Annotated in this window: 49 protein-coding genes and 1 tRNA gene (2 of these 50 cut by a window edge); 32 read left to right on the forward strand and 18 right to left on the reverse strand. The window is 44.2% G+C overall.

Features of this window, described 5'->3' with window-relative positions; translation table 11 throughout:
* The 7 genes in view from F8C76_RS12020 to F8C76_RS12050 are tightly spaced (at most 26 nt apart) and all read left to right on the forward strand, a layout consistent with a single transcriptional unit that may run on beyond the window.
* Window positions 1-135, forward strand: partial view of an ABC transporter permease gene (locus tag F8C76_RS12020; RefSeq protein ID WP_152131925.1) — the 3' portion only. Its footprint begins 2,301 nt before the window's first position; 135 of the gene's 2,436 nt are visible here — the last part of the coding sequence; its start codon lies beyond the left edge, outside the window; its stop codon occupies window positions 133-135.
* Between the two features lie 23 nt (window positions 136-158).
* Window positions 159-2,573: an ABC transporter permease gene (locus F8C76_RS12025; protein ID WP_152131926.1), complete on the forward strand. Its 2,415-nt coding sequence runs from the start codon at window positions 159-161 to the stop codon at window positions 2,571-2,573.
* Window positions 2,574-2,597: 24 nt separating this feature from the next.
* Window positions 2,598-4,997, forward strand: a complete 2,400-nt coding sequence (locus F8C76_RS12030) for an ABC transporter permease (RefSeq protein WP_152131927.1) — start codon at window positions 2,598-2,600, stop codon at window positions 4,995-4,997.
* A 23-nt stretch (window positions 4,998-5,020) separates the two neighbouring features.
* Window positions 5,021-7,429: an ABC transporter permease gene (locus tag F8C76_RS12035; protein WP_152131928.1), complete on the forward strand. Its 2,409-nt coding sequence runs from the start codon at window positions 5,021-5,023 to the stop codon at window positions 7,427-7,429.
* A 26-nt stretch (window positions 7,430-7,455) separates the two neighbouring features.
* Window positions 7,456-9,816 (forward strand): ABC transporter permease, encoded by a 2,361-nt coding sequence (locus tag F8C76_RS12040; protein WP_152131929.1) that lies wholly within the window; start codon window positions 7,456-7,458, stop codon window positions 9,814-9,816.
* 20 nt (window positions 9,817-9,836) lie between these two features.
* Window positions 9,837-12,254 carry an ABC transporter permease gene (locus F8C76_RS12045; RefSeq protein WP_152131930.1) on the forward strand — a complete coding sequence of 806 codons (2,418 nt, stop codon included), beginning with the start codon at window positions 9,837-9,839 and terminating at the stop codon, window positions 12,252-12,254.
* Between the two features lie 11 nt (window positions 12,255-12,265).
* On the forward strand, window positions 12,266-12,928 hold the full coding sequence (locus F8C76_RS12050; protein WP_129653821.1) for an ABC transporter ATP-binding protein: 663 nt from the start codon (window positions 12,266-12,268) through the stop codon (window positions 12,926-12,928).
* A gap of 84 nt (window positions 12,929-13,012) precedes the next feature.
* Here F8C76_RS12050 and F8C76_RS12055 read toward each other — a convergent pair whose 3' ends face one another.
* From F8C76_RS12055 to pdxA, 7 genes are all read right to left on the reverse strand, one after another.
* Window positions 13,013-14,128 (reverse strand): NAD(P)/FAD-dependent oxidoreductase, encoded by a 1,116-nt coding sequence (locus F8C76_RS12055; RefSeq protein WP_152131931.1) that lies wholly within the window; start codon window positions 14,126-14,128, stop codon window positions 13,013-13,015.
* Window positions 14,129-14,162: 34 nt separating this feature from the next.
* A complete protein-coding gene (accC, locus tag F8C76_RS12060) occupies window positions 14,163-15,515 on the reverse strand; it encodes an acetyl-CoA carboxylase biotin carboxylase subunit (protein ID WP_129653823.1) in 1,353 nt (450 codons plus the stop codon).
* A gap of 87 nt (window positions 15,516-15,602) precedes the next feature.
* Complete coding sequence (gene accB, locus F8C76_RS12065; protein WP_152131932.1) at window positions 15,603-16,094, reverse strand: acetyl-CoA carboxylase biotin carboxyl carrier protein; 492 nt, start codon at window positions 16,092-16,094, stop codon at window positions 15,603-15,605.
* Between the two features lie 29 nt (window positions 16,095-16,123).
* Window positions 16,124-17,119 (reverse strand): beta-ketoacyl-ACP synthase III, encoded by a 996-nt coding sequence (locus F8C76_RS12070; protein WP_152131933.1) that lies wholly within the window; start codon window positions 17,117-17,119, stop codon window positions 16,124-16,126.
* Between the two features lie 172 nt (window positions 17,120-17,291).
* Window positions 17,292-17,492, reverse strand: coding sequence for a 50S ribosomal protein L32 (gene rpmF, locus F8C76_RS12075; RefSeq protein ID WP_072876398.1), 201 nt, complete (start codon window positions 17,490-17,492; stop codon window positions 17,292-17,294).
* 7 nt (window positions 17,493-17,499) lie between these two features.
* Complete coding sequence (locus F8C76_RS12080) at window positions 17,500-18,030, reverse strand: YceD family protein (protein ID WP_152131934.1); 531 nt, start codon at window positions 18,028-18,030, stop codon at window positions 17,500-17,502.
* A 113-nt stretch (window positions 18,031-18,143) separates the two neighbouring features.
* On the reverse strand, window positions 18,144-19,196 hold the full coding sequence (gene pdxA / locus F8C76_RS12085) for a 4-hydroxythreonine-4-phosphate dehydrogenase PdxA (RefSeq protein WP_152131935.1): 1,053 nt from the start codon (window positions 19,194-19,196) through the stop codon (window positions 18,144-18,146).
* 58 nt (window positions 19,197-19,254) lie between these two features.
* Between pdxA and F8C76_RS12090 the strand changes: the two genes are divergently transcribed.
* The gene (locus F8C76_RS12090; protein WP_152131936.1) at window positions 19,255-19,845 is read left to right on the forward strand and encodes a riboflavin synthase; all 591 of its coding nucleotides are present in this window, start codon (window positions 19,255-19,257) and stop codon (window positions 19,843-19,845) included.
* An 18-nt stretch (window positions 19,846-19,863) separates the two neighbouring features.
* On the opposite strand, the gene F8C76_RS12095 is transcribed toward F8C76_RS12090, so the two are convergent.
* Together F8C76_RS12095 and F8C76_RS12100 are read right to left on the reverse strand one after the other, a co-directional pair.
* A complete protein-coding gene (locus F8C76_RS12095; protein ID WP_152131937.1) occupies window positions 19,864-20,952 on the reverse strand; it encodes an acyltransferase family protein in 1,089 nt (362 codons plus the stop codon).
* 10 nt (window positions 20,953-20,962) lie between these two features.
* The gene (locus F8C76_RS12100) at window positions 20,963-22,774 is read right to left on the reverse strand and encodes a sodium:solute symporter family protein (RefSeq protein ID WP_152131938.1); all 1,812 of its coding nucleotides are present in this window, start codon (window positions 22,772-22,774) and stop codon (window positions 20,963-20,965) included.
* A gap of 69 nt (window positions 22,775-22,843) precedes the next feature.
* Between F8C76_RS12100 and F8C76_RS12105 the strand changes: the two genes are divergently transcribed.
* A complete protein-coding gene (locus F8C76_RS12105; protein WP_152131939.1) occupies window positions 22,844-23,599 on the forward strand; it encodes a sulfite exporter TauE/SafE family protein in 756 nt (251 codons plus the stop codon).
* 65 nt (window positions 23,600-23,664) lie between these two features.
* On the opposite strand, the gene F8C76_RS12110 is transcribed toward F8C76_RS12105, so the two are convergent.
* Window positions 23,665-24,204, reverse strand: a complete 540-nt coding sequence (locus F8C76_RS12110) for a DUF2911 domain-containing protein (RefSeq protein WP_152131940.1) — start codon at window positions 24,202-24,204, stop codon at window positions 23,665-23,667.
* Between the two features lie 176 nt (window positions 24,205-24,380).
* Entirely contained in the window at window positions 24,381-25,076 is a 696-nt protein-coding gene (locus F8C76_RS12115) for an NUDIX hydrolase (protein ID WP_152131941.1), read from the reverse strand.
* A gap of 98 nt (window positions 25,077-25,174) precedes the next feature.
* Between F8C76_RS12115 and F8C76_RS12120 the strand changes: the two genes are divergently transcribed.
* From F8C76_RS12120 to F8C76_RS12165, 10 genes are all read left to right on the forward strand, one after another.
* Entirely contained in the window at window positions 25,175-26,026 is an 852-nt protein-coding gene (locus F8C76_RS12120) for an SDR family oxidoreductase (RefSeq protein WP_152131942.1), read from the forward strand.
* Between the two features lie 3 nt (window positions 26,027-26,029).
* Complete coding sequence (gene uxuA / locus F8C76_RS12125; protein ID WP_152131943.1) at window positions 26,030-27,214, forward strand: mannonate dehydratase; 1,185 nt, start codon at window positions 26,030-26,032, stop codon at window positions 27,212-27,214.
* The gene (uxaC, locus tag F8C76_RS12130) at window positions 27,211-28,617 is read left to right on the forward strand and encodes a glucuronate isomerase (RefSeq protein ID WP_152131944.1); all 1,407 of its coding nucleotides are present in this window, start codon (window positions 27,211-27,213) and stop codon (window positions 28,615-28,617) included. Before uxuA ends, uxaC begins: the two co-directional genes overlap by 4 nt.
* A gap of 16 nt (window positions 28,618-28,633) precedes the next feature.
* Window positions 28,634-29,614, forward strand: coding sequence for a TRAP transporter substrate-binding protein (locus tag F8C76_RS12135; RefSeq protein ID WP_152131945.1), 981 nt, complete (start codon window positions 28,634-28,636; stop codon window positions 29,612-29,614).
* Window position 29,615: 1 nt separating this feature from the next.
* Window positions 29,616-30,080: a TRAP transporter small permease gene (locus F8C76_RS12140; RefSeq protein ID WP_152131946.1), complete on the forward strand. Its 465-nt coding sequence runs from the start codon at window positions 29,616-29,618 to the stop codon at window positions 30,078-30,080.
* Window positions 30,080-31,384: a TRAP transporter large permease gene (locus F8C76_RS12145; protein WP_152131947.1), complete on the forward strand. Its 1,305-nt coding sequence runs from the start codon at window positions 30,080-30,082 to the stop codon at window positions 31,382-31,384. The genes F8C76_RS12140 and F8C76_RS12145 overlap by 1 nt, the downstream gene beginning before the upstream one ends.
* A 90-nt stretch (window positions 31,385-31,474) precedes the next feature.
* Window positions 31,475-32,794 (forward strand): 3-keto-disaccharide hydrolase, encoded by a 1,320-nt coding sequence (locus F8C76_RS12150; RefSeq protein WP_249042454.1) that lies wholly within the window; start codon window positions 31,475-31,477, stop codon window positions 32,792-32,794.
* A 10-nt stretch (window positions 32,795-32,804) separates the two neighbouring features.
* On the forward strand, window positions 32,805-34,136 hold the full coding sequence (locus F8C76_RS12155) for a Gfo/Idh/MocA family protein (RefSeq protein ID WP_152131949.1): 1,332 nt from the start codon (window positions 32,805-32,807) through the stop codon (window positions 34,134-34,136).
* Between the two features lie 3 nt (window positions 34,137-34,139).
* Entirely contained in the window at window positions 34,140-35,321 is a 1,182-nt protein-coding gene (locus tag F8C76_RS12160) for a Gfo/Idh/MocA family protein (RefSeq protein ID WP_152131950.1), read from the forward strand.
* Between the two features lie 153 nt (window positions 35,322-35,474).
* Window positions 35,475-36,440 carry a PIG-L deacetylase family protein gene (locus tag F8C76_RS12165; protein ID WP_152131951.1) on the forward strand — a complete coding sequence of 322 codons (966 nt, stop codon included), beginning with the start codon at window positions 35,475-35,477 and terminating at the stop codon, window positions 36,438-36,440.
* 53 nt (window positions 36,441-36,493) lie between these two features.
* Here the strand turns inward: F8C76_RS12165 and F8C76_RS12170 are convergent, their stop codons facing one another.
* From F8C76_RS12170 to mce, 3 genes are all read right to left on the reverse strand, one after another.
* The gene (locus F8C76_RS12170; protein ID WP_152131952.1) at window positions 36,494-37,150 is read right to left on the reverse strand and encodes a hypothetical protein; all 657 of its coding nucleotides are present in this window, start codon (window positions 37,148-37,150) and stop codon (window positions 36,494-36,496) included.
* 132 nt (window positions 37,151-37,282) lie between these two features.
* A tRNA-Ile gene (locus F8C76_RS12175) sits at window positions 37,283-37,356 on the reverse strand.
* Between the two features lie 60 nt (window positions 37,357-37,416).
* Window positions 37,417-37,824: a methylmalonyl-CoA epimerase gene (gene mce, locus F8C76_RS12180; protein WP_152131953.1), complete on the reverse strand. Its 408-nt coding sequence runs from the start codon at window positions 37,822-37,824 to the stop codon at window positions 37,417-37,419.
* Window positions 37,825-37,927: 103 nt separating this feature from the next.
* On the opposite strand from mce, the gene rbfA reads away from it, so the two are divergent.
* Both rbfA and F8C76_RS12190 read left to right on the forward strand, forming a co-directional pair.
* The gene (rbfA, locus tag F8C76_RS12185; protein ID WP_129653852.1) at window positions 37,928-38,323 is read left to right on the forward strand and encodes a 30S ribosome-binding factor RbfA; all 396 of its coding nucleotides are present in this window, start codon (window positions 37,928-37,930) and stop codon (window positions 38,321-38,323) included.
* Window positions 38,324-38,325: 2 nt separating this feature from the next.
* Window positions 38,326-39,534 (forward strand): ABC transporter permease, encoded by a 1,209-nt coding sequence (locus F8C76_RS12190; protein ID WP_152131954.1) that lies wholly within the window; start codon window positions 38,326-38,328, stop codon window positions 39,532-39,534.
* On the opposite strand, the gene dusB is transcribed toward F8C76_RS12190, so the two are convergent.
* Window positions 39,531-40,523 carry a tRNA dihydrouridine synthase DusB gene (gene dusB, locus F8C76_RS12195; protein WP_152131955.1) on the reverse strand — a complete coding sequence of 331 codons (993 nt, stop codon included), beginning with the start codon at window positions 40,521-40,523 and terminating at the stop codon, window positions 39,531-39,533. The genes F8C76_RS12190 and dusB overlap by 4 nt on opposite strands.
* Window positions 40,524-40,574: 51 nt before the next feature.
* Window positions 40,575-42,995 carry an outer membrane beta-barrel family protein gene (locus F8C76_RS12200; protein ID WP_152131956.1) on the reverse strand — a complete coding sequence of 807 codons (2,421 nt, stop codon included), beginning with the start codon at window positions 42,993-42,995 and terminating at the stop codon, window positions 40,575-40,577.
* Window positions 42,996-43,147: 152 nt separating this feature from the next.
* Between F8C76_RS12200 and lepA the strand changes: the two genes are divergently transcribed.
* Window positions 43,148-44,944, forward strand: a complete 1,797-nt coding sequence (gene lepA / locus F8C76_RS12205; RefSeq protein ID WP_129653856.1) for a translation elongation factor 4 — start codon at window positions 43,148-43,150, stop codon at window positions 44,942-44,944.
* A 29-nt stretch (window positions 44,945-44,973) separates the two neighbouring features.
* Here the strand turns inward: lepA and F8C76_RS12210 are convergent, their stop codons facing one another.
* Both F8C76_RS12210 and F8C76_RS12215 read right to left on the reverse strand, forming a co-directional pair.
* Window positions 44,974-45,276, reverse strand: a complete 303-nt coding sequence (locus F8C76_RS12210) for a hypothetical protein (RefSeq protein WP_129653858.1) — start codon at window positions 45,274-45,276, stop codon at window positions 44,974-44,976.
* Between the two features lie 149 nt (window positions 45,277-45,425).
* Entirely contained in the window at window positions 45,426-47,264 is a 1,839-nt protein-coding gene (locus tag F8C76_RS12215) for a cation:proton antiporter (protein ID WP_152131957.1), read from the reverse strand.
* A 200-nt stretch (window positions 47,265-47,464) separates the two neighbouring features.
* On the opposite strand from F8C76_RS12215, the gene F8C76_RS12220 reads away from it, so the two are divergent.
* The 10 genes from F8C76_RS12220 to dcm form a co-directional block, all read left to right on the forward strand.
* Entirely contained in the window at window positions 47,465-48,331 is an 867-nt protein-coding gene (locus F8C76_RS12220) for an MBL fold metallo-hydrolase (protein WP_152131958.1), read from the forward strand.
* Between the two features lie 16 nt (window positions 48,332-48,347).
* Complete coding sequence (locus tag F8C76_RS12225) at window positions 48,348-50,000, forward strand: S8 family peptidase (protein ID WP_152131959.1); 1,653 nt, start codon at window positions 48,348-48,350, stop codon at window positions 49,998-50,000.
* A gap of 1 nt (window position 50,001) precedes the next feature.
* On the forward strand, window positions 50,002-51,852 hold the full coding sequence (locus F8C76_RS12230; RefSeq protein ID WP_152131960.1) for a M1 family metallopeptidase: 1,851 nt from the start codon (window positions 50,002-50,004) through the stop codon (window positions 51,850-51,852).
* A gap of 73 nt (window positions 51,853-51,925) precedes the next feature.
* Window positions 51,926-52,309 (forward strand): ribonuclease P protein component, encoded by a 384-nt coding sequence (rnpA, locus tag F8C76_RS12235; RefSeq protein WP_152131961.1) that lies wholly within the window; start codon window positions 51,926-51,928, stop codon window positions 52,307-52,309.
* Window positions 52,293-53,924, forward strand: a complete 1,632-nt coding sequence (locus F8C76_RS12240; protein ID WP_152131962.1) for a S41 family peptidase — start codon at window positions 52,293-52,295, stop codon at window positions 53,922-53,924. Before rnpA ends, F8C76_RS12240 begins: the two co-directional genes overlap by 17 nt.
* A gap of 133 nt (window positions 53,925-54,057) precedes the next feature.
* Window positions 54,058-55,068, forward strand: coding sequence for a hypothetical protein (locus F8C76_RS12245; protein ID WP_152131963.1), 1,011 nt, complete (start codon window positions 54,058-54,060; stop codon window positions 55,066-55,068).
* 5 nt (window positions 55,069-55,073) lie between these two features.
* Window positions 55,074-56,024 carry a DUF2157 domain-containing protein gene (locus F8C76_RS12250; protein WP_152131964.1) on the forward strand — a complete coding sequence of 317 codons (951 nt, stop codon included), beginning with the start codon at window positions 55,074-55,076 and terminating at the stop codon, window positions 56,022-56,024.
* Window positions 56,012-57,088 carry a DUF4401 domain-containing protein gene (locus tag F8C76_RS12255; protein WP_152131965.1) on the forward strand — a complete coding sequence of 359 codons (1,077 nt, stop codon included), beginning with the start codon at window positions 56,012-56,014 and terminating at the stop codon, window positions 57,086-57,088. The genes F8C76_RS12250 and F8C76_RS12255 overlap by 13 nt, the downstream gene beginning before the upstream one ends.
* Window positions 57,075-57,563, forward strand: coding sequence for a GDYXXLXY domain-containing protein (locus F8C76_RS12260; RefSeq protein ID WP_152131966.1), 489 nt, complete (start codon window positions 57,075-57,077; stop codon window positions 57,561-57,563). The genes F8C76_RS12255 and F8C76_RS12260 overlap by 14 nt, the downstream gene beginning before the upstream one ends.
* 15 nt (window positions 57,564-57,578) lie before the next feature.
* On the forward strand, window positions 57,579-57,671 hold the 5' end (the start) of the coding sequence (gene dcm / locus F8C76_RS12265; RefSeq protein ID WP_152131967.1) for a DNA (cytosine-5-)-methyltransferase. Its footprint extends 1,143 nt past the window's final position; 93 of the gene's 1,236 nt are visible here — the first part of the coding sequence; the start codon lies at window positions 57,579-57,581; the stop codon falls past the right edge of the window.

Here is a 57,671-nt window from a genome sequence, read left to right on the forward strand (position 1 = left end):
TATCGGATAGAGATAGGATGGTGGGTGTTTGCCTTGGCGGCCCTTTTGGCCATTGGCGTGGCGGTGCTTACAGTGGGCTATCAGAGCATAAAAGCGGCCATTGTGAATCCCATAAAAAGCCTAAGAACAGAATAATCATCATCAAAAAACGAAAAGCCATGTTCAAAAACTATATAAAGATTGCCTGGCGCAACATCAAAAAGGACAAACTGTTTACAGCCATTAAAATCGGTGGTTTTGCCGTAGGCATTGCCGCTTGTCTTTTGATAGCCCTTTTTATAAAAAATGAACTGGGCTACGATACCCATTACAAGAACAAAGATCGCCTCTACCGCGTGGTCATGCAAGGTATGATGAATGGCGAACAGCTTAAAAGCGTTCATTTTCAACTTCCTTTTGCCGAAACATTGGCATCTACTTTTCCGGAAATCCAAAAAGCGGGAAAGATAAACACCAGTGAACTTTTTGGTGCGGGAAGAAGGGCGTTGCGAGCGGAAGGAACCACCCAAAACAACTTTGAAGAAGGGTTTATATATGCGGACCAGCCCGTTTTTGACCTATTGGAATTGGAACTGGAACAGGGCAATCCTCAAAATCTATTGGTTAATCCCGGTAGCATTGTATTGACGGCCTCCAAGGCGGCCAAATATTTCCCTGATGGCAATGCCGTGGGCAAAACGGTTTTTCTTGACGACAATTCCAGTAGACCCTACACGGTGACAGGAATCATCAAGGAAGATCTTTCGAAAAAATCGCATATGGACTTTGATTTCCTCTTGGCGATTGAGGACACCAATATGAGTTGGTCCAACAACAATTACTTTACCTATGTGTTGCTGGATGACAATGTTGATGTTTCCTCTTTGGAAAAGAAAATGCACTCCATTCTAGATAATTTTGTCATTCCCGCCTATCGCGAAAGAATGCGGGGAGAGAACTTCATGGAAGTCTTACAAACCCTGGAGTACAAACTACAACCCATTGGGGACATTCACCTAAAATCGGATTTAAAGATGGGTGATGGGCTAAAACATGGCGACATTCGCTTTGTTTGGTTGTTTGCTGCCATTGCGGGGTTTGTTTTATTGCTGGCAGTAATAAATTTCATCAATTTGTCTACCGCCAAGTCTGCCAATAGGGCCAAAGAGGTGGGGTTGAAAAAGACGGTAGGAGCCTTTCGGAGCGATTTAGTGAGCCAGTTTTTAACCGAGTCCATCATCTTTAGCATCATCTCCTTTGTTATTGGGGTCTTATTGGCTTGGGGGCTGCTCCCTACCTTTAACTCCATTGCCGCCAAAAACATTGGAATGCCATGGGGAACATGGTGGTTCCTACCCATAATAGGGGTGGCCGCCTTGATCATAGGGATCATTGCTGGGCTATATCCTGCCTTTTACCTATCCGCCTTTAAACCGGTGAACGTGCTAAAGGGTTCCCTGAGTACGGGAAGCAAAAGCGGAAAACTCCGCAGTGGATTGGTTGTTTTTCAGTTTACCACTTCGGTAGTCTTGATTATTGGCACCTTGATCATTTATAAGCAAATGAACTTCATTTTGGACAAGAAACTGGGGTTCAACAAGGAACAGGTTTTGGTCATCAAGGGAACCAACTTATTAAAAAACAATACTGAGTCCTTTAAGGAAAGGCTTCTTGAATCATCCAATGTAAAATCGGTGACCATAAGTGATTACCTTCCCATAGAGGGCACAAAACGAAATGGGAACACTTTTGGTTTGATTGGTAATGAAGGGCAGGAAATTTCCGTTCCCGCACAAGTATGGCGGGTAGACCATGATTATATACAAACCCTGGGGCTACAGGTTAAAAATGGAAGGGGATTTTCCGAGGAATTTGCCAGCGATTCGTCTGCCATAGTCATTAACTCATCCATGGCGAAGGAATTGGGCTTTGATAATCCCATAGGCAAACGGATCAATAATGGTGAAGATTGGACCATAATCGGTGTCCTTGAGGATTTCCATTATAAAAATCTCAAAGAAGAAATTGCCCCAGTCTCATTGGTCATTGGCAATAGTCCAAGTATGGTCGCGGTAAAATTGAACAAGGGGGAAACCACTAGGGCAATCCATGCCATTGAAGCCATATGGCAGGACTATGTACCCCAACAAGCATTTGAGTATACCTTTTTAGATCAGGAGTTTGCGCAAATGCATGACGATGTCCAGCGCATGGGAAAAATATTCAACAGCTTTGCCCTATTTGCCATTCTTGTGGCCTGTTTGGGCCTCTTTGCCCTTTCCGCATTTTTGGTGGAACAACGTAAAAAGGAAATCAGCATCCGCATGGTTCTTGGAGCCCCTTTCAAAAGTATATATCAATTGCTCACTTTTGATTTTGTAAAGTTGATTTTGATATCGATACTCATTGCAACCCCTATTGGCTGGTATTTGATGAGCCGTTGGCTGGAAGATTTTGCGTATAGGATCAATATTTCTTGGTGGGTCTTTTTACTGTCCGGTCTTTTGGCCTTGGCGGTTGCATTTTTAACGGTCAGCTACCAAGCCATAAAAGCAGGTTTGGTCAACCCGGCAAAAAGTTTGAGGGCCGAATAAATCACATCAAAAAACAAAACCATCATGTTAAAGAACTATTTAAAAATTGCCTGGAGAAACCTGACCAAGCACAAAGCGTACACCATCATAAACGTGGGCGGATTGGCCTTGGGCATGGCGGTTGCCCTAATTATTGGCTTGTGGATGCAGGATGAGCTCACCCACAACGATTATTTCACCAATAAAGATACTATCGCCCAGATATTCCAATCGCAAACCTTTAATGGTGAAACCGGTACAGGTCCTGCCATTCCCCGTCCTTTGGAAAAAGCGTTCCGCGATGGATATATGGACAATTTCAAGCGCTTGGTAATGGCCTCGTGGAACAATTCCCAATATTTAAAATATAAGGAAACCAGTATTTCAAGAACCGGAAACTTTATGCAACAGGAGGCTCCTGAAATGCTTGACCTAAATATTATAAAGGGAGAAAAGGACGGCTTAAGGGAAATCAATTCCATTATGATTTCCGTTTCTACGGCCAATGCCCTTTTTGGCAATGAGGAACCCATTGGGAAGGTCATCAAGGTCAACAGTCAGTATGATATGATGGTCACCGCAGTCTATGAGGACATTCCTTTTAATGCCTCCTTTAATGATATGCATTATCTCATGCCCTGGGACAAATATATCACCACAGCGGAATGGCTTCAGAAATCCGAGGACCAATGGGGGAACAATTCTTTCCAAATGTTTGTTCAAATTGCAGACAACACCACCATGGAAGGGGTTACATCGGCCATAAAGGATGTAAAAAAAGATTTGAACGAAGATACCGTTGAATTTAATCCCCAGCTTATGTTGCTGCCCATGAAGGATTGGCACCTTCGCAATTTTTTTGAAAATGGAAAGCAGGTGGGTGGCCGCATAAAATACGTTTGGTTGTTTGGCATCATTGGGGTCTTTGTACTGCTTTTGGCCTGTATCAACTTTATGAACCTCAGCACGGCCCGTTCCGAAAAAAGGGCCAAGGAAGTAGGGATACGAAAGTCCATTGGCTCTCAGCGTGGGCAATTGATCAACCAATTTTTGGGAGAATCCTTTTTGGTGGTCCTATTGGCCTTTATCATTGCTGTTCTTATTGTGGCCATATCCTTAAATGGATTCAATGAGTTGGCCAGAAAGGAAATGGATTTTCCGTGGACACTTCCCGGTTTTTGGGCGGCCTCCCTTCTATTTATTCTGGCTACAGCCCTATTGGCCGGCAGTTATCCTGCTCTATACCTTTCCTCCTTCAGGCCCATTGATGTACTAAAGGGCACCTTCAAGGCAGGGAAGCATTCCGGATTGCCCAGAAAAATCCTGGTCGTACTACAGTTTACCGTTTCGGTGGCATTTATCATCGGAACTGTCATCGTAATGCAACAAATTAACCACGCTAAAAACCGACCTATTGGGTACGATCGTGAAGGTTTGGTGCAGGTTCCGGTCATGAGTCAGGATTTTGCCGGAAAATACGAGTTGATGCGAGATGAGTTCATCGGCTCCGGGGCGGTTGTGGAAATGTCATCCTCCAGTAGCCCAACCACCAACATTTGGTCCAATCGAAGTGGGTGGACCTGGGAAGGCAAACCTGAAGGGTTCCAAGAAGATTTGGCCTATACCGAGGTTTCCCCCGAGTACGCCAAATCGCTCAATTTAAAAATTGTGGAGGGCAGGGATTTTTCAAGGGAGTTTCCTTCGGATTCCAATGCTGTTCTGCTCAACGAAACTGCCGTAAAATATATGGGGCTTAAAGACCCTGTTGGCAAACTTTTAAAGGATAAGGACACTGAAAATCCGAGTGAGTCTTTGAAGGTTATTGGCGTGGTTCAGGATATGATCGCACAATCCCCATATGAGCCTGTAAAACAAGGGATGTACACCTTTGATAAATACGGCAATGCTTCCTTTTACAACCTACGGTTGAATCCCAAACAAAGTGCCGGACAAAATTTGGCCATAATTGAACGGGTCTTCAAGGAGCACTTTCCCAATATCCCGTTCCAGTACGACTTTGTGGATGAGGAATACGGTGAGAAATTTGCCGCTGAGGAGCGTATTGGTCGTCTTTCGGGAATCTTTACTGCCTTGGCCATTCTGATCAGTTGTTTGGGCCTTTTTGGGTTGACCTCCTTTGTAGCGGAACAGCGCACCAAGGAAATTGGAGTGCGCAAGGTGTTGGGGGCTACCGTCTTCAACGTGTGGAACATGTTGTCCAAAGATTTTTTAAAGCTGGTCATCATTTCCTGTTTTATAGCTGTGCCCATCGCTTATTACGTTATGAATGGATGGTTACAGGAATATCCGTATCGCGTGATTTTGAAATGGTGGATTTTTGCACTGGCCATGCTCGGGGCCCTATTCGTGACCGTGGTCACCGTAAGCTTCCAGGCCATTAGGGCTGCAAAGGCCAATCCCGTGAAAAGTTTACGGACGGAGTAATTCATCATTAATAGAGGAAAGCCATGTTCAAAAACTATATTAAAATAGCCTGGAGAAATCTTCTCAAAAACAAAGTCTTCACAACAGCCAATTTGATTGGATTGTCCACTGCTTTTGCAATAGCAATTCTTTTGGGCATGACAGCCATGTTTGAGTTATCCTTTGACCAATTCCACAAAAAAAAGGACTCGGTCTATCAACTATATCTGTCCAATCAAACCCCAAAAGGAACAACCATAAGTGTGGTAAATCCTATTCCTTTGGCCCCGGCATTAAAGGAGGAAGTGCCCGGAATAAAGCATATTTCCCGCTCCCTTAGCCAAGATGCTTTGGCCACGTACCAAAACAAAGACTTTGATTTGGATGCCGAATATGTGGACAATGATTTTTTTGCTCTTTTCAGTTACCCTGTGGTCACGGGCAATACCCAAGAACCTATTCCTAACAAAAATTCCATCGCACTGACTGAAAGTGCTGCCAAAAGGATATTTGGAGATGCGAATGCCGTTGGAGAAACTATCCTGTTACAACAAGGCAGGGAGCAACTTCCTTACACGGTTGCCTCAATACTGAAGGACACTCCCGTGAACAGTAGTGTGGACTTTGATATTGTAATTCCATTTGAAAACCACACGGAGTATCTTCCAAACCTCGACACATGGGACTCTTACAACCATTTGGTTTACTTAGAGTTGGAAGAAGGTGTTTCCCTATCCAGGTTTGAAGAAAATACCCGCTCCTTCGCCAACCTACACTATGAAAATCAGATACAAAATATGATTCGCGATGGAGCATTGCCCGATACCAACGGACAATACAAACAATTTAATCTCCTTCCCTATTCCGACATTGCCTTTGTCTCCTATGCAACCGGTATTGCCATAGTCAACCGTACCTTCCCCTATTTAATTATGGGGATTGCCTTGCTCATCATTTTCATCGCCTGTGCCAATTTTATCAACATGAACATTGCTTTGGGAGAAAAACGGCTCAAGGAAATAGGCATGCGAAAAACCCTTGGAGCAGTTAAGCGCCAACTTTTTGGACAATTTTGGTTGGAGAGTATCTTGATTTTTGTGGTCTCCATTGTATTGGGACTAGTAGTCGCTCATTTGCTGTTGGATCCTTTCAAGTCTCTTTTTAACACACAGGCAACCCTTTCCAATCTATCCAAGCCGGCTATATTGGTAGGTCTTTTTCTTTCTCTATTGTTCATTACACTCATTGCCGGCGGATATCCGGCTCTTATATTGAGCAAGCTCAACGCCATTAGGGCCCTTAAAGGGAAATGGGAAATGGGCAAGAACCGATTGCGTAACGGTCTAATAGTGCTTCAATTTGTCATTGCCATTGTTCTCATAAGCGGCACCATAGTTCTTCATGGACAAATCCAGTATATGAGAAACAAGGACTTGGGCTATAACAAGGAGCAGGTGATTTCCATTCCACTTAATGGCAAAACGGATAGCTATCGAGTGTTAAAACTCCTACGGGAAGAACTTAAAAACAACCCAAACATCCTTAGTGTAACCGGTGCCGATAATAATTTGGGGCGGGGAAGGGACGGTAGTTCGTCCACCAGTAAATGGCGATTTGATTATAAAGAACGTAGTATAGGTACCAATGTGCTCACTGTTGACCACGATTATTTAAAAACCTTGGATATTCCCTTGGTTTCGGGTAGGTCTTTTAGCAAAGAATACGGCGCAGACAGTCTCAGTATAGTGATCAATGAGGCCATGGCAAAGGAATTGAACGAGAAAGACCCCCTATCGGTCAAAATCCAGGAAGACGAAGGCCCTTATACCGTCATTGGAGTATTGAAAGATTATCATTTTCAGAACATAAATAGGGAAATTGAACCCTTGACCCTTTTCATGAACCAAGAATCGGAGCTCTACTATGCCTACGTAAAAGTGAGTCCGACCGCGATCGCCGGATCTTATGATGCCATAAAGGCCGCTTGGGAGAAAGTAGAGCCCCAAGCCGAGTTTTTGGGGTCTTTTTTAGATGAAAATGTTGACCGTACATTTCGGAGGGAAAAGACCATGGCCACCATTATCACAAGCGGTAGCGTCCTAGGAATTCTCTTGAGCTGTATTGGGCTTTTTGCCATGTCCATGTTAGTAGTAACCCAGCGTACCAAGGAAATTGGTGTTAGGAAAGTAATCGGGGCAAGCGTGTCGTCCATTACCTTATTATTGACCAAAGATTTCCTGAAATTGGTTGGCTTTGCCTTTATCATAGCCGTACCCTTGGCTTGGTACTTTTTGAACAATTGGTTGGAGTCTTATCCCTTTCGTATCACCTTGAATCCTCTGTATTTCGTAATGGCCGGTTTTTTGGCAATGCTGATTGCTTTCTTGACCGTGGGGGCAAGAACCGTAAGGGCAGCATCGGCCAACCCAGTAAAAAGTTTACGGACAGAATAATGCTTTTAAATTGGAAATAATGTCTCATGTTTAAGCATCATCTAAAAATATCGTTTCGCAACCTTTTAAAGAATAAGGGATATACCGCAATCAATAGCATTGGATTGACCTTGGGTATTTGGTGCTGCCTCATGATTTCTCTTTTTATAAAAGATGAAATTGGGTGGGACAATTTCCATGAAGGTAGCGGTCAGCTTTCCCAAGTAATGGCCAATGTAGCAGCACAAAATGGTGATATTGATACATGGGATGGTATTGGGTATCCTGTTGGAGAAGCATTATTGGAAAACATTCCTGAAATTAAGGCCCTGACCCGCACGGCCGGACCAAGATCTTCCGCTTTTGGAACTACCGAAAACCTCATGGACGTTAAAGTCATGGGAGCGGATCCTAACTTTTTCACCCTGCTTTCCTTTCCGCTTGACAATGGCGCCACCCTAAGTTGTTTGGAAAACCCAAAAAGTGTGGTGATTTCACAAGATTTGGCCTCATCCTACTTTGGCAAAGCAAATCCCGTGGGAAAATCCATTTCCATTACGTTGGATGAAAATGCGCAGGAATATTTAGTAACAGGTGTGTTCCAAAAGATTCCACGAAAATCCACCTTACAGTTTGATGCCGTGGTGCCCTTGGACAATTTCTTGCCCATGAACAACACCAGTTGGGGTAATGGATGGACAAAGACCTATGCCTTATATGATGACAGCCTTACCTTGGGCCAAATCAATGATAAAATCAAGGAAACCCCAAAAAATTGGGGTAACTCCGATTGGTTCACACTTTTTCTCCAACCCATACAAGACCGCTATCTATACGGAAAATTTGAAAATGGAAAAGTAGCGGGAGGACGCATAGACAACATATACTTGTTTCTGATTATAGCCATTGTCACCTTGGTCATTGCCTGTTTTAATTTCATTAATCTAGCCACTGCCCGCGCAGTACGGCGTACTAAAGAGGTGGGGATAAAAAAAGTCATCGGCGCGGGAAAAACTTCTTTGATGTTCCAATTTTTCATGGAATCATGGATACTTGTAACTATTTCCTCTCTATTGGCATTGGTCCTCGCCCAATTGTCAATTCCTGTATTTAATTCCATTACATCCAAAGCGCTTTCCCATATCCTCAATGAACCTTTTGTATACATAGCACTCCTATGTATCATTTTCATCACCGTTCTTTTATCTGGCATATATCCCGCATACTTTTTATCCCATTTTAAAGCGGTAACGGCGCTCAAAGGCGTTTTGAAAGAAGACCTGGGTCAGAAAAAAATAAGGGCCGGACTAGTGGCTTTTCAGTTTTGTCTCTCCATTGTCATGGTTGCCGGGACTATGATTGTCTACTTCCAAATGCAATACATCCACAACAAAAATCTAGGGTTAAATCGTGAAAACATTATCTATACTCCAATGGATATGGGGACCTACAAACATGCAGAATCCATAATGGACGAGCTAGAGCAGTTTTCCGACCTTAAAGCCATAAGCAGGGCCAGCGGAGATTTTGTCCATATGGAAGGAGGCTCATCCGATCCTATTTGGGAAGGACAAAACCACGAGGATGAAAAATTGTGGTTTACCATTCTCAATGTGGATTTTGGCCTGTTGGAAATGCTCGATGTTCAACTCAATCAAGGACGGTTCTTTTCCCCGGAAATGGCCACTGACACCCTTAACTATATTGTGAATGAAGAAGCCGTCAAGGCCATGGGAATGGAAAATCCCATTGGCAAAAAAATCAGTTTTTGGGGAGATGAGGGTGGACAAATTGTGGGGGTGGTCAAAGACTTTCACTTCACCTCCCTGCATACTGCCATTAAGCCTTTGATCATTCGCTGCAGACCAAAGGAGTCTTATCTGTTCTATGCCAAAACCAATGTTGGAAAAACCAGTCAAGCCATTGCCCACTTAGAAACTGTCCATAAAAAATTCAGTGATTTACCTTTTTCCTATCATTTCTTGGATAACACTTTGGAGGAACGATATCAAAATGAGATGAAAATCCAAAATCTAAGCAGCATTTTTGCCCTTATTGCCATAGTTATCTCTTGTTTGGGGTTGTTTGGACTGGTAGTATTTACTATAAATCAGCATACCAAGGAAATCGCAATTCGAAAAGTTTTGGGAGCAAACATATCTACCTTACTGGGTTTTCTGTCCATGGATTTTTTAAAAATTGTTTTACTTTCTTTTTTGATTGCAGCTCCCATTTCGTGGTATTTTGCCCATAAATGGCTACAGGGTTTTGCCTTCCATATCACTACTGGTTGGTGGATATTTGCCTTTGCAGGATTGATAGTTCTATGCATAGCCATGACTACAGTTTGCTTATTGACCTTACGAGCCGCCGTGGCCAATCCAGTAAAAAGTTTACGAACAGAATAAACCCCATTAAAGATGTCAAGATGAATCCTATATTCCTAAAAATAGCCCTACGATACCTCCTAAAAAACAGGCTCTATTCCTTTATCAACATCCTAGGGTTAACGGTAGGCATTGCTTCCTTTGTTCTGATCATGCTGTACGTAAACTATGAACGCAGCTATGACACATTTAGCGGTTCGGAGCATGTGTATCGTGTGTATATGGATTATAAGACGGGAGATGTTTTTGCCCCAGGAGATGCCCAAGTCTATAATTTATCCGGCCCCACCATTAAGCAAGAATTTCCCGAAGTGCTTGAGCAGGTTCGCCTGTTTCATATGGGTGGCGTTACCTTGGTAAACAAAGAGACCGTATTGGGAGAAAATGTAGGTTCTTTGGCAGACCCATCCTATTTTGACATTTTTCCCTATCCCTTGATCAAGGGGGACAAAAACACCGCTTTGGTGGAGCCCTATTCCATTATATTGACAGAATCTCTTGCGCATAAACTGTTCGGGGATGAAAACCCTTTGGGAAAAACAGTGTCCACCTTTTGGGGAAACGACGTTCCAATGACCGTTACTGGGGTCATGAAAGACATCTCCCAGAACACTCATATGAAAAACAGTTTTCTGATTTCATTTGATACCCTTTGGACGTGGGAGATGTTCGAGGGACAACAAGAATTGAACTGGGCCAACAACAACTTTTTCACCTATTTGAAAGTTGCTGAAAATTCCAACATTGCTGCGCTCAGAAAAAAAATCCAAGAAAACGATGCCGATGGAAAAGTGGATGAAAGGCATGACATTGAAGCTTTGGAACGTATTCATTTACACTCCAACAAACCGTATGAGGCCGAAGCCAACGGGAGTGCAAACCGAGTCAACTTTTTATCTGCCATAGCCTTGATCGTATTGTTGCTCTCATGGCTCAACTATGTAAATCTCGCCACGGCAAAATCTTTGGAAAGAGCCAAGGAAATTGGAATCCGTAAGGTGGCTGGTGCACAAAGGCTCCATTTGGTTTGGCAAATCTTTTCAGAATCAATCTTAATCAATGGCTTGGCCTTGATCATAGCCCTGACCCTCGTAGCCTTAACATTGCCTTGGTTCAATGGCTATATGGGACAAGAATTGATGGTTGCCCTACCCAACCTATATTCCCTTTGGCCGTTTTTTGCTTTCATCCTATTGGGAACTTTCATCTCAAACCTATATCCTGCATTTATCTTGAGCGGTTACCGTCCTGCAAAAACATTGAAAGGAAAAATTCAAGGATCCTCCCAAGGCTTACTGCTTCGGAAAGGATTGATAACCCTTCAGTTTTTGGCCACGATTGTACTTTTGATAGGGACCTTGGTCGTGGGCAAGCAGATTCGATTCCTAAAAAATCAACCCATAGGGGCACAGCTCAATGGTGTGGTCGCCCTAAGGGGCCAAATATTGGACCAACCCTCGGACTCTATAAAGAACAAGGATTTTCAGGTGCTGAAGAAGGAATTGGGCAACCTAAGTTTTGTGGATGCCGTTTCAACTGCACAAACCTATCCCGGGGGCGGCTATAACAACCTTCCTTCTTTTATGGGAATAACCAAACCGGATGGTTCTTTTGAGGAACAGACTGTGTATTATCAGTATCAAGTACAACCCGACTTTTTCAAAGTAATGGGCATATCATTTTTGGCCGGTGATGTGTTCCATGCCAATGCCTATGGTGGTGGGAACGACATTGTTGTCAATGAACAATTTGCAAGAAAGATGGGGTTCTCCAATGCTTCAGAAGCCTTGGAAAAAGAGGTGAAGTATTGGGGGCAGACCTGGAAGATCGTCGGGGTAATGGAAAACTATCACCACTTTGGGCTAAAAACCGTTATTCAACCAATGCTTATTCGGCCAGGCACTGCAACCAGTTCCCTTTTGGTAAAATTAGATGATTCGGCCTTAAACCCAACCCAATTGGAGTCGGCCATGGCATCTTTGCAAAGCAAATGGAAGTCTGTCTTCCCCGAGAGTACATTTGGCTATACTTTTTTGGACAAGAATTTTGAGGCCCAATACAACGATGATAAAAAATTTGGTGAGGCATTCGGCTTCTTTACCTTTCTTGCCATACTGATTGCCTTGATGGGATTGTTTGGGCTTACTTCCTATACCATTCTACAACGCAGAAAAGAAATTGGAATACGAAAGGTAAACGGCGCCACCGTGGGACAAATTCTTTCCTTGCTGAACCAAGATTTTATAAAGTGGATCGGACTTGCCTTCATCTTTGCCATTCCCATTTCCTGGTTCGCCATGAACAGATGGCTTGAAGGCTTTGCCTATAAGACCACCATAAGTTGGTGGATTTTTGCACTGACCGGATTTTTAACCCTTTTCCTTACATTGCTTACCGTGAGTTTTCAAAGTGTACGGGCGGCTTCGGCCAATCCTGTTGAAACCTTGCGGGAAGAATAAAAATATCAATCATGCTACTACAACTCAACAACATTTTTAAATGGGTCAACTCTGGAGGCCAGCGTATTTTTTTATTAAAGGACATCAATTTTGAAGTAAAGGAAGGTGAATTTATCTCCATTATGGGGCCTTCGGGTTCCGGAAAATCTACCTTGTTGAATGTCATCGGGATGTTGGACGGGTTTGACGAAGGGGAATATCAATTTTTGGATGAGCCAGTACACTCCATCAAAGAAAAACACCGGTCCAATCTGTACAAAGAGTACATTGGTTTTGTATTCCAATCTTACCACTTGTTGGATGAGCTTACGGTAAAGGAAAACCTGGAAATGCCCCTGCTCTACAAAAAATATAAAGGTGCAGAACGCAAGGCCATGGTAGCCGATATGTTGGATCGATTCAATATTGTGGGAAAAAAAGACCTTTTCCCTGCTCAACTCAGTGGTGGGCAACAGCAATTGGTGGGCATAGCGCGGGCCCTGATCTCCAATCCAAAACTGATTTTGGCCGATGAGCCCACAGGAAATCTCAACTCTAAACAAGGGGAGGAAATCATGGAACTTTTTAAACAATTGAATGACGAAGGCGTCACTATTATCCAAGTGACACACTCGGAGAAAAATGCGGCCTATGGTTCCCGAATCATCAATCTTTTGGATGGGCGGATGATTTGATTAAACCAACCATCCAGTTCAAAAAAGTATTCAAGAAACCAATATGATAGTGGTCATTGGTATTTGAGCCAGTACTTAAACTTTCTAAATCAAATCAGCCAGTTCCCGTCCCACCAAACTGCCTAAGGCAACACCCATTCCCCCAAGTCGCACTCCACAGTAAACAGAATTGGAAATTTGTTTTACAATGGGGGTTTTTTGGGTACCCACACCCATAATCCCGCTCCATCTTTGGTCAATTTCAAAGTCTTGATTGGGAAGGATTATCTCCTTGAGCAATTTTTCCAAGGCATTCTGAATGGTATGGGTTTCCCCAAATTCCATGGTCTCTTCGGTTTGAAAATCGAGGTTACGGCCACCCCCAAACAAAATCCGGTCGTCTATATTCCTAAAATAGTAATAACCTTCGTCCAAATGGAACGTTCCCTTTATTTTTAGGTTTTTGATGGGCTTTGTGATCAACACCTGTGCCCTTGCTGGCTTTACCGTTTCAGATTGTAACAGTTTAGAGGCAAAACCGTTCGTTGCCACAAACACCTTTTTGGAATCAAATCCAAAGCCTTCCGCATGGATGGTCACTTTACTTCCTGAATCTTCAATATCCTTGACTTCAACCCCATTTAAAATGGGAATCTGGTTCTCATGGCATTTTTGGAGCAGGGCATGCATCATTTTTCCGGTATCCAATTGCCCTTCAAATTGATGGGTAATATAGGTGTCACGAATCCCGGAAAACCCGAATTCATTCTTGGTTTTCACAAAAGGTGGGGCTCCAAAAACAGGAAGTAACAACAGATTTAAGTGCTCCATACTGTCCGAACAAGACGCAAACAATTCGGAATCATCCTTCAAAAAAAGTTCATGGCCTCCATGCTGTTCAAACCCGATGGCCTTGTCCCCCAAAAGCGTGCGCAGTACCTGAATACCGTTATATCGCTTTTGGACCAGCTGCACCACTTCTTCCTCGGTATGCGCCTTTACATCAGCCAAAATTTCAGAAACGCTCCCAAAACAGGCAAAACCAGCATTCTTGGTGCTGGCCCCTTGAGGGAGACTCCCCCTTTCCAAAACCAAAATCCTGCTGCTAGGATATTTTTCCCTTAATTGTAGTGCGCAGTTAAGCCCTACGATGCCACTACCAATTACGGTGAAATCCACATGGGACAACCAAGTCTTATATTCCCAATAGCTTAGCTCCATAAAACAAAAACCCCGATAAAAATCGGGGCTATATTTAGTCTTGATATTTGGAATCCATCTTGAAACCTTCCATGAATTTGGTGGTATAATTCCCTGCCAAATAATCTGGGTGATCCATCAACTGTCTGTGAAACGGAATTGTGGTTTTTACACCTTCGATCACAAATTCATCCAACGCCCTGCGCATTTTGTTGATAGCCTCTTCCCGAGTCTGGGCGGTAGTAATCAACTTGGCAATCATGGAATCATAGTTGGGTGGAATCATGTAACCACTGTACACATGGGTATCTAATCGGACCCCATGCCCGCCGGGCGTATGAAGGGTCGTGATTTTTCCTGGGGAAGGCCTAAAATCATTGTACGGATCTTCCGCATTGATCCGGCATTCAATGGAATGCAATTTTGGATAATAGTTCTTCCCTGAGATGGGTACACCTCCGGCAACCAAAATCTGCTCCCGGATCAAATCATAATCCACCACCTGTTCTGTGATGGGGTGCTCCACTTGGATACGGGTGTTCATCTCCATGAAGTAGAAGTTGCGGTGCTTGTCCACCAAAAACTCTACAGTTCCCGCTCCTTCATATTTAATATATTCAGCAGCTTTTACAGCGGCTTTACCCATATCTTCCCTGAGGGAGTCCGTCATAAAGGGTGATGGGGTCTCCTCGGTCAATTTTTGGTGTCTGCGTTGTACGGAGCAATCCCTTTCTGAAAGGTGACATGCCTTTCCATATTGATCCCCCACAACTTGAATCTCAATATGTCGTGGCTCCTCGATGAGCTTTTCCATGTACATTCCGCCATTGCCAAAAGCAGCTGTGGCTTCTTTCACGGCACTTTCGAAATTCTTTTCCATTTCGTCCTCGGACCAAATGGCGCGCATTCCCTTTCCACCACCACCGGCAGTGGCCTTGATCATAACGGGATAGCCCATTTTTTTGGCTTCCTTTCTGGCGTGGTCCACATCCTTGAGTAGTCCATCCGATCCCGGAACGGTGGGAACTCCTGCTTTTTTCATGGTTTCCTTGGCCGTAGCCTTGTCACCCATTTTTTCAATCTGTTCCCCGGAAGCACCAATAAACTTAATATCGTGCTCCGCACAGATCTTCGAGAACTTGGCATTTTCGGAAAGAAACCCATATCCTGGGTGAATGGCATCGGCATTGGTGATTTCCGCCGCAGCAATGATGTTCGGAATCTTTAAATAGGATTCGTGGCTGGGGGCCGGACCAATACAAACGGCTTCATCTGCAAAACGCACATGGAGACTTTCCTCGTCAGCCTTGGAGTATACAGCAACGGTCTTTATCCCCATTTCCTTGCAGGTACGAATAATTCGCAGTGCGATTTCGCCCCTATTTGCAATCAATATTTTTTTAAACATAGAACACAATCTTAAATTCTGAATTCTAAATCTTAAATGGTTTTAAACAACAGGAATCGCTGCTTAAAATTTATCATTTAAAATTCACTACGATGGGTCTACCAAGAACAATGGCTGATCAAATTCCACTGGAGAAGAGTCATCAACCAATACCTTGACGATTTTTCCGGAAACTTCGGATTCGATATCGTTGAACAATTTCATGGCTTCGATCACACAAAGCACATCTCCTTGGTTAATGGTACTACCCACCTCAACAAAAGCAGGTTTATCTGGAGAAGGCTTTCTGTAGAAAGTTCCTATAATGGGTGATTTAATGGTGATGTATTTGGAGTCATCGGATTTTGAAGCAGATTCCGCTGCAGGTGCCGCGGTTTCTTGAGCAGCTGGAGCCGCAGCCACAGGAGCGGCAGGTGCTTGGGCCATGGGAATTTGCTGTACAATGGTTGTCTCCGGGGTACTTGAGCTTGTGCTACCGGTTCGGATGGTGATCTTAATGTCTTCCATCTCCAACTTCACCTCGCTGGCACCCGATTTGGCCACAAACTTGATTAAACTTTGAATTTCCTTAATGTCCATGGAATATGATTTTGTTAGTTGTGTGCTGTTTAAGAATTATAGGCCCATTTTAAATAAATGGAGCCCCATGTAAAGCCTCCTCCAAAGGCGGCAAAAATTAAGTTGTCTCCTTTTTTCAGTTGTTTTTCATAATCGAACAACAACAAGGGCAAGGTGGCGGATGTTGTGTTTCCGTAACGGTCAATATTGATCATCACTTTTTCCGAATCCACTCCCATCCTGTTGGCCGTGGCGTCAATGATACGTTTATTGGCCTGATGGGGTACCAACCACTGTACATCCTCATGGGAAAGATTGTTCCGCTCCATGATCAGTGCGGACACCTCAGCCATGTTGGAAACCGCAAATTTAAAAACGGATTTCCCATCTTGGTATACATAATGTTGTTTGTTCTTCACCGTTTCTTCGGATGCTGGCAAGATAGAGCCTCCTGCATCAATTTTCAAGAACTGGCGTCCAACTCCATCCGATCGTAAATACTCGTCCTGTACCCCAAGTCCTTCCTCATTGGGTTCAAAGAGCACGGCTCCGGCACCATCACCAAAGATAATGCAGGTGGTACGATCGGTATAATCTAAGATCGAGGACATCTTATCGGCCCCGATCACCAAAACTTTCTTGTACTTTCCTGATTCAATATAACTGGCCGCAGTTGACATTCCATACAGAAAACTGGAGCATGCAGCCTGTAGGTCATAGGCAAAGGCATTGACCGCCCCAATTTCCGAAGCCACATATGCCGCGGTCGACGCAACGGGAAGATCGGGAGTGGCCGTGGCCACCAACACAAAATCTATCTCCGAAGGGTCTACATTCCCTTTTTTAATAAGGTCTTGGGCCGCCCTTATGGCCATGTACGAAGTTCCGGCATTCTCTTCCTTCAATATTCTCCGCTCTTTGATTCCGGTCCTTGAGGTTATCCATTCATCATTGGTATCTACCATGGTTTCCAACACTTTGTTGGATAGTACGAAATCGGGAACATATCCTCCCACAGCTGTGATGGCTGCTGTTGTTTTATTCATTTTAGCGTCTCTTTTTGTCAAAAACATTGAAATTTGACCCAGAAGAGGTGAAAATTAGTCATTTTATATGACTTTTTTATCAAAACGGGGCCGTTTTTGAAATTAACTTCAGTCCATAAAAAAACTCCCGCTAGTTTGGAACGGGAGTTGGTTTATTTTGAGGGATTTGCCATTAGGCAGCAGTTTCTTCCTCTGTTTTGTCGATCAATACTTGACCTCTGTAGTACAGTTTGCCTTCATGCCAGTGTGCTCTGTGGTACAAGTGCATTTCTCCTGTTACGGAATCCTTGGCAATTGTTGGGGCTACTGCTTTGTAATGGGTTCTTCTTTTGTCCCTTCTGGTCTTTGATGTCTTTCTTTTAGGATGTGCCATTATAAACCTATTTGTCCGTTAGTAACTTTTTTAAATCATCCCATCTGGGATCTGTTTTTTCTGATGGTTTCTTTTCTTCTTTTGGCTGCAATTCTTCCAGCTTGTCCAAGATTTCCGATTTCAACGTTCCGTCCAATACACCGGGGTGTACTCTTTTTTGAGGGACGGCCAACACCAACATCTCATAGATGTACTGTGCAATGTTGATTTGGTACTCACCATGGGGAATGATCAAAATTTCATCATCTTCATCATTGTACTCTTCCCCAAACTTGATGACCAAGTGCAAATCTGAATGGATGGGTTGGTCAAAAGGTTCTCCGGTCATGTCGCAATCCACATTCACCGTTCCCTTGGCCTCGATTTCCAATTCCATCATATTGCTCATTTTTTCCAATATGGCGGTCACCTTTACGGAAGCCCCGTTAAATTCTTGGTATTCAAAAGATTCAAAGAACGCATTGTCAATCTCGTACACAAATTCGTGTTTTCCCAACTTCAAGCCTGAAAATGGGATAAAAAACTCCTTCAGCTTCATTGTTTCTACACTTAAGGTTTGTGTACCAGCCTCTAAAGGCGGGTGCAAAGATACTACTTATTTACAAAACTGCAATTCCATCACCAACAAATATCCATCTTTGTGGAACTTTTTTAGCTCGCACGCTTGGTCTTTTGTTTTTTCAGTGGGTTTTTGCTCAATTCCATATACTCCGTACGGTTCTTAAACACCTCAATGGCCATAAAAACCGCTTCTTTAAAGGAGCTGTTGTCCGCTTGCCCTTTTCCGGCAATTTCATAGGCCGTACCATGGTCCGGCGATGTCCTAACCTTATCAAGTCCAGCGGTGTAGTTCACCCCTTTTCCAAAGGAAAGGGTTTTAAAGGGAATAAGCCCCTGATCGTGATAGGCCGCTAAAATGGCATCAAAATTCTTATGGTTGTCCGAACCAAAAAAGCTGTCTGCGGAATACGGTCCATATACCAACGTTCCCTTATTGAACAGCTCTTTGATCACCGGCTTCAAAATTTTGTCGTCCTCCTCCCCAATGGTACCGTTGTCCCCACTATGCGGGTTTATGCCCAACAAAGCAATCTTTGGTTTACGGATTCCAAAATCCATTTTTAAAGATTTTTCCATGGTGGCTATCTTGTGCCTCACCAAACTTGGGGTTATGGCCTGAGCCACATCCTTAACGGCAATATGGTCCGTGAGCAACCCTACGCGAAGGGTGTCTGCCACCATGAACATAAGGCTTTCCCCGTTCAATTCTTGGGCTAGATAATCGGTATGGCCGGGAAATTTAAAATCGTCGGACTGTATATTGTTTTTGTTGATGGGCGCCGTTACCAGAACGTCAATACTACCATCCTTCAAAGCGGAAACCGCCGCCCGAAGTGATTTAATGGCATAGGTGCCTCCTTCCTGTGTGGCCTGTCCGAATTCAATTTTCGGTACTTCTTTCCAAACATTCACAATGTTGATCTTTCCTTCCACGGCTTGGGATGCATCCCTAACCCCGTTGAATGTCATCTCGATTCCCAAATCCGATTTCTGCTGGGAAACGGTTTTGTTCGATGCAAAAATAATTGGGGTACAGAAGTCCAACATCCGTGGGTCTTCAAATGTTTTTAGGGCAACTTCACACCCAATTCCATTTATGTCCCCAATGGAAATCCCCAGTTTTATTTTTTGATTTTCCTTCATATAATCACTGCCGTTATGGCTACTTTTGCATTACAAAACTAGTCAATTAATAAGACACATGTTCACAGGTATCATAGAGACTTTGGGGAAAGTTGAAAAGCTTGAAAAAGAAGGGGGCAATTTGCATATTACCCTGTCCTCCAATATTACATCGGAACTGAAGATAGACCAGAGCGTTTCACACAATGGGGTATGCCTTACCGTTGTGGCCATAAAAGATGATTTATACACCGTGACCGCCATTGAAGAGACCTTGATCAAGAGCAATATAGGGGACTTAAAGACTGGTGATGTGGTAAATTTGGAACGTGCCATGGTCTTAGGGGCTAGATTGGACGGCCATATAGTGCAGGGACATGTGGACCAAACTGCCCAATGCACTTCCATGGAACAAAAAGATGGTAGCTGGGTCTTTGGGTTTCAGTACGATTCCAGTTTGAACAATGTAACCATTGAAAAAGGTTCCATAACCGTGGACGGTGTAAGTTTGACCGTGGTTGATTCCAAAAAAGACAGTTTTAGCGTGGCCATCATCCCTTATACTTTTGAACATACTCGTTTCAATACCTATATAATAGGTACATCGGTCAACCTAGAGTTCGATGTGGTTGGGAAATATGTGGCCCGTTTAATGGACCTTCGACAATAATGTCGAAAAATCCTCGCCTTATACTTTTATAAAAATCTTCCGCTTGTATAATACGTAGGCCAAAAGGCAGTAAAATGAAACCACCGTTAAACCATATAGCAGGGATGAGAGTTTCATGGGCATAAAATCGTGCACATAAATGGTCTGGAACAGCCATCCGTGCAAAGAGTTTTCACCATCCACCTTAATCAACCCGAACAGTTTACTGATGAAACTGGACAAGAAATACACTACAATGGCATTGGCCCCAGCATACTTAAAGATACTTCCGAATTTTATTCCCTTGACATCGGTGAGGTGATAAATAATCGCCAATACGATATTGGCCCATCCTGCCGTTACCAACACAAAGCTACTGGTCCATAATGCCTTGTTGATGGGGAATACCAAATCCCAAACGTGGCCCAGAACCAAAAATGCGCCTCCCAAACCGAATAAAATGGTGGTCTTCTTCTCTTGTTTTGACGTCAATATCAATCCTGTGAAAATCCCCAACAATGAACTCACTATGGCCGGAAGGGTGCTTAAAAGTCCTTCGGGGTCGTAATCTGTTTTCCACATATGTGAGCCAAACACGTTTAAATCCACATAGTTGGCCAAGTTGTTCGGTGCCCTTTCCAAAGTGGATGCCACCCCCTGAACCGGGACAAAAACCATGAGCAACCAATACCCGATCAATAAAATCCCTGAAACAGCAATAAGCTTTTTCCAGTCCAAATTGATAAATAGGATGGAGGCAAAGAAAAACACTACCCCAATCCGTTGCAAAACCCCGGGGAACCTTATGTTTTCAAAATCCTTGAAGAAAGGGAAGCTCAAAGTAAAGGCCCCCAAGAATATACCCAGCCCGATTAATTTTAAGCTTCGAATCGTGATTTTCTTGTAGGTGCTGGAATCTGTCTTTTTATTTTGATAGGCCAACGCAATGGAGGTTCCCACAATAAAAAGGAAAAAAGGGAACACCAAATCTGTGGGGGTGTACCCATGCCATTGCGCATGCAATAATGGGGCATACACATGCCCCCAAGTACCCGGGGTATTCACCAGTATCATCAATACGATGGTCATTCCCCTAAAAATATCTACGGATAAAACCCTGTTTTTCATAGTGCTGTTGTTATAAGATGTTATCCTTGATCCTGCCCCAAGCCTTGATCAGGAAAAATCCTGAAACAAGGGCAACACCGGTCAAAATGAGAGCCAATTGGGTTTCTTGATAAATCCAATATCCCGTTGCAAACATAATGGAGTAGATTAAAACCACACCCAACAGCATGGCCGTGATTCCCGCAGGAACACTCCATTTTTCATTGCTCTTGACGATTTTTACATTCTCTGCGTCTGCTTCATCCACAATCTTTTTCCAACCCGGTCCTCCAGGCTGGATCTTGAGGTAAAAACTACGCAAAACTTCTTTGCTTTCCGGTTGTGTCACAAACGTGGCCGTTAACCAAATGATTGATGTGACCACCATGATAAATGGTAGATCTGCCCATTCCGGGAATACCCCGGTTTCTGGAGCAAAAAGGATTTCTCGCAACGATGTGGTCTCCAAAAGAACAGCTAAAATCCCTGAGGAAAACATCGCCGTGATTTCACTCCAAGCATTGATACGCCACCAAAACCAGCGTAGGATAAAAATAAGCCCCGTTCCCGCTCCAAAAGACAGCAATAGGTTGAACACGCCCATGGCATCTTGTAGTGCCAAAGCCAAAAATGCACTTAAGACCATCAATACTACAGTGGACAGTCTTCCCACATTCACCATCTGTTTCTCCGTAGCGTTCGGGTTTATCTGCTGTTTGTAAAAATCATACACAATATAGGAGGAGCCCCAGTTCAACTGTGTGGAGATGGTACTCATATAAGCCGCCACCAAAGAAGCCAAAACAATTCCCAAAAGACCCGTGGGCAATTTGGTCATCATGGCTGAATAGGCCAAATCGTGTCCCAATTTATCTTCTGTTACATTTGGAAAAGCTTCATGGATACTGGCAATATCCGGATATACCACCAACGAGGCCAGTGCCACCAAAATCCATGGCCAAGGACGCAAGGCATAGTGCATAATATTGAAGAAGAACGTAGCTCCAATGGCATGGTTCTCATCTTTTGCTGCCAACATCCGTTGTGCAATGTAACCACCACCACCGGGTTCCCCTCCAGGATACCACGAACTCCACCATTGTACAGCCAATGGAATGATCAAGGCCGTTATCAACGCTTTCTTATCACTAAAATCGGGAAGGATACTTAGCTTCCCTTGCACATTTTCATTTTCCAAAATGGACTGAATTCCACCAACCTCTGGAAGATTCACCAGATATACCGCTGCCCCAATGGCACCTCCCATGGCCACAAAAAAGAGTAGAAAATCACTGTAAACCACTCCCTTAAATCCTCCAAGGGCGCTAAAAATAACCGTTATAAGACCAGCACTGACTACGGTTACCCAAGGATCCAGCCCCAGCATAACCCCACCAATCTTAATGGCCGCCAAGGTAACTGAGGCCATGGTGATCACATTAAAAAACACCCCTAGGTAAATGGCCCGGAACTTCCTTAAAAAACTTGCCGCCTTTCCGCCATATCTGATTTCGTAAAACTCCAAATCCGTATTTACGTTGGATTTCCGCCATAACTTGGCATATACAAACACGGTGAGCATTCCCGTCAACAGAAAACACCACCATCCCCAGTTTCCGGAAACACCATTGGAACGGACCAAATCGGTCACCAAATTGGGCGTGTCCGTGGAAAATGTGGTTGCCACCATGGAAAGTCCCAATAACCACCATGGCATGGTTCTTCCTGATAAAAAGTATTCTGATGAGCTTTTTCCTGATTTCTTGGAAACATAAATTCCTATGAAAAGGACAATAGCGAAAAATGTAAAGATTATGGCATAATCTAAGGTTTGTATATCCATCGGTTTGGTTTTGGTAAGAACCAAAGATAGTTTTTTTAGGTTACTTTTGTACTCCACCAAATGTTTTGGATGTTTCTCTCCCTTACCTCCGAAATCTCTATAATGGCATGGGCCATGGCCGCCACGGCAGTTTTTTTAATGGGAGCTTCCAAAGCCGGTCTCAAGGGCATGTCCATACTCAATGTTACCCTCATGGCCTTGGCCTTTGGCTCCAAGGCTTCTACAGGAATATTCATGCCTTTATTGATTGTTGGTGATATTATTGCTGTTATCTATTATAATAGACATACCCAGTGGAAATACATTCTCAAGTTTATTCCATGGATGGTGTTGGGCATCCTTATTGGTGTTCTCGTTGGAAAGGACTTGCCGGAAGTGGAGTTCAAATGGGGTATGGTCACCGTTATTTTTATCAGTTTGGGCCTTTTATATTGGTGGGACCGAAGAAAATCCACTCACATACCCACCCATTGGATGTTTGCTGGCTCCATGGGAATCATGGCGGGGATATGTACCATGATCGGAAACTTGGCAGGGGCTTTCACTAACATCTTCTTCCTGGCTATGCGATTGCCCAAAAACCAGTTTGTGGGTACCGCGGCATGGCTCTTTTTCATTACCAACCTTTTTAAACTTCCCTTTCACATTTTTGTGTGGAAGACCGTTACTCTGGAAACTTTATGGGTAGATATAAAACTCATCCCGGCTATTTTAGCGGGCATTTATGTGGGAATTCGACTGGTAAAAATCATCCGTGAGGGGTTTTTCCGGAAAATGATTCTCGTGCTTACGGCCTTGGGGGCCTTGCTTTTATTGTTCCGATAAATTTTAACAAAAAACCCACCTTCTTTTTTAAGAAGATGGGTCCATGTTTTTAAACTCTGTTGTATTTAATCAATGGCAACGGGAAGTGCCACGTTGGCCCACTCCATGGTAAATCCATCATTGGTAATGGTATAGGTCAATTGTTCCTTGGCTTGGGAAGCTTTCTTTGGTGATGCTTTGACCCGAAGCACATCGGTCGACTTGTTTTCCTTATCATATTCAGTCAAAGTCAGCCCTTCAACAGAAGAGCCGCTGCGTCCATGATTAGAATTAAAAATTACGGTCCAATCTCCTTTGCTGGGCACAAAGAACAAGGCATAGGTGCCGGCGGAAAGCTTTTCTCCCCCAACTGTAATGTCCTTGTCCGTGGTAAAGGTGGTTGCCATATTGGCTCCTGCCCGCCAGACTTTATCATAGGCAACAAGGCCTCCAAAAATTTCACGCCCTCGCATGGAAGGACTGTTATAGGTAATCTCGATTGACGCATCAGCGGCCTTTCCCTTAACACTTTTATAGGGACTCTTTTGTGCAAGACTGCACATACTGAAAAGAATGGTTAGGGTAAACAGGCTGGCCCAACGGACCGAAGTTTTAAGTTTTCTCATGGGTTTTGGTGTATTAAATCAGTTGAAACATTACAATTTTGTCTAAAGATACGGATACTGGTATAATCCAAAATGGTTCGTTTCACTACCCGCATTTGGCCTTGATTTTTCTTTCAATCCGTTGCAAAATCAACATATATTGCTGTCTTTGTTATGAAATGGAAGCGAAAATGAGCTTATTCATGGTCTTTATACGAATATAACATGGGTCCCCCCTTTACTCCAGGTTTTTTTTCGCCTGTATTTTTAAGAATATCCATTTGGAAAATGCGTTTTCTAAAATTACGTTTGTCCAATTCCAGACCCAAAATGTTCTCATAAAGATTCTGCAGTTCGGGCAGTGTAAATTTCTGTGGAAGCAATTCGCCAACCACAAGGGTATCCTTCAAGTTCTTTTTAAAGAATTGATGCGCATCACGGATAATTTGGTTGTGATCAAACCCAAGATTGGCCGGGATTCTGTCCAAATCAAACCAATCAATCTGCTCCACACCCCGTTTTAAGGTCAAGGGATGGTTCTCCGGTTTTACCAAAGCATAAAAAGATATGGTGATTACTCTTTTTGTGGGGTGGCGCTCTATATCAGAATACGCTCTTACCTGTTCAAAATGGATATTTTCAAATCCAGTTAGGGCAAACAATATCTTTTGGGCACAGTCTTTTAGGGTCTCATTGGCCTGTAGGGCGCCTCCGGGCAACATCCAATGATCGGTAAAATTGCCCACAGATCTTTTGGTCAGTAAAATCTTCAATCGGTTGTCCACATATCCAAAAACAGCAATGTCCGTGGTCATGGAACATTCATAGGAATCTTCGTTTACTTGATAATCATTGAGCCCATTGAGTGTTGCTTCCGATAAATCTTCTTTCATTTTTTTTTTCGCCAAAAAATTCTAATTTAGTAACTGTGTATAAATGACACAGAAATTGTTTTGGTCACTATCAAACCTTAAAATTACAGAAAAGGCCCATGAATCAACCTAAATATAGAGAATTAGACGGCAAAGTAGTTGTCATTACGGGAGGAGGAGGCGTCCTCGGCCGTGCTTTGGCCCTATCCATTGCAGATCAGGGAACCAAAGTGGCCATCCTTGACCTAAAGGAAGAGGCTGCCCAGGAAATCGCAAAAAAAATAAACGCCAATGGCGGTACGGCAATCGGTGTTGGTGCCAATGTGCTTGAAAAGGAATCCCTCATCAAAGCAAGGGACATCATAAAAGAGCAATGGGGAAGTTGTGATATCCTCATTAACGGGGCCGGAGGTAACCACCCCAAGGGCACTACCACAAAGACCCATTTTTTTGAAGAGGATATAAATCCGCCTGAAGACTTGACGACCTTCTTTACCTTGGACCCCAAAGGCATCCAGTTTGTGTTTGACCTTAACTTTATTGGGACCCTTTTACCTACCCAAGTATTTGCAGAGGATATGGTTGGGAAAAAAGACACGGTGGTTTTGAACATCTCTTCCATGAATGCTTTTAGACCCTTGACCAAGATACCGGCCTACAGTGCGGCCAAGGCCGCAGTAAGCAATTTTACGCAGTGGTTGGCCGTGCACTTGGCTCCCGTTGGAGTCAGGGTAAACGCCATAGCGCCAGGTTTCTTTTTAACCGATCAAAATAGAAGTTTATTGACCCAGAAAGACGGGTCGCTTACCCCTCGTGGAAATACCATTTTGGAACATACTCCCATGAACCGGTTTGGGGAACCCGACGATTTGGTGGGAACCGTACTTTGGTTGATGGGCAATGGATCAAAATTTGTAACAGGAATTGTAGTACCCATTGATGGGGGCTTCAGTGCATATAGCGGCGTATAAGATATGGGATTGGAACAAACATGGAGGTGGTACGGGCCCAATGACCCGGTTACCCTAGCAGATATAAAAATGGCAGGTGCCACGGGAATTGTCACGGCATTGCATCATATTCCCAATGGGGAGGTGTGGCCTGTTTCAGAAATAGAGGAACGCAAGAAGCAGCTCCAAGCGTATGGGTTTACGTGGTCCGTGGTGGAAAGCATCCCTGTACACGAGGATATTAAAAAGCGCACTGGAAACTTTGAACGCTATATTGAAAACTATAAAGAGAGTATCAAAAATCTAGGGCAATGTGGAGTGGACACCGTCTGTTACAACTTTATGCCCGTACTGGACTGGACCCGTACCGATTTGGCCCATCAAATGCCTGATGGATCATTGGCTCTCCGGTTTGACAAAGCTGCCTTTGCCGCATTTGAACTGTTCTTGCTCAAAAGGGCGGGTGCCGAAGAAGACTATACCCAAGAGGAAATTAAACTGGCACAAGAAGCCTACGGAAAAATGGACGGAGCCTCCAAGGAGAAACTCATCCGTAATATCATTGCCGGGCTACCCGGTGCGGAAGAGGGCTATACTTTGGAGCAATTCCAAAATGTGTTGGACGCCTACAAGCACATCGGACCAGAACAATTACGGGAAAACCTGCACGCTTTTGTCAAAGCCATAGCCCCAACTGCTGAAGAGGCCGGGGTATTCCTGACCATTCACCCTGATGATCCTCCTTTCCCAATTTTGGGGTTGCCCAGGGTCATGAGCACCTTACAAGATGCCAAGGACCTCATCAACGCCCACAACAGTCCGCACAATGGGATTTGCTTCTGCACAGGTTCATTTGGGGTTCGTGAAGACAATGATTTGGTCAACATGGCCCATCAATTGGCCAATCGAATCAACTTTATCCACCTAAGAAGCACCAAACGGGATGACCAAGGCAATTTTTATGAAGCAGACCATTTGGATGGCGATGTGGACATGTACGGTGTGCTAAAAGAACTGTTGACGGAGCAGGCCAAAAGAACACAGACCAACCGACCTGACCGGCGTATGCCCATGCGCCCCGATCATGGGCACCAGATGTTGGACGATTTGGGCAAAAAAACCAACCCTGGGTATTCCGCCATAGGTCGTTTACGGGGATTGGCCGAATTAAGGGGGTTGATGTTGGGCATTGAAAAATCGGGTATATGAGTTTTATTCACGAAGATTTTCTGTTACAGACCCCATATGCCCAAGAGCTGTACCACAGCTATGCCAAAAACATGCCCATTATTGATTATCACAACCATTTGACTCCAGAGCTTTTGGCCAATGATGGGCACTATCCAAATATTGCCCGGGCCTGGTTGGACGGTGATCATTACAAATGGAGGGCCATGCGTGCCTTGGGAATCGAGGAGAAATACATCACCGGTAATGCATCCGATCAAGACAAGTTTTTAAAATGGGCCGAAGCCGTACCCTATTTGGTGCGGAACCCCCTCTACCATTGGACCCACTTGGAGTTGCAACGCTTTTTTGGAATCACGGATTTACTGTCCAAGGACAACGCCCTTGAAATCTATCAAACCACTTCTGCCAAGCTACAAGAGAAGTCGTGTTCAGCTTTGGGAATGCTACAACAAATGAATGTTGAGGTGGTCTGTACCACCGATGACCCCATAGATGATTTGCGATTTCACCAAAAATCCAGAAAAGCGGGCCATAACCCAAAAATGTTGCCAGCTTTTCGTCCAGATAAGGCTTACGCCATTGAGAACCTTACCGCGTATAAAAGCTATTTGGAGCAACTGTCCGATGCTTCCGGCATTACCATATCTTCTTATTCCGATGTGCTGGAGGCCCTAAAAAATCGGATTGTGCATTTCCATGAAAACGGGTGCCGATTGGCGGACCATGGCTTGGAACAGTTGTATTTTTTTGAGGAAGGAACCTATGATATTGAAGCCGTTTTCAAAAAAATAGGGTCGGGGCAACACTTGGAGCTAGGAGAAATCCATTATTATAAGTTTCAAACCTTGGTTTTTCTGTGTAGGGAATACCACTCCCTAGGCTGGGCACAACAGTTTCATTTGGGCCCTTTGCGCAATGTCAACCAAAGCATGCTGGACAAATTGGGTCCGGACACGGGCTTTGATTCCATTGGCGATAAGGAACAAGCGTATCCCCTAGGTAAGTTTTTGAACCTTTTGGAGAGCACAGATCAACTGGCAAAGACTATTTTATATAACTTGAATCCATCACAGAATGAGGTTTTTGCTACCATGGCCGGAAACTTCAACAGGGGTGGAATCAAGGGAAAGATTCAGTACGGTTCGGGTTGGTGGTATTTGGACCAATTGGATGGGATGGAAAAACAAATCAACACCCTATCCAATTTAGGGGTCCTCAGTACCTTTATAGGTATGCTCACCGATTCGCGAAGCTTGCTGTCCTTCCCAAGACATGAATATTTTAGGCGGTTGCTCTGCAATATTTTGGGGAATGACATCCAAAAAGGATTATTGCCTGCAGACCTACCACATTTAGGTAGTATTGTGCAGGATATCTGCTACAACAACGCCAAGGACTATTTCAACTTTGATGCCATATGAAAGGATTGAAAAAATAATGAGATCGTACACTTCCATAGTGCTTTGGGCTGGCCTTGTACTGTTTCTGATAGGGTGTCAGGCAGAAAATGGGGTCAAGACCATAAAGCTGGCCCATGGCTTGGATGTCAATCATTCCGTTCACAAAGCCTTGGTAAAGATGGGAGAGGACCTTGAAGAGATTTCCAAGGGCAAAATGACGGTTGAAATCTATCCTAACCAGCAATTGGGCACCGAACGTCAAATTGTTGAATTATTGCAGATTGGAAGTTTGGATATGACCAAGGTCTCTGCCGCCACACTAGAAAATTTTGCGCCAAAGACCCGGGTTTTGGGACTTCCCTACCTATTTAGGAGCAGGGAACATTCTTTTAAAGTGTTTGATGGCCCTATTGGCGAGGAATTACTGAACGATGGTAAAAAATACTGGCTAAAAGGACTTGGCTTTTACGATGCGGGCAGCCGCAGTTTCTACACCAAGGAAAAAGCAATTGAAAGCCCCGGTGACCTAAAAGGGCAAAAAATCAGGGTAATGCCCAGTGTCACCGCCATGGAGATGGTTCGCGGGTTTGGGGGTTCGCCCACACCCATTTCTTGGGGGGAACTGTACACCTCCTTGCAACAGGGCGTTGTGGACGGAGCGGAAAACAATCCGCCCAGTTTCTACCTCTCCAAACACTACGAAATATGCAAATACTATTCCCTCAACGAACACACCTTTTCCCCGGATATCATTTTGGTGGCCACCCATTTCTGGGACAAGCTTTCAGAACAGGAACAAAACTGGCTGCAACAGGCTGTGGATGCATCCGTAGTATATCAAAGAGAGTTGTGGGCAAAAGCCGAGGCTGAAGCGCTGGATGCTGTTCAAAAGGCAGGGGTAAAAATCATTAAACCAGACAAGTCCCTTTTTTCAAAAGAGACGGAAAGGGTGTATGAAAAATATAAGGCAGACGAGACGCTGTCTAAATTGATACAACAAATAAAAGCCGTTGAATGATATGGGGGCCAAAAAGACCATAGATAGCGTATTGGGCGGTGCATTGATCATCATCATGTCTGCCATGGTCCTCAATGTCCTTTGGCAAGTTTTTACGCGTTTTGTAATGGGAACGCCAAGCTCGTTTACGGATGAATTGGCCCGATACCTCATGATCTGGGCAGGCATATTGGGAGCGGCCTATGTGGCTGGGAAAGATATGCACGTAGCCATCGATGTACTGCCCCAAAAGTTCAACAAATCCACCCAGAAGAGACTGTCGACAACAGTTAAGGTTGCGGTAATTCTTTTTGCGTTATCGGTCATGGTGATTGGAGGTATCCGTTTGGTGTACATCACTTTTGTATTGGAACAGTTGTCGCCCGCCCTTCAAATACCCTTGGCCTATGTGTATTTGGTCATCCCCATAAGTGGCCTGCTCATCGTCTACTATAAAATTACGGACATTATAAATCAAAGCGAATAATGGAATATCTGCCCATATTGGTGTTGTTGATAAGCTTTATTGGTCTGTTGGCCATAGGCGTTCCCGTGGCTTGGAGCATTTCCATTTCCGCTTTATTGACCATGTTGGTCAGCATTCCTTTTTTACCGGCAACCACCACCTTGGCCCAACGTATGGGCGTGGGCTTGGATAGTTTTGCGCTTTTGGCCATTCCCTTCTTTATCCTTGCCGGAAACTTAATGAACAAAGGGGGTATGGCCCATCGTTTGATTGCTTTTGCCAAGACCTTGGTTGGTGCGCTTCCCGGCGGACTTGCCTTGATCAACATAACCGCCGCCATGCTTATGGGGGCCATAGCGGGTTCAGCCATGGCATCAGCCTCTGCTATGGGCAGTATTTTGGGTCCTGAGATGGAAAAAGAGGGCTATTCCAAAGAATTTGGAGCCGCAGTGAACATCACTTCGGCAACCACGGGCCTGATTATTCCGCCGAGCAATATCCTGATTGTGTATTCACTTGCCAGTGGAGGTGTTTCCATTGCCGCCTTGTTTTTGGCCGGCTATATCCCCGGTATTCTTGCCGGAGTGTTCTTGATGATCGTAGCGGTCATCTGGGCCAAAAGAAAAGGATACACCGGACACGCCAAAAAAGGTGATTCTGGCATTCTTGCCATCGTAAAGACCTTTGTGGATGCTTTACCAAGTCTATTGTTATTGGTCATCGTTATCGGAGGTATTGTGGCAGGCATATTCACCGCTACGGAAGCGTCGGCCATTGCGGTGCTATACTCGTTGATCCTAGGGTTTGTTTACAAGGAAATCTCCTTTAAAAACCTACCCAATATTTTATTGGATTCATCCGTGACCACGGCTATGGTGTTGTTGTTGATAGCGGCTTCCATTGGCATGTCATGGGCCATTTCTTATGAAAATATCCCTCAGGCCACCAGTGATGTGCTCTTGGGAATCAGTGACAATGTGGTCGTAGTCCTGCTGATCATCAATGCCATTTTATTGTTTGTGGGCATCTTTATGGACATTACCCCGGCCGTCCTCATTTTCACCCCTATCTTCTTGCCTGTTGTCACCGAATTGGGCATCGATCCCATCCATTTTGGTATCATCATGATATTCAATCTATGTATTGGTCTCTGCACGCCTCCCGTAGGTTCCGTCCTCTTTGTGGGCGTAGGCGTGGCCAAAACCTCAATCCAAAAAGTCATAAAGCCCCTTTTACCCTTGTTTTTGGCCATGATTGCCGCGCTGTTGTTGATTACCTATGTCTCTCAACTGACCTTGTGGTTGCCTAGCCTATTCGATGTATAAAAAGAAAAAATGAATCATTTAAACTCTAGAAAAGTGAAGAATAACCAAAAAATCCTGAGTAGGATAACCGTACTGCTGACCTTGGCCTTAATGGCCAGTTGCAACCAAAAACCCAAGGATGATACCCCATGGGTACCCCTGTTTGATGGAGAAAACCTCGAAGGGTGGACCGTAAAGGGAGGAACTGCCGAGTATTCGGCGGAAAATGGTGCCGTTGTGGGCACGACCAAACACAACACGCCCAATACATTCCTCACCACGGATGCCTTATATGGTGACTTTATCTTGGAGTTGGACTATTTGGTAGATTCTACCATGAACTCTGGCATCCAGATACGCAGTAACAGCATTCCAGAGTATCAGAACGGACGGGTCCATGGATATCAAATCGAGATTGATCCTTCGGACCGAGCTTGGAGCGCAGGCATCTATGATGAGGGCCGAAGAGGATGGTTAAACCCCCTTACGGAAAACGAGGCTGCACAAAAAGCTTTCAAACAGAATGAATGGAACCACTATCGTATTGAGGCCATAGGCGATACCCTAAAAACATGGATCAATGGGGTTCCTGCGGCCCATCTTATTGATGATGCCACCGCCACGGGATTTATCGCCCTTCAGGTGCACAGTATTGGTGAAAACCAAAAAGCGGGCACGGAGATACAATGGAAAAACATCCGGATCGTAACCGAAAACCCTGAAAAATACGCAACGGAATCGCCCATACCCCCCATCATTACCAAAAATCAACTTATTGCCGAGGACAAGAAGAGCAATTGGGAAATGCTTTGGGACGGAGAGACCACGAATGGATGGCGTGGAGCAAAATTGGACCATTTTCCCGAGAAGGGATGGATCATTGAAAATGGGGAATTGACCGTACTTTCCACAGGGGGAGGTGAATCTGAAGCCGGTGGGGACATTGTCACAGAGAAGCAATATGACAATTTTGAGCTAAAGCTGGAATTCAAGATAACCGAAGGTGCCAATAGCGGCATCAAATATTATGTAAATACGGATTTAAACAAGGGTGAAGGTTCCTCCATTGGATTGGAATTCCAAATTTTGGACGATATGCGTCACCCCGATGCCAAACTTGGAAACCATGAAGGTAGCCGAACTCTGGCCTCTCTATATGATCTGATTCAAGCCGACCCCAACAAATATGTAAAACCCATTGGGGAATGGAATACCGCACATATCAAATCCAACAACAACCATGTGGAGCACTGGCTCAACGGAATGAAAGTTTTGGAGTATGAGCGCAAAACCGATGCCTATAGAAAATTGGTCTCCGAAAGCAAATATGTTACTTGGCCCCAATTTGGGGAAGCAGACAAAGGAAATATCTTATTGCAGGACCACGGAGATCGAGTATCGTTCAGAAATATAAAAATCAGACAACTCTAAACATAAGATTATGGGAACGAGAAGAAACTTTATCAAACAGACCACAGCAGGGACAACAGGTTTGGCCTTTGCTGGAATTTTGATGCCCAACTCTGGTTTTTCCAGTATTCTAGGGGCCAATGACCGCTTGGGTGTAGCTGTAATCGGAGTACGTAGTAGGGCCAAGGCTCATGTCATTGCCATCCACCAAGATGCCAATGCAAGGATCCTGTACAATTGCGATGTAGATGACACCATTATTGAGGAACACAATGCGTGGTGCCAGCAAAACATTGGCTATATCCCCAAAGTGGAAAAGGATTTTAGAAAAGTATTGGAGGACAAGGATGTGGATGCCGTGTTCATTGCCACCCCGGAACACTGGCATGCCCCTATGGCCATCATGGCCCTACAAGCCGGAAAACACGTTTATGTGGAAAAGCCCTGTAGCCATAATCCTTATGAAAATGACCTTTTGGTGAATGCCCAGAAAAAGTACGGGAAGAAAGTGCAGATGGGTAACCAGCAGCGCTCTGCCAAAACTTCGGCATCAGCAATTACGGATATCCGCAATGGGGTCATCGGGGAAGTCTACAAAGGGGAAGCCTATTATTCCAACAATAGGGGTTCCATAGGAAAAGGAAACAAAATAAGCGTTCCCAATACGTTAGATTGGGGACTTTGGCAGGGGCCAGCCCCAAAAGAAGACTATCGGGACAACGTACATCCGTATAATTGGCATTGGTTCAGGACCTGGGGAACGGGTGAAATACACAACAATGGCACCCATGAAATTGATATTTGCCGCTGGGCCTTGGGAGTGGATCTACCCTCGACCGTAACCTCTTTTGGAGGAAAATATACCTATGATGATGATTGGGAGTTTGTGGATAACCAACAAGTGACCTATACCTTTCCCGGAGATAAGTTTATCACCTGGACAGGACACAGTCGAGGCATTATGAAACCGGAACGTCCGGGGAGGGGTGCTACCATTTATGGAAGCAAAGGAACCATCCAACTCGATAGAAATTTCTATAAGCTGTTCGATTTGGCAGGAAATCCCGTAAAACTTGAGTACGAGCGTTCACAAAGTGCCACCACCAATACCCAGGGGATTGGGGGATTGGATGTAGATCATGTGGCCAATTTTTTCAATGCCATCAGAAAAGATGAATCATTAAACTCTGATATCAATGATGCCAGTGTCTCCACGATGCTTTGCCATTTAGGCAATATGGCACAAGATGCGGGGCATACCTTGGAGGTCGACATCAAAACCGGAAAAGTACTCAATGACAACGCCATTATGGAGAAAAGCTGGAAACGGGAATATGCAAAAGGATGGGAACCTAAATTGTAACCTATGAAACGAAGAGATTTTGTAGCAAAGACCGGAATGGCCGTAGCGGGAATTTCCGCAATACAAGCGTCTCCCTTATATCCTTCAAAAAATGATGTGGTACGCATTGGTGTTATTGGAACGGGCTCTAGGGGCGGAGGCCTCATTCCACATATCAACAGTATTCAAGGCCTTGAAGTGGCGGCATGTTGCGATGTTTTGCCCTTTAGACTGGAAAAGGGATTGGCCAAAGTTGAAGGCAAAGCGACCCCATATTCGGACTATAAGGCCCTTTTGGACAATTCTGCCATTGATGCCGTCTTGATTGCCACTCCCTTGAGTGAACATGCCCATATTGCCATTGATGCTCTTGATGCCGGAAAACATGTGTATTGTGAAAAGACCATGGTAAAAGGATATACCGCCATACAAAACGTGGTAAAAAAAGCATCGGAATCAAAAACGATTTTCCAAACCGGTCACCAATACCACAGCTCCCGGCTATATACCCATGTGGTGGACTTGATAAAAAACGGGGAAATTGGGAAAATTGCTGCCATTGAATGCCAATGGAACCGAAATGGCAATTGGCGAAGACCCGTGCCAAGCCCTGAGTACGAAAGAGCCATAAATTGGCGCATGTACCAAGAGTTTTCCGGAGGGTTATTGGCCGAATTGTGCTCCCATCAACTCGATTTTGCCAACTGGCTACTGGATGCTGAACCCATCAAGGTTATGGGGGACGGGGGTATTGATTATTGGAAGGATGGTCGAGATATCTTCGACAACGTTCATATGATCTATACCTACCCCAATGGAGTCCGGGCCACGTATACCTGTCTCACCAGCAACTCCAAGGACGATTATCTCATCAAAGTAATGGGAGATAATGGCACCATCACCATTGACTACACCAAAGCTTGGTTTTATCCCGAAAAAAAGGAGGAATACAGAGAAGTTGGGGAGGTTGATGGAGTTTCCGGGGCCACCATCAAATGGGATCAAAGCAAGGGTATTCCCATTGAAGTGGAACATTTGGACCCCAGCAAACAGGCATTGCTCGACTTTAGAACAAACATTATGGACAACACCATGCCAAAATCCAATGCAATTAGCGGGGCCAAGGCAGCCATATGCGTCCAAATGGGATTGGATGCGTTACACAAACAAGAAATCGTCCCCTGGAATTCAAGTATCCTCCCATAGGTTTTAAAAGCCTATGACTTAGAAAAGGTTTTCTATAATCGGGTTGTTCCCAACAATCCACAAAAATGCCGGATAGCGTTATAAATTGCGTAGGTCATTTATTGACCTAAGCCGGTTATTTCCTTATTTTTAGGTAATAACCAAACCAAAATTATGAAACGAAGATCTTTTCTTAACAGTAGTATGGCCTTGCCCTTTCTTCATGTGGGTCTAGGCGGCAGGACTTTTGTGGATGACGAGACCATGGTCGTTGAAAAGTCCCAAAAAGGACGCCCCCATGAGGGCAAAGTATTGGCCGCAATTCAACCTCATTCTGATGATGTTCCCATCTTTGCCGGCGGCACCGTGGCAAAGCTCATCAACGAGGGGTATACGGGCTATCTCATACGAACCACCAATGATGACCATGCAGGTAAGGGAGATACCTTTGGTGAACTTATCGGCAACAATGAACGTGATAATGAAGCCGTTGCCAAAGCTTTGGGCCTGAAAAAGACGTATGATCTTCATTATCGCAATCACAGAATGGATAATATTAGCCCCGTTGAACTCAGGGCAAGATTGGTTTTTTTGATCAGAATGCTAAAAATCGATACCATTATCACCTATGACCCTTGGGGCCATTATGAAGAAAACCCGGACCATTATGTCACGGCCAGGGCTGTTGAGGCCGCCAGATGGATGGCAGGAGGAGGTAGGGATTACCCTGAACACTTGGACGCAGGAATCCAACCGCATTTGGTCAAAGAACTCTACTATTTTGCCCGTGGTCCCCAACTCGTAAACCGGATTGTGGATATTTCCGATCATATAGACACCAAGGTCACCGCCAATAGGGTGAACATTACGCAAGGCCCGGCAGGGGAACATGGTTCAAGGTTAAGGGAGCGCCTTCTCAAGGAGGGAAAGAAGCTGGATATTCTAGGAAATGATGCGGAAACCGCCAACCGAAATTATATCAAGCATTTTGTGCTGGATATTGACTCCAAACGATTACGGGGAACTCCTTCAGACAAAGAATTGGGCAGTCAATTTAATTGCGAATATGCCGAAGCTTTCCATTATCGCGGTCCTGAACATTCAAAATTGGACGACTATATTGAAAAGCATGCCCATTGATCAATATCACCTTTTAAACCATGGTCTTTAAGGATGCTTAAGATCATGGTTTACTATTGCATCCCAAAAATACGTATTAAGTCTGCTTCCTTTTTGAATGAGAGTCTTTCCTTTTTTGCCGTCTTTACAATCCCCGGAGCCAAAATACTCTCCATTGATTTTTTCTTTGAAGGTAATTTTTGAATCCCATCTGTATCGCCATAGTAGAGTTTCTCCGTGATAACAATCTTGTCCTTGTTTTCAAGATTAAGTAATGTGGCGTCCGAAGCCGCTTGTACTATCTTGGCATCATAATATTTATACAGTCCGTTGGGTCCTGCAACCAATTGTTCCACGAATATGGGGTGATTGGAATTTTTCAACTTGGCAGGAACAAAAGTCTTTCCTCCCAACATTACCGATACCCCTTTGGCTGGAATTAGCGCTATGATGCTTTTTTCCTTGAGGAGCTCTATTTCCTTGGTATAGGCATTGAAGCGCGCCAAAAGTCTCACCTTTTTGTTGATGTTCAAGTCAATGACTGTGGCTTGTTTCCATTCTTCAGTCAAGAATTCCGACCCCTCAACCTCACCAGTGGAATTTGTGCTTGCCCTTAAAAATGGGTTGCTTATCGTACCCGTTTGAAGTTCGGCCCCTTCTTCATAGGTGTTTCCAACCTGAGCGTATCCAAGGTTTATGGCCAATGCAAATAGGAGTGTAGTATATTTCATAAAGACGTTAAAACCTCAAAAATACCGAAATTTCATTTGGCGAACCCCAGTGGTTGATTCATGGTAAAGACAATTCCAGAAAACCTTTTTAAAAAGAAACCCTTCCAAATCAATGACCTGGAAGGGTTTTTGTGGTCCCACCTGGGCTCGAACCAGGGACCACCTGATTATGAGTCAGGTGCTCTAACCAACTGAGCTATAGGACCCGCATTTTTGCGGATGCAATATTAGTGTTTATTTTGCTTCACCGCAAGGTTTTAACGCCCCTACTCTTCTTTTATTTCTTGGCACAGCTCTACCAATACCCCGTTGGTGCCCTTTGGATGCAAAAACGCAACCAGTTTGTTATCAGCACCTTTCTTTGGGGTTTCGTTTAAAATTACAAAGCCTCCGTCTTTTAATCGTTCTATTTCAGCAACAATGTCATCAACTGCAAAAGCGATATGGTGTACCCCTTCCCCTCTTTTTTCCAAAAACTTGGCAATGGGACTGTCCGGCGTTGTGGCCTCCAATAATTCCACCTTATTGAATCCCGATTTAAAAAATGATGTTTTAACCCCTTCGGAAGCCACTTCCTCAATTTTGTAATGCGAAACACCCAAAAGCTTCTCGAACAAAATATTGGAAGCTTCCAAATTTTTTACGGCAATGCCAATATGCTCAATCTTGTCCATAGGCTCTTCTTTTTAATTAAAAACATAGTCCTATTCCCCAAAAATACACACTGTTATCCTATGCTTTCGTGCGGTTGGTCATTAATTCGCTTATTTTTGCATCATGGAGGAAACACAAAGGCAAAAGAAAATAGCGGGAATCATCCAAAAAGACTTGGCCGATATCCTACAAAGAGCAGCAACAGATGGTGGCCTAAAGGGAATCTTGATCTCTGTTTCCAAGGTATCCGTCACCACCGACCTGTCCATTGCAAAGGCATATGTAAGCATTTTTCCCAACACGGAAGCCCAGAAGCTGTTGGAGGGCATCAAGGCCAACCAAGTGGCCATACGCTATGAACTGGCCCAACGGACCAAAAACCAATTGAGGAAGGTTCCTGAGCTTAATTTTTACCTTGATGATTCCTTGGAATACATCGATAAAATTGAAAAATCGCTCAAGGGCGAAGAAAATCCCATTGAAAACAGGGATCTACTCGATAAACGAAAGAAATCCTGATTTTGAATTTTCCTCTCTATATCGCAAAGCGTTACTTACGATCCAGAAGCAGCCAAAATGCGGTAAACATTATCAATTTCATTACATTCTTGGTGATTGTCATTGGTTCGGCGGCCCTTTTTGTCGTGCTTTCGGCCTTTGCTGGCCTCAAAACCTTCAGTCTTTCCTTTTCCAATACGTTTGATCCCGATCTAAAGGCCTCCGCAGCTATTGGAAAACATTTTTCCCTTACCCCGGATCAAGAAAGTGCCCTAACGGATATTGCCGGACTGACGCAATACTCCAAAGAGTTGGAAGAGAAGGTCTATCTTACCTATAAGGAGAAGAGTTTCTTTCCTTTCATTAAAGGTATTGATGCCAATTACAGGGCGGTTACCGGCGTGGACAGCACCCTATATTTTGGCACATGGGGCGATATGGAATATAGCACCGTTATGGGCATTGGCATCTACAATCAGCTTGGGGTCCCCATTGACAATTACCGAAACCCCATGACCGTATTGGCCCCTAAACCGGGCAAAGGGTCCTTTTCCCAGCAGGGGTTCAATCCCAAACCTTATAACCAACTTTCTTTGGTGCTCAGCGGGGTGTATGCCGTGGAAGAACATTTGGACAAGAAATACGTGTTTGCCCAGCTTCCTTTGGTTCAAAAATTATTGGAAAAGGACAGTACGGAAATCTCTGGAATCAATTTTAAGTTGGATGGCAGTGTTCCTGTGGATGACGTGAAGAACTCCATTAAGGCAGTTTTGGGCGATGCTGTGCTTATTCGTACCCGACAAGAACAGAACAGCACCCTGCACCGCATGCTCAATACCGAAAACCTGGCCACATACCTTATTTTTACCTTGGTCCTCATTATTGCCCTTTTTAATGTGGTAGGGGCCATCATCATGATGATTTTGGATAAGCAGCAAAACTCCAAAACGCTGTTCAGTTTGGGAACCACCATCAAGGAACTCCGTAAAATTTACTTTGTACAAGGGTTGTTGGTAACTTCCTTGGGTGGGTTTATCGGGGTGTTGATTGGCTCCTTGTTGATCGCTTCGCAATTGACCTTCAGTTGGCTGAAGATTACCCCTTCCTTGGCCTATCCTGTGGAATACAACATCATGAATGTGGTTCTGGTACTGGCTACGATTGTGGTTCTAGGGTTTGTCTCTTCAAAAATTGCAAGTAGCCGGATTACCAAGAAATTGATAACGGCCTAGGCAAACTGAAAGTCGCCAAACTTCTCCAATACTTCATCAAATGCGGCAAACACATCGGCAGATTCATCGCTGGTGACCATCTTCATCCGATATTCCTTGAAGTGTGGAATACCCTTAAAATAATTGGTATAATGCCTGCGGGTTTCAAAAACCCCCAGCTTTTCACCCTTCCAGTCAATGGACATTTGAAGGTGTCTTCTGGCCGCTTCCACGCGTTCTTCCATAGTGGGGGGTGGTAGATGGGTGCCCGTCTTGAAATAGTGCTTCACTTCTTTAAAGAACCAAGGATAGCCTATGCTGGCCCTGCCGATCATAGCGCCGTCCAATCCATATTCATCCCGCATTCTTACCGCGGCCTCTGGGGTGTCCACATCGCCATTTCCAAAAACGGGAATATGCATTCTGGGGTTGTTCTTGACTTCGGCAATGGGTTTCCAATCGGCCTCGCCTTTGTACATCTGTACCCGGGTACGCCCATGGATGGATATGGCCTGGGTACCCACATCCTGAAGTCGCTCTGCAGCCTCAACGATTTTTATGGAATTGGCGTCCCAACCCAAACGTGTCTTCACGGTAACCGGCAGTTTTGTACGCTTTACGATTTCCTCGGTCAGTTTTACCATAAGCGGAATATCCCGCAGAATACCGGCCCCTGCATTTTTGCAGACCACCTTCTTTACGGGACAGCCAAAATTGATATCGATGATATCTGGGTTGGATTTTTCAACAATATCCACTGCCTGTAACATGGAATCCAGCTCTGCACCAAATATCTGGATGCCCACGGGGCGCTCCTTTTCATAAATGTCCAGTTTGATGACACTTTTGGCGGCATCCCTAATCAAGCCTTCCGATGAAATGAACTCGGTGTACACCACATCGGCCCCTTGTTCCTTGCATAAAGCTCGGAATGGAGGGTCGCTCACATCTTCCATGGGGGCAAGAAGCAACGGAAAATCAGGCAGTTCTATGTTTCCAATTTTTGGCAAATCCTATCTTTTTTGGACTGCAAAAGTACAAAATACCCGAAAATCAACGTATTATTCCGTGGCTTGGAGCCTATCGCGCTCCTTTTTATCGATTCCACGCTGGTTGTCCTCCAACCTGAAGTTCCCAAAATTATAGGTAAAGCCCACTCGGATGAACTGGGTTTCGGGTCTTCTTCGGTAGAAATTGTCCTGATTTAGATACTGTGATCGGTAGGTGGGCACATACTGCTCCAAAATATCCTCTGCCGCTATGGAAATGGTGGCCCTGTTGTTGAAAAGTGACTTGCGAAGCCCAAGGGTAAGGTTCATCTGCTCATCGGAAATATAGGACCCGAACAAAAATTGTGAGATATAGGTAAAGGTCACCTCGCCCGTAAAGGTTCCGTCCTTAGAGAGGGTGAGGTAGTTGGCCAAGTACCCATAAACCCCATCCACTTCGTTGGTGTATTCAGCATTGTTGCTCTCCACGGCCAAAAAAGTCTCTTCCTCATGAAAAAAGGAAGTGTATGCATAAATGAACCACGGCGGCAAAATGGTCTTGCTCAACGTAAAGTCCAATCCGTAGGAGGTGCTTTCCAACACATTCTGTTTTAATTCCACCAAGGTCTGGTTGTTGTTGTCCTGAAACACGAGGTCGGCTATATTACTACCATTGTCCCTATAATAGATGTCGAAGAAATACTCGCTGTTGAGGGTATAGTTCAGATTAAAGTTGTTGCTAAAGCTCGGGGTAAGCCTTGGGTTCCCCTCTTCGTAGTCATTTTCATTGAAGAAAAACCGGAAAGGGTTCAGGTCGTTGTATTTAGGCCGGTTGACATTTCTACCGAAATCAAAAGAAAAACTATGGTTCACAGAAGGACTATACAACACGTACAAGGACGGAAACGGTTCAAAAAAATCCTGGGTGTTGGTCTGGTTCAAGGTCAAGGACCTTCCCTCCGCTTCGGTAAGTTCTCCGCGTAACCCTAGTTTCATGGACCATTTTTCCCAGTTCTTTACAAAACTCAAATAGGCCGCATATACATTTTCGTCATACAGATATCGGTCGGACAAGGTGGCGTCCACCGTATTGCTGCTCCCCAAAAAGTTGAAAAAGTCCACTTGGCTCTCGGACGCAATGGAAGAAATTTTAGCGCCGGTCTCCAAGGATGCATTCCCAATGGGTGTGGAATAATCCATCTGCCCGGTAAAAATCTCAATGTCCTGCCGCGAATCGGAATCAAACCCAAAACTGCGCAAAAACCCACCGCTGGCATCATAATAGTCCGAAGCCAAATTTTGAAAGGAGGTTCCACTATAGTTTGTATAATGCCCATTGGCACTCAGTCGGGCCCCTTCTTTTTTCAGCTTATGCACATAGGTCAGGTCAAAGGCCAAATTGCTGTTGTCCAACATAGCATTATTGTGCGTGGTAAACGTAGAATCCAGTTGTCCCGTTCCATTACGCATATCATTTACCAACCGGGTTTGTTGATTTTGGTTTGGGTTGAACACCAAATTAGAGGTCAGGTTTAAGCTGTTACGGTCATCCAAATCATAATCCAAGATAAGGCTCGCATTGTGCGACCGTGTCTTTTTGGTCTGGTTGTATTTGGTATCCCATTGTGAAAAAACGGTGTTGGTAGCATCCATAAAATGGATGTCCTTGTCCGTTTTTCGTACTTCCTTTTGGGGGTTGATGCTGTAATTGGCAAACAAATGGAGTTTATCGGTCTTATAATAATGACTCGTTCCCAAACTGAACTTTGGGAATACCGCTTGAGTGTAGGTTCCATTGATACTTCCTTTGTACCCGGGAACAATATTCTTGTTGGTGACAATGTTCAAAATAGGACCACCCTCCGCATCATACCGTGCCGGAGGATTGGCGATGACTTCCACCGATTTGATATTGGTGCCCGAAAGGCCCTGTAGCAAGTCCTGAACCTCCTGTCCGGACAATTGTACCTTTCTGTCATTCAAGTAAACTGTTGCGTTTTGTCCACGAATCAATAACTCGTCTTGATTGACGATTACACCCGGTGTACTTTTTAGGATATCCCATGACGTTCCTTGCGAAATAACCGTATTTTCTACCGAAAAGACCAGTCTGTCTGGTAGCCTTTGGAGCTTTGGTCTTTGGGCCGTAACCACCACTTCGTCAAGGGAATTGGTCTCCAACGGTATGATCAACGCGCCAAGGGAAATGTCTTTGGTAATATCCAAGGCCCTAGGTTCTGATCCTCTCCCCACATAGCTCGCCTGTAGCAGATATAAGTCCGGTTCAACCCCTTCAAGTACAAATGCACCATTGTCATCTGCCGAGGTCCCCTTAACAAAAGTGGTATCGGTTGCTTGTAGCAGCAAGATATTGGCAAAGGGAATGGTCTGATTTTGTTCGTCCACTACCTTTCCCGTAATCTGATAGGTCTGCCCAACTAGATGGTTGGACGCCAAAAACACCAATAACAAAATAGAGGTTACGTGCTTCATTTACAGATGGGGTTGAACCTCAAATCTAAGAAATAATTTCAGAGCGTTGCGCAGCCCACATTTTCTTATTTTTAAAAAAGCATTTGCAGGCAGCTAAAACAGCTATATTTGCAGTTGCTATCAATCTGCTTTTGGATTGACAACCGATGGATATGGAGAAGATTAGGAATTTTTGCATCATTGCGCATATAGACCATGGTAAGAGTACCTTGGCGGACCGTTTATTGGACTTTACGGGATCTGTCACCGAACGCGAAAAACAAGACCAATTGCTGGACAATATGGATTTAGAGCGCGAGCGTGGCATCACCATTAAAAGTCATGCCATACAAATGGAGTATGTGCACAATGGGGAAACCTATGTCCTGAACTTGATAGACACTCCCGGCCACGTGGATTTCTCCTACGAGGTCTCCCGTTCCATTGCGGCCTGCGAAGGGGCCCTTTTGGTAGTCGATGCTGCACAGAGCATACAGGCACAGACCATTTCCAACCTGTATTTGGCCTTGGAAAACGATCTGGAAATCATTCCTGTTCTCAACAAAGTGGACTTGCCCAGTGCCAATCCAGAAGAAGTGACCGATGATATTGTAGACCTTTTGGGCTGCAAACCCGAAGAGGTGATTCCGGCCAGTGCCAAGACAGGGATAGGTATCGAGGAGATTCTAAATGCCATTATTGAGCGTATTCCAGCTCCAAAAGGTAACATAGATGAGCCTTTGCAAGCCTTGGTCTTTGATTCGGTCTATAATCCCTTCCGAGGCGTTGAGACCTATTTTAGGGTCATCAATGGAGAAATAAAAAAGGGACAAAAAATCAAGTTTGTGGCCACTGGTAAATCCTACGAGGCCGATGAAATAGGCACCTTGAAATTGCGCCAGTTACCCAAAAATAAAATTTCCGCGGGAGATGTGGGCTATTTGATCACCGGTATCAAGGATGCCCGAGAGGTAAAAGTGGGCGATACCATTACCGATGCCGCCAACCCCACCAAAAATGCCATTGAAGGTTTTGAGGATGTAAAACCTATGGTTTTTGCTGGAATCTATCCGGTGGACACCGAAGATTTTGAAGAACTGCGCTCCTCCATGGAGAAACTGCAGCTCAATGATGCTTCCTTGGTATTTACCCCGGAAAGCAGTGCCGCTTTGGGCTTTGGCTTCCGATGTGGGTTCTTGGGCATGTTGCATATGGAAATCATCCAGGAACGTCTGGAGCGTGAGTTCGATATGACCGTGATCACCACGGTCCCCAACGTAAGCTACCATGCCTTTACCACCAAGGACAGGGAAACCGCTGTAATTGTGAACAACCCTTCGGACTTGCCCGACCCTTCCACCGTGGACCGTGTGGAAGAGCCGTACATCAAGGCCACGATCATTACCAAATCCGATTTTGTGGGGAATGTCATGTCGCTCTGTATTGAAAAGCGCGGGCAGATTGTTAACCAGACCTATTTGACCACGGAACGGGTGGAGCTTATTTTTGATATGCCCCTCGCCGAAATCGTTTTTGACTTTTACGACCGCTTAAAGACCGTTTCAAAAGGGTATGCCTCTTTTGATTATTCCCCCATTGGAATGCGGGTGTCCAAGCTGGTGAGGGTAGATATCCTATTGAACGCACAACCCGTTGATGCCTTGTCCGCATTAGTGCATTTTGACAATGCCCACACCATTGGTAAGAAAATGTGCGAAAAGCTGAAGGAACTTATCCCAAGGCAGCAGTTTGATATTCCCATACAGGCTGCCATTGGTTCCAAAATCATTTCTAGGGAAACCATCAAGGCGTTGCGAAAAGATGTGACCGCCAAGTGTTATGGTGGGGATATTTCCCGTAAACGAAAACTGTTGGAAAAACAGAAAAAGGGTAAAAAACGTATGCGCCAAGTAGGGAACGTGGAAATTCCACAACAGGCGTTTATGGCCGTTTTAAAGTTGAATGATTAATTCTTGACGAGTTAAAATCCTTTTGGATTTTAGAGTTCCAAGTTTTCCAATTGGCATCCGATGCCCACAAAGTCCTTGGCGGAATGTCCTTCCAAATCGTCCTCGGTAAGGGGTTTTTCAAGGTCGCCATGGTATAGGGTGTACGTACCGTCCAGATGATCACAAATCTCCAATTCAATACCATCTTTGGCCATACAGGAGTAACACTCCAAATTCTTGTTCACTTCCGGAGCTTCTTCCAAAATTGAATTTTCTTCAATAAATCGTTCTGCATCAAAAGAGCAAGATGCAAAAACCCATAATACAATACCAGAAAATAGTGCCGTTTTCATATTGTTCCTGTTTAATTGGTTAACAATCAACAAGGAAGGTATCCATAGCCACCGTAGAATAGGTCTATGAATTGACGGATGGCCCGTTTGAATTGACGGATGGGCAAAATTTAAGGATTTCGCCCGTATTTATGTCCTAAAATGAGTTTTTAGGACGGTTCTTTTTCCGTGGAAAAGCGTTTACCCAAATACACCAGTTTGTACCCCTCGCCCTTGGGTTCAAAGTCCTTACTGTTGGCGGGGATGATTTCTATGCTTCCATTGGGTGATTTGGTAAATACGGGGATGATATCATTTTCCTGTTGGGTAATGTCTATCAAACTGTCGTAATGCGCTTTGTCCTTCAAATCAATTTCATGAATGGCAGGATATTTCCGCACCGTGTCCATGAGTTTGATGAAGTCATCGGTATGGGAAAACAATCCTTCCTTGGGGTTGACATTCGGGTTGTTCACCTCTTCGGTATTTACCAAGCGAAAGGCGCCGTTTTCACCAAACTGTTTTTGGAACTTGGATATGGCAAACTCGTTAATGTCCGAGTTTCCTGTAAGCGCCATGAGGTATCCCATATCGTTCAACTCAATGTTATCCGTTAGGGTGTCCGAAAATATGTTGGCGGTAATGGCGTCCAGTCCAAGCTTTTGTGCTTTGTCCACATTGGTTTGGTTGTTGTCTATCAACACCACGTGCCTGTTGTTCTTTCGCAAATAGTTTCCAATAATCCTGGATAATCTGGAGGCGCCTATGATCAAAATACCTTCCGATTTTTTCAGGAACACGCCAACCAACTTTGCGAAAAGTCTTGCCGTTGTGGCATTCAACAAGACCGTTCCCAAAACAATCATAAAGACCAACGGGGTGATGTATTCCGCACCGGGTTCCCCTTTGGCCAACAACTTTGATCCAAACAGGGAGGCAATACCCGCGGCCACAATACCCCTCGGACCCACCCAGCCAATAAAGAGTTTCTCATTGAGCTTTAAATTAGATCCCTGTGAACTCAGGAAAACCCCCAACGGCCGTATGATAAATACCACCACCGCAAAAAGAGCGACCGTGTTCCAGTTCATGATCAGTTCCATATCGGCAATGTTGATATTGGCGGACAACAGTATAAAAAGTATGGATATGAGCAGTACACTCAACGATTCCTTAAAATACAGAAGTTCCTTAAGATTGGGCAAGTTCATGTTCCCCATCACCATTCCCATGACCACCACTGCCAATAATCCCGATTCGTGGGCAAAAATATCCGACTCCACATACACCAGCAATACGGCGGATAGCGAAACTACGTTCAACAAATAATGCGGGATAAAGTCTTTCTTTATGGCAAAGGCCAGTGCGTGGGCAAACGTAAACCCAAAGGTGGTTCCGAACAACAAAATCTTACCAAACTCTATCAAGGCTGTTTGCGTAAAAGTATGCCCTTCACCCACACTGATAAACTCAAATACCAAAACCGCAACCAACGCTCCGATCGGGTCGATCAAAATTCCTTCCCATTTCAACACGGCGGATACATCCTTTTTTAAAGGTATGTTCCTTAGAATGGGAGTAATCACGGTAGGGCCCGTAACAATGATCAATGCGGAAAAAAGAAACGAAATCTGCCACGTAAGTCCAAAAATATAATGGGTGGCCACTCCCGCTCCAAAAAATGTCACAATGGTACCGATGGTGATCAATTTGGTGATTACCGGGCCCACATTGGATATTTCGGCCCGTTTTAGGGTAAGACCCCCTTCAAACAGAATTACACTGATTGCCAAGGAGACAAAATAATAGAGCCCGTCTCCAGGGAAAAGCCCTTTTTCACCATTCCATATAGGTTCAATAAGCTTAGATCCGTCTTCGGTATATAGGGTGGATACCGGTCCTACCAGCAATCCTATGAGTATCAGGGGCAAAATGGCCGGAAGTTTAAACCGCCATGCCACCCACTGTGCAATGATGCCAAGAATAATGATTCCCGCAAGTTCAAGCATGGGTCTTAGTTTTTTTTGAAATTTACTGCTTTTCTTTTAGAATTTACCCCATATGACAAATGGGATAAATTTTTTGTTGTTCGCGTATATTTCGGACAACCCTTGAATTCCACTGATTTGTTAAAATAGGGCCAATAAAACCGCATTTTTTAACCATATGCATTGCGCTTTTCTTATTTTGCATGCCATTTGTTTTCTGAATGACGATATATCCTGTAGAGACCGGTAATTTTAAATTGGACGGCGGCGCCATGTTCGGAGTGGTCCCAAAATCCATTTGGAACCGTACCAATCCTGCCGATGCCAACAACATGATAGATTTGGGGGCACGCTGCCTTTTGGTTGAGGATGGTGATAAACTCACCTTGATCGATACTGGTCTTGGAAACAAACAATCCGAAAAGTTTTTCAGCTATTATTATTTATGGGGAGACCATTCCTTGGATAGCTCTTTGAAAAAATTGGGGTTTCATAGGGATGACATCACCGATGTCTTTATGACCCATCTTCATTTTGACCATTGCGGCGGCAGTATTCAATGGAACAAGAATCGAACAGGATACGAGCCCGCTTTTAAAAATGCCTCTTTTTGGACCAACCAATCCCATTGGAAATGGGCCACCGAACCCAATGCAAGGGAGAAAGCTTCCTTTCTAAAGGAAAACCTACTTCCTATGGAAGAAAGTGGTCAGCTTAAATTTCTAGAGAAGACAAGTGCGTCCTTTCAGGAAAAATCGGAATTGGGATTTGGCATCCACTTTGTGGACGGTCATACCGAAAAGCAAATGCTCCCTCACATCAACTATAAGGGTAAGACCCTTGTTTTTGTGGCAGACTTGGTGCCCACCGTCGGGCATATTCCGTTACCCTATGTGATGGGTTACGATACCCGTCCATTGTTGACACTTGAAGAAAAGTCAGCCTTTTTAAATTCCGCTGCCGAGAACGGTTGGCTGTTGTTCTTTGAGCACGATGCCCATAATCAGCTTTGCTCCTTAAAACAGACAGAGAAAGGTGTCCGATTGGACGAAGTGTTCTCTTTCAACGAAATATTCAATATACAATAACTGTTTACTTTTCTATATGAACCGTACCTATCGTATCCTTTCGCTCGCTTCCTTATCCGCATCATTGTTTTTGATGGGTTGTGGAGCAACCACCACTTTGGTTTCCACTCCTGTGGAGAATATCGATACCGTCCCGTTAAAAATCTCTGAGCTTTCGGATGCAGAGAAAAAGAGCTGGGGCCATGCCGACCTGATTACAGATACCATTCCTGGAATGAGCGTGGAAAAGGCCTACAACGAAATCATCAAAAACAAAAAAGGAAAGACCGTTATTGTTGCCGTGGTGGATTCTGGAATCGATTTGGATCATGAAGACCTGAGTGGCGTACTCTGGACCAACAAGGGAGAAAAGCCCAACAACGGTAAAGATGACGATGGCAATGGATATGTGGACGACATTCACGGGTACAACTTTCTTGGCAATGCCTACAATGAGCAATTGGAGTATGTTAGAATGCTTCGGTTGAATGTGGGTGATGCTTCCGAAAGGGCAAAGGCGCGCATTCTTTTGGATGGTGAATACCCAGAGGCCCTGCAGAACAAACAACAGTACGAACAGATTTTCCAAGTGGTTAAAAATGCGGACGATACCGTTAAGGAAGCTCTTGGCAAAGAAACCTATACCAAAGAGGAGCTGTTGGCCATAGAGGCCAAGACTGAACAAATGCAGCAGAGTGTTGCCATTTTGTCCCAAATGTTCACCTATGGTGAAAGCATTCCCAGTGTTTTGGATGAGCTTGAGGAAGGCATTACCTATTTTGCCGATCAAGTCAATTATAACCTCAACAAAGATTTTGATGGTAGGGCTCCCGTTGGCGATGACCCTTATGACATTGCCGATGTACCTTATGGCAATGGCAATCCAAAAAACCAAGTGGATTCCGAAAGCCATGGCACCCACGTAGCGGGAATCATTGCCGCCGAACGCAATAATGGAAAAGGAATCAATGGGGTGGCACAGAATGTAGAGATTATGAGTGTTCGTGCTGTTCCCAATGGGGATGAATATGACAAAGATATTGCCCTGGCCATCCGATATGCCGTTGACAATGGGGCCAAGGTTATCAATTGCAGCTTTGGAAAATCGTTTTCCCCAAAAGCGGAATGGGTGTACAATGCCATTCAATATGCCGCATCAAGGGATGTTTTAATTGTGCATGCCGCAGGCAATGACGGGCACAATTTGGACAACGCTGAAAACCCCAACTACCCCAATGACCATAGATTTGGTACTACCGAGTTCGTTGACAACGTCATCACCGTTGGGGCCCTTACTAGCAGTTATGGTTCCAAAATGGTGGCCACCTTCTCCAATTATGGCGCACAAAACGTAGATGTTTTTGCCCCTGGGGACGATATTTATTCCACCATGCCCAACAGCACGTATGAGTTTCAGGGAGGTACTTCCATGGCTGCTCCCGCAGTGGCCGGGGTTGCCGCGTTGATTCGTTCCTACTATCCCGATCTTTCGGCCACACAGGTGAAGCATATCATCATGCAATCCGGTCTTCGGTCAAAAACCTCCATAATCTTGGCCGGTGATGCCTCAAAATCAGACACATTCAACAATATTTCAAAATCTGGAAAAATGGTCAATGCCTACAATGCCCTACTTTTGGCAGATAACATTGCAACAGGCAAAATGACCTTGGAAAGCAATTCAAAATAAAATGAAGCAATTATTCGTATTTCTTTTTGCCGTTGTAACCACACTTACAACCCTTTCTGCACAGAATACTGCCTATTGGCAACAACACGTGGATTACACCATGGATGTAAACATGGATGTAAAGACCTATCAATACACCGGAACACAGAAACTGGTCTACACCAATAATTCTCCCGATGCATTGAACCGTGTCTTCTATCATTTGTACTACAACGCCTTCCAGCCTGGCAGCGAAATGGATATTCGACTGCAGAGCATAAAAGACCCTGATAACCGAATGATGGAAAACGGGAAAAGCCGTATTGCTTCCCTTTCGGAAAGTGAAATGGGTTATTTACATGTGGAACGTCTTACGCAAGACGGACAAGCGGTTTCCTTTGTTGAAGAAGGTACCATATTGGTGGTAGATTTGGCCCAACCTATCCCTTCCGGTGGAAAAACCACCTTGGAGATGACCTTTAAAGGTCAGGTTCCCCTTCAAATCAGGAGAGCTGGTAGAAACAGCAAAGAAGGCGTGGCCCTTTCCATGAGCCAATGGTATCCCAAACTTTCAGAATATGATTTTGAAGGCTGGCATCCCACTCCTTACATTGCCCGGGAATTCCATGGGGTATGGGGCAATTTTGACGTAAAGCTTACCTTGGACAAAACCTATACTGTAGGGGGATCTGGGTATTTGCAAAACCCCAACGAGGTGGGGCACGGATATGAAACTCCAGGAACCAAGGTAAAGGCCAAGGGCAAAACGCTCACTTGGCATTTTGTGGCGCCAAACGTACATGATTTTATGTGGGCCGCTGACCCAGAATACATTCATGATACTTTAAAAATGCAGGATGGGCCCATGCTTCATTTCTTTTACAAAAACGACCCAGAAATCATTGAAAACTGGAAAAAACTGCAGCCCAAAACCGAAGAGGCGATGCGTTTCTTCAGTAACAACATCGGTAAATATCCCTACGAACAATATTCCGTGGTTCAAGGCGGTGATGGTGGTATGGAATATGCCATGAGCACTTTGATCACAGGGGGCAGGGATTTTAGTGGTTTAGTAAGTGTCATGGTCCACGAAATGGCGCATTCATGGTTTCAACATGTGTTGGCCAACAATGAGTCCAAGCACGAGTGGATGGATGAGGGCTTTACTACTTTTATCAGTAGTTTGTGCAAGAGTGAAATCATGGACCAGAATCAAGAAAATCCCTTCCAAGGTTCTTATAAAGGATACTATGCTTTGGTAAACTCTGGTCTGGAAATGCCACAATCTACCCATGCCGACCGCTACCCCACCAATTTTGCCTATGGCATTTCGGCCTATAGCAAAGGGGCTGTTTTTCTTTCGCAGTTGGGCTATATCATTGGACAGGATAAATTGATGGAGACCATCCACAAGTATTTTGATGATTTCAAGTTTAAGCACCCCGTGCCCAATGATGTGATCCGAACCGCCGAAAAAGTATCGGGCATGCAATTGGGTTGGTACCTTACCGATTGGACACAGACCACCAATACCATCGATTACGGCATCAAGAGTGTTGAGGCCGATGGTGATAAAACCAAGGTCACTTTGGAACGAATTGGTGAAATGCCCATGCCTCTGGATATTTTGGTCGTTGGCGCGGATGGCTCCCAGACCACCTACTACATTCCCTTGCGAATGATGTACGGTGAAAAGGACAACCCATATCAAAATTTAAAAAGGACAACTCTTGAAGATTGGCCTTGGGCCTATCCTACCTATGAGTTCATTTTGGACATGCCGGTGGAAAATGTCCAAGCCATGGTCATAGATCCATCTCAGCTTATGGCCGATGTAAATATTGAAAACAATATATATCAAGCCAATCCATAGGTTTTCCCAATGTATATTTGAGTAATTTGGCAGGGCAATTTGTTTTGTTGGACCAAGCTCTAGATAAATACTGATGCACACTTTCCCACGAAAAGAGAAACTTAAAAGCAAAAAGGTTTTTGAAGACCTCTTTATGGATGGAAAAAACATCAGCGAATTTCCCATAAAGCTCATCTACCGAAACACCAATTTTAAGGATGGTGTGCCTATCAAGGTAGGTGTGGTCGCGCCAAAGAAAAAATTTAGGCATGCCGTTGATCGCAACCGTATAAAGCGCCTTTTACGGGAGGCTTACCGGCTTAACAAAGCCCTCATTTTTAACAACATTGAGGGAAACTTTGCGTTCTTATTTTTATACCTTGGCAAGAGACAGCCCACGTTTGACGAGCTGGACATGGCCATGAAACAACTTTTGGTAGCCTTTCTAAAAAAAGAATCCCATGAAAGCAACAACTAAAAAAAAGCTCCTCATTCCCATTTTGGCGGCAATCGTTTTGGTGGGGGCAAGTGGTTTTGCCGTAAAGAGTGATTTTTTTGAAATCGCAAAACAGATTGAAATCTTCACCACGCTTTTCAAGGAATTGAACATGAACTATGTGGATGAGACCAATCCTGCGGAACTCATGGATTCTGCCATCAAGAACATGTTGGGCGAATTGGACCCCTACACACAGTTTTTGAACGAACAGGATGTTGAGGCCTACAAAATCAATAACGCTGGGGAATATTCAGGAATTGGGGCCGTAGTACGGTCCTATGAAAGCAAACTGCTCATTGTGGAACCTTACGAGGGTTATGCCGCAGACAAGGCCGGCCTAAAGGCCGGGGATGAAATCATAAAAATTGGGGAGACCAAGGTTTCCGATTTTGACGATGATGCCGGGGAACTTCTTAAAGGGGCTGCAAATACCAGTGTGGAGGTAACCTACGTGAGACAAGGGGAAACCAAAACGGCCACCATTACCCGTGAAGGGGTTGAAGTGGATGCTGTTCCCTTTTACGACATGATCGATGAAAAAACCGGATATATTGTACTTTCCCGTTTCAACCGAAAGGCTTCCGGCCAGACCAAATCTGCCCTGCAGGATCTAAAGGGCCGTGGTGCCGAAAGATTGGTGTTGGATTTACGTGGAAACCCCGGCGGGCTGCTCTCAGAAGCCATCAATGTAACGAATCTCTTTGTCCCAAAGGGTGAGCTCATTGTCACCACTAAATCCAAAGTCAAGAAGTTCAATCAGGAATACCGTACCAAAAATCAACCTGAGGATGAAGATATTCCATTGGTGGTCTTGGTGGATGGTAGCAGCGCTTCGGCCAGTGAAATTGTATCCGGTGGATTACAGGATTTGGACCGGGCCGTGGTCATGGGAGCCCGTAGTTTTGGAAAAGGACTGGTGCAACGTCCTTTGAAGCTTACCTATGGAACCCAATTAAAAGTCACCATATCCCGTTATTTTACACCTTCAGGCAGATGCATCCAAGCCTTGGATTACTGGCATCGGGATGAGGAAGGAAATGCCGTGCGAAACACCAATTTTAAGGAGTTTTCCACCCGAAACGGGCGTAAGGTCCAAGATGGTGGCGGGGTAATGCCCGATGTGGTGATTAATTCCCTGCGAACCAATTCCCTCATAGATGCCTTGGAGCAAAACAATATTGTTTTTGATTTTGCCACGGACTATTATTACGACCATTCTTTTGATTCGGTAGACGATTTTACTTTCTCCGATACAGATTACACTGCATTCAAAAAATACGCCCAGGAGCAGAATTTTTCCTTCCAAACCGAAACCGAGTCCATATTGGAACAATCCATCAACGCTGATGACACCCTATTGGGCCCTGATGTACAGGAAAAATACAAAGACCTTCTCCTTGCTGTAAACCGCGGAAAAATATCGGCCTTGGATACCTATCAGAATGAAATCCAAAAGAATCTGGAAGATGAAATCATCACCCGTTATTTTTACAAGGATGGACTTTATGCCTACTATCTACAGCACGATGATGCCATTTTAACCGCAAAAGAGCTTCTTTCCAATGCTTCCAAGTACTCGGAAATCCTGAGGTAAGTTTTTGTTTTTGATGTAATATCGCATCGACAGGCCAAATAGAATGGCCTTTTCATCAACTCAAAACCCGCAACGGTCAGATCAGGGGGTATTCTTGTTCTTGTTTCCGTATTTTTCCTAAAATCTTACCCCAATGACCTACACCTTTATAACCTTGGCTTTTGTGGGCCTTATACTTTTCTATTGGCTCTATGTTTTGGTATCAAATTGCTTTCGAACACATTTTTCATTATTTAACGCACAAAAGAACGGTTTGGTTCCTGTAATGCAGGCCACTATTCTCTCCACAAAAACCCTAAAACCCGGAAAACATCCTTGGCTGGAAATCCAGATAGTCTTGGAGAATTTCGTGGGTCATACCATTCATAGGACCATTAGGTTTAGGGACAACCAGCCCCAATTGGAGCGGTTTGTGCCTGATAAAGTAATCCACGTAGGGTTAGACCTCACCAAACGACCCCATGACCCAGTTCTGCCCATGTATATCAAGCAACCGACCTCCATGGTTTTTGTGCTCTTCTGCAGTTTGCTCACCATTGGATATATTGCCGGGTGCTATTTTCTTGTGGGCGAAGCCCTTTCAAGAATCTATCTTTTACCCAAAACATACGAACGGGTTTTTGCTACTTCAGCTGTCTGGCAATTGGGTCTTGCCTTTGTGGTTGTTTCCATTGTTCTTCGGTGGCTCCTGACACGAATGGGCCTATTTGTAAAAGAATCTACCAAATTGCAAAATTGGGACCTGTTTTATAAAGGTTTGGGTACCACAGCAATAGTCAAGGAATATAGAGATACGGGAATATTGATCAATGAGAATCCGAAGGTTGAGTTTCTTTACACTTTTATGGATTATTCTGGACAAATTGTTAAGGGAAAAGATCAAAAAGTGGTGGAAAAATTGAAAACTGCCAAGCTATCCATGATGAGCGATAAGGAAATCATGTATTTGCCCGATGATCCATCCATTTCTCGAATGTTGGAAAATCTAGGCGACCATGGCACCCAGAAGACTATAGGTTTTTTATATGAAATTAGGTCTATTTGTCTTTTCGGTAATTGTTGTGTCCTTTTTTTGTATGGATATATTCCAAAAATGATAGGCTCTCATATGTCCAGTCTATATCCCTTTTTTAGTACATTGTAATGGATATGTCTAAAATTACAAGGGAAGATATTCAAATCATTGGCCGTTGCAGCAATTGGTCGGAAAATGGTGTTTCCAAAACTTTGGCGCACACTGTTTATGCCGATAAGTCCTCATGGCTTGCGTTTTTAAGGATTTTGTTCCTCGGCATTGGGGCTTCATTTACGGTTGCCGGAATCATTTTTTTCTTTGCCTACAATTGGGCCGACCTCAATAAGTTCGTAAAGCTTGGGTTACTGGAGGGCTTGGTGCTCCTGGTTGCTCTTGGGGTTCTTTTTTTCAAAACAAACCCCTTGATCAAAAAAACATTGCTTGCAGCAGCTGCGGTACTTGTCGGAGCTTCATTAGCGGTCTTTGGGCAAGTTTATCAAACTGGGGCCAATGCGTATGATTTCTTTTTGGCTTGGGTCTTGTTCATTTCGCTATGGGTCATTATATCCCGCTTTGCTCCTTTGTGGATCATCTATATTGCACTGATCAACACCACCATCTTTCTGTATGCGGACCAAGTGGCCCAAGATTGGTCAGAATTTTTTGTGATCAACTTCCTGTTTGTCGTCAACCTTTTCTTCTTGATTGGCTTTTTGTTGATTTCAAAGTTTAAGCCTGATCGAAAATTTCCCGCTTGGTCCACCCATTTGCTTGCGTTGGCCATAACTGTCATTGGGACCATAGGTATCTCAATGGGAATTTTTGAAGACCCAGAGCCTTTGTTTTGGATCCTGTTTGTCTTGGTAGGAATTTCCTATGGATTGGGTATTTGGTATGGATTAAAGGCCCATAACACCTTTTATTTGGCCATCATATCCTTTAGTGTCATCCTCATTATCTGCACCTTGCTCCTTCGGGTATCGGAAGGAGCCGGTATGCTTTTTATCATTGGCCTATTTATCATTGGTAGTGTCACCGTATTGATCAAAATCTTAATGGAACTTCAACGTAAATGGACAAGGTAAAAGAAATCAAAACGCTTTTGGATACCATAGGTGCTGATGAGGGACCTTCTTTTTCGTATGATGAAAATGCCATCAAAACGGAATATGCCAAACAGCACAGAAGAAGGTCCAATTTGGTCATCAAGGTGCTTTCTGTTTTTGGAATCCTTTTTGCCACAATTGCTTTTTTTGGATTTTTGGCCCTTTTGGGCATCTATGATTCTGAACTGGGAATGCTACTTTTGGGAAGCATTCTTATTACGCTGTCCTTGCTATTGAATGTAAAATTTGATACCCTCATCATCGATACCTTCGGGGCATCCATTTATGTGCTTGGCATTGTTTTGATAGTCTTTGGTTTGGCTTCATTTGATCTACATGAAGACCTTATAACCCTTCTGGTCATCAGTATTGCCCTATGCTCCCTGTTCATTGTTCAAAACTATATCGTCTCCTTTATATCGGTATTGGTCATTGCCTCTTGCTTTTTGGTTTTGATTTTTTCCAACGATTTGTTTGAATTGCTCCATTTTTACTTGGCCTTTTACGCTCTCGCTTTGGCATATTGTTCTTTTAATGAATCCCTATTCTTGACTTCAGGGATCAAGATGTCTAAAGTATATGGCCCGCTTCGCGTAGGATTGATCTTTTCATTGCTGTTTGGTCTTGTTGCTGTGGGTATCAACCAACTTGCCCCACTATCCCAAAACTTAAATTGGACCTCTTCCCTTGTCCATATTTTAATCATACTATATCTGGTGGGGCCTATTACAAAAACGCTTGGTGTAGATTCCAAAACCACAAAGATTTGGATATATGCCCTCGCTGGCCTAACCCTTTTGCCCACACTTTTTGCCCCATCGATTTCGGGAGCGCTTTTAATTGTATTGCTCAGTTTTAGGGTGCATCACAAAACAGGCTTGGGTATTGGTGTAGTGGCCTTGATCTATTTCATCATACAATATTACTATGATCTTAACTTGACCCTCTTGGTCAAATCCATGCTGCTTTTTTCATCTGGAGTGGTCTTTCTTCTGTTTTATATCTTTTTAACCAAAAAGTCCCGTGGGAATGAAAAAGTATAGTACAATCATCATTGTGGTCAACCTCGTGGCCTTTTTTGTTTTTTTCAATCACTCCATTCTTAAAAAAGAAGCGCTTTTGGAGCAGGGTGAACTGATTCTTCTAGAGCTGGCTCCCGTGGACCCACGGTCACTGATGCAGGGGGATTATATGCGGTTGCGGTACACGCTTTCAGAAGATATCAACAGCGACAGTATTCCCAAACGCGGGTTTTGCGTAGTGGGCTTGGATACCCATGGGGTTGCCCAGAAAAAAAGGTTTCAAAAAGATAGGACCCCGCTTGGCCAAAACGAATATCTTATTGAATACACTTCCCAAAATCGATCGAACATCAATATTGGTGCGGAATCCTATTTTTTCCAAGAAGGAGAAGCGGAAAAATATGAATCTGCGGAATATGGCGCTGTAAAAGTGGATAAAAAGGGCAACAGTATTTTGGTGGGATTATACGATGCAGACCTTAAAAAAATAGAATAAATCCTATTTTTGGGCATGCAACAACTCAAGGTCTGTGAACTTTTTGCCGGGGTAGGCGGTTTTCGATTGGGTCTGGAAAAAACCGGACACTACAAAATAGTTTTTAGC

Source organism: Flagellimonas olearia (assembly GCF_009184425.1).
GTDB classification, from domain to species: Bacteria; Bacteroidota; Bacteroidia; order Flavobacteriales; family Flavobacteriaceae; genus Flagellimonas; species Flagellimonas olearia.

Excerpts from the sequence above, each read along its gene's own strand:
- F8C76_RS12025 (WP_152131926.1), top strand. The coding sequence starts at position 159 with ATGTTCAAAAACTATATAAAGATTGCCTGGCGCAACATCAAAAAGGAC.
- F8C76_RS12030 (WP_152131927.1), top strand. The coding sequence starts at position 2,598 with ATGTTAAAGAACTATTTAAAAATTGCCTGGAGAAACCTGACCAAGCAC.
- F8C76_RS12035 (WP_152131928.1), top strand. The coding sequence starts at position 5,021 with ATGTTCAAAAACTATATTAAAATAGCCTGGAGAAATCTTCTCAAAAAC.
- F8C76_RS12040 (WP_152131929.1), top strand. The coding sequence starts at position 7,456 with ATGTTTAAGCATCATCTAAAAATATCGTTTCGCAACCTTTTAAAGAAT.
- F8C76_RS12045 (WP_152131930.1), top strand. The coding sequence starts at position 9,837 with ATGAATCCTATATTCCTAAAAATAGCCCTACGATACCTCCTAAAAAAC.
- F8C76_RS12050 (WP_129653821.1), top strand. The coding sequence starts at position 12,266 with ATGCTACTACAACTCAACAACATTTTTAAATGGGTCAACTCTGGAGGC.
- F8C76_RS12055 (WP_152131931.1), bottom strand. The coding sequence starts at position 14,128 with ATGGAGCTAAGCTATTGGGAATATAAGACTTGGTTGTCCCATGTGGAT.
- accC (WP_129653823.1), bottom strand. The coding sequence starts at position 15,515 with ATGTTTAAAAAAATATTGATTGCAAATAGGGGCGAAATCGCACTGCGA.
- accB (WP_152131932.1), bottom strand. The coding sequence starts at position 16,094 with ATGGACATTAAGGAAATTCAAAGTTTAATCAAGTTTGTGGCCAAATCG.
- F8C76_RS12070 (WP_152131933.1), bottom strand. The coding sequence starts at position 17,119 with ATGAATAAAACAACAGCAGCCATCACAGCTGTGGGAGGATATGTTCCC.
- rpmF (WP_072876398.1), bottom strand. The coding sequence starts at position 17,492 with ATGGCACATCCTAAAAGAAAGACATCAAAGACCAGAAGGGACAAAAGA.
- F8C76_RS12080 (WP_152131934.1), bottom strand. The coding sequence starts at position 18,030 with ATGAAGCTGAAGGAGTTTTTTATCCCATTTTCAGGCTTGAAGTTGGGA.
- pdxA (WP_152131935.1), bottom strand. The coding sequence starts at position 19,196 with ATGAAGGAAAATCAAAAAATAAAACTGGGGATTTCCATTGGGGACATA.
- F8C76_RS12090 (WP_152131936.1), top strand. The coding sequence starts at position 19,255 with ATGTTCACAGGTATCATAGAGACTTTGGGGAAAGTTGAAAAGCTTGAA.
- F8C76_RS12095 (WP_152131937.1), bottom strand. The coding sequence starts at position 20,952 with ATGAAAAACAGGGTTTTATCCGTAGATATTTTTAGGGGAATGACCATC.
- F8C76_RS12100 (WP_152131938.1), bottom strand. The coding sequence starts at position 22,774 with ATGGATATACAAACCTTAGATTATGCCATAATCTTTACATTTTTCGCT.
- F8C76_RS12105 (WP_152131939.1), top strand. The coding sequence starts at position 22,844 with ATGTTTCTCTCCCTTACCTCCGAAATCTCTATAATGGCATGGGCCATG.
- F8C76_RS12110 (WP_152131940.1), bottom strand. The coding sequence starts at position 24,204 with ATGAGAAAACTTAAAACTTCGGTCCGTTGGGCCAGCCTGTTTACCCTA.
- F8C76_RS12115 (WP_152131941.1), bottom strand. The coding sequence starts at position 25,076 with ATGAAAGAAGATTTATCGGAAGCAACACTCAATGGGCTCAATGATTAT.
- F8C76_RS12120 (WP_152131942.1), top strand. The coding sequence starts at position 25,175 with ATGAATCAACCTAAATATAGAGAATTAGACGGCAAAGTAGTTGTCATT.
- uxuA (WP_152131943.1), top strand. The coding sequence starts at position 26,030 with ATGGGATTGGAACAAACATGGAGGTGGTACGGGCCCAATGACCCGGTT.
- uxaC (WP_152131944.1), top strand. The coding sequence starts at position 27,211 with ATGAGTTTTATTCACGAAGATTTTCTGTTACAGACCCCATATGCCCAA.
- F8C76_RS12135 (WP_152131945.1), top strand. The coding sequence starts at position 28,634 with ATGAGATCGTACACTTCCATAGTGCTTTGGGCTGGCCTTGTACTGTTT.
- F8C76_RS12140 (WP_152131946.1), top strand. The coding sequence starts at position 29,616 with ATGGGGGCCAAAAAGACCATAGATAGCGTATTGGGCGGTGCATTGATC.
- F8C76_RS12145 (WP_152131947.1), top strand. The coding sequence starts at position 30,080 with ATGGAATATCTGCCCATATTGGTGTTGTTGATAAGCTTTATTGGTCTG.
- F8C76_RS12150 (WP_249042454.1), top strand. The coding sequence starts at position 31,475 with ATGGCCAGTTGCAACCAAAAACCCAAGGATGATACCCCATGGGTACCC.
- F8C76_RS12155 (WP_152131949.1), top strand. The coding sequence starts at position 32,805 with ATGGGAACGAGAAGAAACTTTATCAAACAGACCACAGCAGGGACAACA.
- F8C76_RS12160 (WP_152131950.1), top strand. The coding sequence starts at position 34,140 with ATGAAACGAAGAGATTTTGTAGCAAAGACCGGAATGGCCGTAGCGGGA.
- F8C76_RS12165 (WP_152131951.1), top strand. The coding sequence starts at position 35,475 with ATGAAACGAAGATCTTTTCTTAACAGTAGTATGGCCTTGCCCTTTCTT.
- F8C76_RS12170 (WP_152131952.1), bottom strand. The coding sequence starts at position 37,150 with ATGAAATATACTACACTCCTATTTGCATTGGCCATAAACCTTGGATAC.
- mce (WP_152131953.1), bottom strand. The coding sequence starts at position 37,824 with ATGGACAAGATTGAGCATATTGGCATTGCCGTAAAAAATTTGGAAGCT.
- rbfA (WP_129653852.1), top strand. The coding sequence starts at position 37,928 with ATGGAGGAAACACAAAGGCAAAAGAAAATAGCGGGAATCATCCAAAAA.
- F8C76_RS12200 (WP_152131956.1), bottom strand. The coding sequence starts at position 42,995 with ATGAAGCACGTAACCTCTATTTTGTTATTGGTGTTTTTGGCGTCCAAC.
- lepA (WP_129653856.1), top strand. The coding sequence starts at position 43,148 with ATGGAGAAGATTAGGAATTTTTGCATCATTGCGCATATAGACCATGGT.
- F8C76_RS12210 (WP_129653858.1), bottom strand. The coding sequence starts at position 45,276 with ATGAAAACGGCACTATTTTCTGGTATTGTATTATGGGTTTTTGCATCT.
- F8C76_RS12215 (WP_152131957.1), bottom strand. The coding sequence starts at position 47,264 with ATGCTTGAACTTGCGGGAATCATTATTCTTGGCATCATTGCACAGTGG.
- F8C76_RS12220 (WP_152131958.1), top strand. The coding sequence starts at position 47,465 with ATGACGATATATCCTGTAGAGACCGGTAATTTTAAATTGGACGGCGGC.
- F8C76_RS12225 (WP_152131959.1), top strand. The coding sequence starts at position 48,348 with ATGAACCGTACCTATCGTATCCTTTCGCTCGCTTCCTTATCCGCATCA.
- F8C76_RS12230 (WP_152131960.1), top strand. The coding sequence starts at position 50,002 with ATGAAGCAATTATTCGTATTTCTTTTTGCCGTTGTAACCACACTTACA.
- rnpA (WP_152131961.1), top strand. The coding sequence starts at position 51,926 with ATGCACACTTTCCCACGAAAAGAGAAACTTAAAAGCAAAAAGGTTTTT.
- F8C76_RS12240 (WP_152131962.1), top strand. The coding sequence starts at position 52,293 with ATGAAAGCAACAACTAAAAAAAAGCTCCTCATTCCCATTTTGGCGGCA.
- F8C76_RS12245 (WP_152131963.1), top strand. The coding sequence starts at position 54,058 with ATGACCTACACCTTTATAACCTTGGCTTTTGTGGGCCTTATACTTTTC.
- F8C76_RS12250 (WP_152131964.1), top strand. The coding sequence starts at position 55,074 with ATGTCTAAAATTACAAGGGAAGATATTCAAATCATTGGCCGTTGCAGC.
- F8C76_RS12255 (WP_152131965.1), top strand. The coding sequence starts at position 56,012 with ATGGACAAGGTAAAAGAAATCAAAACGCTTTTGGATACCATAGGTGCT.
- F8C76_RS12260 (WP_152131966.1), top strand. The coding sequence starts at position 57,075 with ATGAAAAAGTATAGTACAATCATCATTGTGGTCAACCTCGTGGCCTTT.